The 41,623-nt window shown below is 63.7% G+C and carries 49 protein-coding genes; 17 read left to right on the top strand and 32 right to left on the bottom strand.

The features are described from left to right. Positions 1-122: 122 nt before the first annotated feature. The 7 genes from GFD32_RS09565 to GFD32_RS09535 all read right to left on the bottom strand — a co-directional run bounded on the left by GFD32_RS09565 (position 123) and on the right by GFD32_RS09535 (position 5,850). A complete protein-coding gene (locus GFD32_RS09565; RefSeq protein WP_163576328.1) occupies positions 123-458 on the bottom strand; it encodes a type II toxin-antitoxin system death-on-curing family toxin in 336 nt (111 codons plus the stop codon). A 974-nt stretch (positions 459-1,432) separates the two neighbouring features. Next, positions 1,433-2,575 carry a GapS4b family protein gene (gapS4b, locus tag GFD32_RS09560; protein ID WP_163576327.1) on the bottom strand — a complete coding sequence of 381 codons (1,143 nt, stop codon included), beginning with the start codon at positions 2,573-2,575 and terminating at the stop codon, positions 1,433-1,435. Then, complete coding sequence (gapS4a, locus tag GFD32_RS09555) at positions 2,572-3,516, bottom strand: GapS4a family protein (protein ID WP_163576326.1); 945 nt, start codon at positions 3,514-3,516, stop codon at positions 2,572-2,574. The genes gapS4b and gapS4a overlap by 4 nt, the downstream gene beginning before the upstream one ends. 2 nt (positions 3,517-3,518) lie before the next feature. Then, positions 3,519-4,658, bottom strand: a complete 1,140-nt coding sequence (locus tag GFD32_RS09550; RefSeq protein WP_163576325.1) for a nucleoid-associated protein — start codon at positions 4,656-4,658, stop codon at positions 3,519-3,521. Then, the gene (locus tag GFD32_RS09545) at positions 4,655-4,987 is read right to left on the bottom strand and encodes a DUF427 domain-containing protein (RefSeq protein ID WP_163576324.1); all 333 of its coding nucleotides are present in this window, start codon (positions 4,985-4,987) and stop codon (positions 4,655-4,657) included. The genes GFD32_RS09550 and GFD32_RS09545 overlap by 4 nt, the downstream gene beginning before the upstream one ends. 360 nt (positions 4,988-5,347) lie before the next feature. Next, positions 5,348-5,611 (bottom strand): Txe/YoeB family addiction module toxin, encoded by a 264-nt coding sequence (locus tag GFD32_RS09540; protein ID WP_163576323.1) that lies wholly within the window; start codon positions 5,609-5,611, stop codon positions 5,348-5,350. Continuing rightward, on the bottom strand, positions 5,608-5,850 hold the full coding sequence (locus tag GFD32_RS09535; RefSeq protein ID WP_163576322.1) for a type II toxin-antitoxin system Phd/YefM family antitoxin: 243 nt from the start codon (positions 5,848-5,850) through the stop codon (positions 5,608-5,610). Before GFD32_RS09535 ends, GFD32_RS09540 begins: the two co-directional genes overlap by 4 nt. A 151-nt stretch (positions 5,851-6,001) precedes the next feature. Between GFD32_RS09535 and GFD32_RS09530 the strand changes: the two genes are divergently transcribed. Together GFD32_RS09530 and GFD32_RS09525 are read left to right on the top strand one after the other, a co-directional pair. Then, complete coding sequence (locus tag GFD32_RS09530; protein ID WP_163576321.1) at positions 6,002-6,334, top strand: antibiotic biosynthesis monooxygenase family protein; 333 nt, start codon at positions 6,002-6,004, stop codon at positions 6,332-6,334. Positions 6,335-6,351: 17 nt separating this feature from the next. Then, complete coding sequence (locus GFD32_RS09525; protein WP_163576320.1) at positions 6,352-7,224, top strand: sirohydrochlorin chelatase; 873 nt, start codon at positions 6,352-6,354, stop codon at positions 7,222-7,224. A 43-nt stretch (positions 7,225-7,267) separates the two neighbouring features. Here the strand turns inward: GFD32_RS09525 and GFD32_RS09520 are convergent, their stop codons facing one another. The 3 genes from GFD32_RS09520 to GFD32_RS09510 form a co-directional block, all read right to left on the bottom strand. Next, positions 7,268-8,137, bottom strand: coding sequence for a glycine betaine ABC transporter substrate-binding protein (locus GFD32_RS09520; protein ID WP_163576331.1), 870 nt, complete (start codon positions 8,135-8,137; stop codon positions 7,268-7,270). A 155-nt stretch (positions 8,138-8,292) separates the two neighbouring features. Then, positions 8,293-9,540 (bottom strand): M24 family metallopeptidase, encoded by a 1,248-nt coding sequence (locus GFD32_RS09515; protein ID WP_163576319.1) that lies wholly within the window; start codon positions 9,538-9,540, stop codon positions 8,293-8,295. Between the two features lie 51 nt (positions 9,541-9,591). Further along, the gene (locus tag GFD32_RS09510; RefSeq protein ID WP_163576318.1) at positions 9,592-10,485 is read right to left on the bottom strand and encodes a HalD/BesD family halogenase; all 894 of its coding nucleotides are present in this window, start codon (positions 10,483-10,485) and stop codon (positions 9,592-9,594) included. 82 nt (positions 10,486-10,567) lie between these two features. Between GFD32_RS09510 and GFD32_RS09505 the strand changes: the two genes are divergently transcribed. Beyond that, positions 10,568-11,470 carry a LysR substrate-binding domain-containing protein gene (locus GFD32_RS09505; protein ID WP_240455595.1) on the top strand — a complete coding sequence of 301 codons (903 nt, stop codon included), beginning with the start codon at positions 10,568-10,570 and terminating at the stop codon, positions 11,468-11,470. Here GFD32_RS09505 and GFD32_RS09500 read toward each other — a convergent pair. Continuing rightward, entirely contained in the window at positions 11,465-12,388 is a 924-nt protein-coding gene (locus tag GFD32_RS09500) for a LysR substrate-binding domain-containing protein (RefSeq protein WP_163576316.1), read from the bottom strand. The two genes, GFD32_RS09505 and GFD32_RS09500, sit on opposite strands and share 6 nt — an antisense overlap. A 177-nt stretch (positions 12,389-12,565) precedes the next feature. On the opposite strand from GFD32_RS09500, the gene GFD32_RS09495 reads away from it, so the two are divergent. Genes GFD32_RS09495 through GFD32_RS09485 form a run of 3 tightly spaced genes read left to right on the top strand, consistent with a single transcriptional unit; the run spans position 12,566 to position 16,423 of the window. Beyond that, positions 12,566-14,092 (top strand): aldehyde dehydrogenase, encoded by a 1,527-nt coding sequence (locus GFD32_RS09495; RefSeq protein ID WP_240455594.1) that lies wholly within the window; start codon positions 12,566-12,568, stop codon positions 14,090-14,092. A gap of 1 nt (position 14,093) precedes the next feature. Further along, positions 14,094-15,284 (top strand): iron-containing alcohol dehydrogenase, encoded by a 1,191-nt coding sequence (locus GFD32_RS09490; RefSeq protein ID WP_163576315.1) that lies wholly within the window; start codon positions 14,094-14,096, stop codon positions 15,282-15,284. Beyond that, on the top strand, positions 15,281-16,423 hold the full coding sequence (locus tag GFD32_RS09485; RefSeq protein WP_163576314.1) for a mandelate racemase/muconate lactonizing enzyme family protein: 1,143 nt from the start codon (positions 15,281-15,283) through the stop codon (positions 16,421-16,423). The genes GFD32_RS09490 and GFD32_RS09485 overlap by 4 nt, the downstream gene beginning before the upstream one ends. Positions 16,424-16,476: 53 nt before the next feature. Here GFD32_RS09485 and GFD32_RS09480 read toward each other — a convergent pair whose 3' ends face one another. After that, entirely contained in the window at positions 16,477-17,091 is a 615-nt protein-coding gene (locus tag GFD32_RS09480; RefSeq protein WP_163576313.1) for a LysE family translocator, read from the bottom strand. 13 nt (positions 17,092-17,104) lie between these two features. Further along, positions 17,105-17,935, bottom strand: a complete 831-nt coding sequence (locus GFD32_RS09475; RefSeq protein ID WP_163576312.1) for an AraC family transcriptional regulator — start codon at positions 17,933-17,935, stop codon at positions 17,105-17,107. A gap of 266 nt (positions 17,936-18,201) precedes the next feature. On the opposite strand from GFD32_RS09475, the gene GFD32_RS09470 reads away from it, so the two are divergent. Both GFD32_RS09470 and GFD32_RS09465 read left to right on the top strand, forming a co-directional pair. Further along, a complete protein-coding gene (locus tag GFD32_RS09470; RefSeq protein WP_163576311.1) occupies positions 18,202-18,765 on the top strand; it encodes a TetR/AcrR family transcriptional regulator in 564 nt (187 codons plus the stop codon). Then, the gene (locus GFD32_RS09465) at positions 18,762-20,069 is read left to right on the top strand and encodes an MFS transporter (protein WP_163576310.1); all 1,308 of its coding nucleotides are present in this window, start codon (positions 18,762-18,764) and stop codon (positions 20,067-20,069) included. The genes GFD32_RS09470 and GFD32_RS09465 overlap by 4 nt, the downstream gene beginning before the upstream one ends. 49 nt (positions 20,070-20,118) lie before the next feature. Here GFD32_RS09465 and GFD32_RS09460 read toward each other — a convergent pair whose 3' ends face one another. The 9 genes from GFD32_RS09460 to GFD32_RS09420 form a co-directional block, all read right to left on the bottom strand. Beyond that, positions 20,119-20,337 (bottom strand): hypothetical protein, encoded by a 219-nt coding sequence (locus GFD32_RS09460; RefSeq protein WP_163576309.1) that lies wholly within the window; start codon positions 20,335-20,337, stop codon positions 20,119-20,121. Positions 20,338-20,375: 38 nt separating this feature from the next. Continuing rightward, positions 20,376-21,173 carry a class D beta-lactamase gene (blaOXA, locus tag GFD32_RS09455; RefSeq protein WP_163576308.1) on the bottom strand — a complete coding sequence of 266 codons (798 nt, stop codon included), beginning with the start codon at positions 21,171-21,173 and terminating at the stop codon, positions 20,376-20,378. Positions 21,174-21,233: 60 nt separating this feature from the next. Beyond that, positions 21,234-21,578 (bottom strand): hypothetical protein, encoded by a 345-nt coding sequence (locus GFD32_RS09450; protein WP_089688115.1) that lies wholly within the window; start codon positions 21,576-21,578, stop codon positions 21,234-21,236. 115 nt (positions 21,579-21,693) lie between these two features. Continuing rightward, positions 21,694-21,987: a HigA family addiction module antitoxin gene (locus tag GFD32_RS09445; RefSeq protein ID WP_163576307.1), complete on the bottom strand. Its 294-nt coding sequence runs from the start codon at positions 21,985-21,987 to the stop codon at positions 21,694-21,696. Continuing rightward, on the bottom strand, positions 21,987-22,265 hold the full coding sequence (locus tag GFD32_RS09440) for a type II toxin-antitoxin system RelE/ParE family toxin (protein WP_163576306.1): 279 nt from the start codon (positions 22,263-22,265) through the stop codon (positions 21,987-21,989). Before GFD32_RS09440 ends, GFD32_RS09445 begins: the two co-directional genes overlap by 1 nt. Positions 22,266-22,349: 84 nt before the next feature. Continuing rightward, positions 22,350-22,832: a metallophosphoesterase family protein gene (locus GFD32_RS09435; protein WP_163576305.1), complete on the bottom strand. Its 483-nt coding sequence runs from the start codon at positions 22,830-22,832 to the stop codon at positions 22,350-22,352. Between the two features lie 10 nt (positions 22,833-22,842). Further along, the gene (locus tag GFD32_RS09430; RefSeq protein ID WP_163576304.1) at positions 22,843-23,475 is read right to left on the bottom strand and encodes an SDR family oxidoreductase; all 633 of its coding nucleotides are present in this window, start codon (positions 23,473-23,475) and stop codon (positions 22,843-22,845) included. Between the two features lie 9 nt (positions 23,476-23,484). Next, on the bottom strand, positions 23,485-24,438 hold the full coding sequence (locus GFD32_RS09425) for a DMT family transporter (protein ID WP_163576303.1): 954 nt from the start codon (positions 24,436-24,438) through the stop codon (positions 23,485-23,487). Next, positions 24,435-25,025 (bottom strand): TetR/AcrR family transcriptional regulator, encoded by a 591-nt coding sequence (locus GFD32_RS09420; RefSeq protein WP_163576302.1) that lies wholly within the window; start codon positions 25,023-25,025, stop codon positions 24,435-24,437. Before GFD32_RS09420 ends, GFD32_RS09425 begins: the two co-directional genes overlap by 4 nt. Positions 25,026-25,262: 237 nt before the next feature. On the opposite strand from GFD32_RS09420, the gene GFD32_RS09415 reads away from it, so the two are divergent. Beyond that, positions 25,263-25,736 carry a YbaK/EbsC family protein gene (locus GFD32_RS09415; protein ID WP_089688125.1) on the top strand — a complete coding sequence of 158 codons (474 nt, stop codon included), beginning with the start codon at positions 25,263-25,265 and terminating at the stop codon, positions 25,734-25,736. 42 nt (positions 25,737-25,778) lie between these two features. Here the strand turns inward: GFD32_RS09415 and GFD32_RS09410 are convergent, their stop codons facing one another. Then, positions 25,779-26,345 (bottom strand): nucleoside deaminase, encoded by a 567-nt coding sequence (locus GFD32_RS09410; protein WP_163576301.1) that lies wholly within the window; start codon positions 26,343-26,345, stop codon positions 25,779-25,781. A 205-nt stretch (positions 26,346-26,550) separates the two neighbouring features. Here GFD32_RS09410 and GFD32_RS09405 point away from each other — a divergent pair, with 205 nt between their 5' ends. From GFD32_RS09405 to GFD32_RS09395, 3 genes are read left to right on the top strand one after another with little or no spacing between them, the layout of a single operon-like run. Then, a complete protein-coding gene (locus tag GFD32_RS09405; protein ID WP_163576300.1) occupies positions 26,551-27,942 on the top strand; it encodes a YfcC family protein in 1,392 nt (463 codons plus the stop codon). A gap of 7 nt (positions 27,943-27,949) precedes the next feature. Then, positions 27,950-28,651: a DUF1028 domain-containing protein gene (locus tag GFD32_RS09400; RefSeq protein ID WP_163576299.1), complete on the top strand. Its 702-nt coding sequence runs from the start codon at positions 27,950-27,952 to the stop codon at positions 28,649-28,651. A 14-nt stretch (positions 28,652-28,665) separates the two neighbouring features. Next, entirely contained in the window at positions 28,666-29,931 is a 1,266-nt protein-coding gene (locus GFD32_RS09395; protein ID WP_163576298.1) for an allantoate amidohydrolase, read from the top strand. A gap of 11 nt (positions 29,932-29,942) precedes the next feature. On the opposite strand, the gene GFD32_RS09390 is transcribed toward GFD32_RS09395, so the two are convergent. The 4 genes from GFD32_RS09390 to GFD32_RS09375 all read right to left on the bottom strand — a co-directional run bounded on the left by GFD32_RS09390 (position 29,943) and on the right by GFD32_RS09375 (position 33,372). Further along, positions 29,943-30,689 carry a FadR/GntR family transcriptional regulator gene (locus GFD32_RS09390; protein ID WP_163576297.1) on the bottom strand — a complete coding sequence of 249 codons (747 nt, stop codon included), beginning with the start codon at positions 30,687-30,689 and terminating at the stop codon, positions 29,943-29,945. Between the two features lie 129 nt (positions 30,690-30,818). Then, on the bottom strand, positions 30,819-31,241 hold the full coding sequence (locus tag GFD32_RS09385; RefSeq protein ID WP_163576296.1) for a GFA family protein: 423 nt from the start codon (positions 31,239-31,241) through the stop codon (positions 30,819-30,821). A 115-nt stretch (positions 31,242-31,356) separates the two neighbouring features. Next, the gene (gene nfsA / locus GFD32_RS09380) at positions 31,357-32,088 is read right to left on the bottom strand and encodes an oxygen-insensitive NADPH nitroreductase (protein WP_163576295.1); all 732 of its coding nucleotides are present in this window, start codon (positions 32,086-32,088) and stop codon (positions 31,357-31,359) included. Positions 32,089-32,115: 27 nt separating this feature from the next. Further along, entirely contained in the window at positions 32,116-33,372 is a 1,257-nt protein-coding gene (locus GFD32_RS09375) for a M20/M25/M40 family metallo-hydrolase (RefSeq protein ID WP_163576294.1), read from the bottom strand. A 177-nt stretch (positions 33,373-33,549) separates the two neighbouring features. Between GFD32_RS09375 and GFD32_RS09370 the strand changes: the two genes are divergently transcribed. Genes GFD32_RS09370 through GFD32_RS09360 form a run of 3 tightly spaced genes read left to right on the top strand, consistent with a single transcriptional unit; the run spans position 33,550 to position 34,993 of the window. Then, on the top strand, positions 33,550-34,317 hold the full coding sequence (locus GFD32_RS09370; protein WP_163576293.1) for a DUF1499 domain-containing protein: 768 nt from the start codon (positions 33,550-33,552) through the stop codon (positions 34,315-34,317). Positions 34,318-34,364: 47 nt separating this feature from the next. Next, positions 34,365-34,778 (top strand): alternative ribosome rescue aminoacyl-tRNA hydrolase ArfB, encoded by a 414-nt coding sequence (gene arfB / locus GFD32_RS09365; RefSeq protein ID WP_163576292.1) that lies wholly within the window; start codon positions 34,365-34,367, stop codon positions 34,776-34,778. A gap of 20 nt (positions 34,779-34,798) precedes the next feature. After that, positions 34,799-34,993, top strand: a complete 195-nt coding sequence (locus tag GFD32_RS09360; protein ID WP_240455593.1) for a DUF1289 domain-containing protein — start codon at positions 34,799-34,801, stop codon at positions 34,991-34,993. On the opposite strand, the gene GFD32_RS09355 is transcribed toward GFD32_RS09360, so the two are convergent. From GFD32_RS09355 to GFD32_RS09340, 4 genes are all read right to left on the bottom strand, one after another. Next, on the bottom strand, positions 34,978-36,027 hold the full coding sequence (locus GFD32_RS09355; protein ID WP_163576291.1) for a proline racemase family protein: 1,050 nt from the start codon (positions 36,025-36,027) through the stop codon (positions 34,978-34,980). The genes GFD32_RS09360 and GFD32_RS09355 overlap by 16 nt on opposite strands. Continuing rightward, positions 36,024-37,199, bottom strand: coding sequence for an alcohol dehydrogenase catalytic domain-containing protein (locus GFD32_RS09350; protein ID WP_163576290.1), 1,176 nt, complete (start codon positions 37,197-37,199; stop codon positions 36,024-36,026). The genes GFD32_RS09355 and GFD32_RS09350 overlap by 4 nt, the downstream gene beginning before the upstream one ends. Before the next feature lie 162 nt (positions 37,200-37,361). Then, entirely contained in the window at positions 37,362-38,330 is a 969-nt protein-coding gene (locus GFD32_RS09345) for a magnesium transporter CorA family protein (protein ID WP_163576289.1), read from the bottom strand. A 109-nt stretch (positions 38,331-38,439) separates the two neighbouring features. Next, a complete protein-coding gene (locus GFD32_RS09340; protein ID WP_163576288.1) occupies positions 38,440-39,345 on the bottom strand; it encodes an alpha/beta hydrolase in 906 nt (301 codons plus the stop codon). A 140-nt stretch (positions 39,346-39,485) separates the two neighbouring features. Here GFD32_RS09340 and GFD32_RS09335 point away from each other — a divergent pair, with 140 nt between their 5' ends. Then, positions 39,486-40,505, top strand: coding sequence for an acyltransferase family protein (locus GFD32_RS09335; RefSeq protein WP_163576287.1), 1,020 nt, complete (start codon positions 39,486-39,488; stop codon positions 40,503-40,505). Between the two features lie 70 nt (positions 40,506-40,575). Further along, positions 40,576-41,466: a universal stress protein gene (locus GFD32_RS09330; protein ID WP_163576286.1), complete on the top strand. Its 891-nt coding sequence runs from the start codon at positions 40,576-40,578 to the stop codon at positions 41,464-41,466. A gap of 33 nt (positions 41,467-41,499) precedes the next feature. On the opposite strand, the gene GFD32_RS09325 is transcribed toward GFD32_RS09330, so the two are convergent. Then, positions 41,500-41,623, bottom strand: a 124-nt coding sequence (locus GFD32_RS09325; RefSeq protein WP_163574721.1) for a transposase, incomplete at its 5' end; no start/stop codon positions are given.

Genomic DNA, 41,623 nt, shown 5'->3' with positions numbered 1-41,623 from the left:
TCGTGTTCGAGACTCTGCCGAGGCTTGGCGAAGATGACGACCTCGACACGCTGCTGCCGTGGCACTGGAAAGACACTCTACCGGGCTGACTCACATCGCAACAGGTGGGGTTACTGGATCGTTTACGAAACAACAAAGTCAAACCATTCATCGTCATGCGCTTGCACACGTCGATCATTCTGATCCAAGAACCAAACAGTAGAAACAAGGGCTGTACGCTTGTTGCCATTATGAAACGGGTGATTTGCAACGAGAGAATGGAAAAGAGCAGCCGCTTTCTCATCCACTGTGCCATACTTATCTGTGCCGCCTAGCCCCGTTTTCGGCCTTTCACACGCTGACTCTAGCAAAGCCACATCCCGAGGTCCGGCAGGCTCTATCGGGTCGCCATCATTTTGAAAAAAGTCCACCAACTCGTGGTGAATCTCCAAAACTTCGTCATAGGACAGGTATACCATCACACCTCCTTCGGACAGCTGTATTATGTAGCATGCTCGATATTCCACTTGAACGCGCATGCACGTTCAACAATCTTATGCTGCACGCCACCATTCTTCTAGCCTACTGAAATTAATAAACATTAAGTATAGATCGGCAGTATAACACCAATCATCGTGCATGCTGCATATCCCCAATGAACGTGTTCGCTGCCTGTTCCTGCATGTCGGCTTCGGGTCGTCAGCTGCCGAAACTAATCCATCAGCATAGTCTAAATTTCGGCATCCGGCCAATAGCAGCCTTTCAGTGAGTGCTGATATAAGGCTGTTAGCATGCGCACCTTGGGAGTGGAGGTGAAGCCGCAACGAAATAGGCGTCGCCATGCCTGGCCTTGTTAACCAAGTTTTCCAACCCCGTTCACATTGTCGAACGTTGAAATTTCTCGGATCAGAAACTCTTCAAGAGCAGCAGCCTCGAACGGGGTGGCTCGCGGCACACCGACGATCCACACATACCGAGGCTGAATGCTCCAGCCTTCGTGCTTTAATTTTCACTTTTTCTCGGGCCCGTACCCGCAATACGCATTTAATCTCGCGCTGACCGAGCTTTTCATTGACGACCTCCCGATATAGATCACAGTACCGTCGCCATCGAGAAATGCGTACACCCCAGCCAGACCGTTACTAGGCCAGGTTTCATTCCATTTGCGTTCAGCACGAACTGATCCGCCGTCTTGCTCAGGAAATAAGTCGTATAGAGGCCCTAGGTTGAAATCCTCCATGTCAGGGTGCCGATAACTGGCACAGTATTCAGCAACCTTATTCTTCAGATTATCCAATGTTCCGATCATATGTAGCTCGGCTCGTAAACGCTCGCAGTAACCGCGGCTTTGTAGTGAAGCCGAAGACGGACTGAAAAAGCCATCGGCTTCCCTGCGGTTGTTAGGCCTGACCTCATAATAGTGCATCATCCGAAAATCCGATCAGGAATCAAATCATTCTGCAGGCGTGGATCGTTCAGCAATAAGCTTTTCGAATTCGTCTTCGATTAGTCCACGAACGGACCTAGAAATATTCATGCTTATATCTTTCTTAGAATCTGCATTAACAACGTGGTCATGGGAGATTCTATGAACCTCGAAGGTTAGTTCCGCATCTTCTTTTGTCGTATCACCACGAGATGGTGTGCTGAAGAAAAAACCCACCCTAAAATCTCCAGAATTTGTAGAAAATGAATAAGGAAAGGTTACATCCATTCTTTGGACATGATAGTAAGAGTAGTACTTTTCATCAGAAATCAAGAAGATGTCGTTGAGCTTTTCGCCATCTATCTTAATTCGCTTAACTGTCTGATTCATCCAAGACACTTGAGGATCGTTCGGTAATGGCGGACCAGAAATATCGCGACTAATTTCCATATCATTGACATTTCCTTTGGATATTTCTCGCCGACGGCCTCCAGTTAACCTTTTGAAAAACCGTACTCTCTCTTCATTTGAAAAACTGCCAAACATTATTCGCCGCTCAATATCACTTTGAGTTACGCCAGAACCTTTTAGGGTCTTTGATATTTTCGAAGTTAGACGCTTATTGATCGATTCTGTTTCCTTCGATGAGTGCGTAGAGGAAAAATCCAGCTTTAGGCAATCACCTTGTCGTTCAATTGATATTTCACCATTAAACTTCAACTCTCTTTTAGTCCAATCCTGACTAAAATCTTTTCGATTGATCGCATAAGGAATTCTTATTTTTTCTTTTCCGTCAACTACTACTTGTGGGGCATCAATAACCTCAATGCTCTCTATATTTTGAAAAGGATTAAAGTCCGTTTCAAAAAGTTCTTTTAATGGCGCAATCCAATCTGAACTTTTCTCAACCAGTTCAAGAGATGATAACTTAACTTTTGGCTTGGAGTCTCTATCAACAGAAGCTTCGATCAAAGCCGCGTACTCAGATGGCTTGAGTAGCAAAGCCGATAGCAATGGGACAGTAGTTGGCTTATCACTGTTTCCACAAAACACTCCTTTAGCTTTGAGTGCTGAATGGACCTCTCCATATGAGATGTGTGCACTGTTGAGCAACACCCGAAGCTCAGCACCTGACGGGATTAGATAGTTAGAGTCAATAGTCTGTTTCATTGCGCACCCTCTTGAAGAAGATCGAGGATTGAGCGATTGAATGAAAATGGGCTTATAGTCTCATCACGATTGTGGAATACAAGCCTAGCATGACTAGCGTCCTCTTCATCGCGCGCCGCGTTGTAGTTCGACATCCCAATCCGTATTGTTGTAATAAGTCCAGAGGCAAAATTCAGACCATATGCCATTAGATTTTTATATGAATCTATATGAAAAGCTTCGTTTGCGTACAAAAACAATTCCTTTTTCCCATCTTTTGTCACCACCGCAGGAATGATGTCTGACGCTAATATTTCCAGCGGAAGCGCACGCCCTGTTCGCATCTCATCTACAGTTATTGATGTGCCTATACGTGGAAAGAAGAAATTATAATCTCCACCGACAGCGCGCCTACGCAGATCATCCACCACTTTAAGTAAGAATGCGGCACGACCGTTGTCAATTATGTAATATGGGATCTCGCCCTCAACATCAGTACGAGAGGGGGCAAGATCAGCGAGAATATTTTTCTCTATATCTTCGTGATCGTTATGTAACCATATGAGAAGCCCCGCGTGGTACCGCTTCTTTCTGGCTTGGAAGGCAGTCCCAATCTCCCGGAGCTTCTGATTGTGCTTAGCACACTCAATAGTTTCACCGAGTTCCTTTATATGGCTTTTAAAGGTTGTCCTCAATGTGCCTACTTGGGGATAACGGCCAATTATATTTTTATTTGATACGTGTACTATGTCAGTTCTGTCATCATGAAATGGATTATTATACAAATAAACCTGATCTTCACCATGACTCTGGCGTTGTTTTCTTTTTCCCGTAACATGCGAAGGCGTATTGCATTCAATAGATATGTTATGAATTAAGTTATACCAACCTATCCGCTCCAGAAGAGCTGTCGCCAATGCTTCTCCGATTTCGCCTGATCTTTTTGACTTCTCCCCAGCCATATTTATACCTCTTCCATTTTAATATCAACCACCGCACGAATGCCGGAATGAGTAGACTCTACATCTATTGAGCTTATCTTCGCGCCTGGGTTAGTTACGATCAGGCTCACTCCCTTCGAAATGCGTGCCTTTGTTACAACGTCTTTTGCGTATTTAGCGAGCATTTTGCTTTCAAACTGCACGTCGTTATCAAGAAGAACTCCGTGTTTGATTTGCGCTCCATTCATAAGATCATCAATCTCACTATCTCCTATAAATTCTCTAGATACGTTCCTCAGATCTGCGATGGATAAGGAGTCCGCCTCAGTGAGTAGTCCTTCTACTTGGCGAGAAAATTCTAGTGCTGCGCTTGGTGACTCTACTTTTTTGGATATCTCTTTGAGCAAAGACCCTGCAATTTGTGCACTTTTCTTCGACGTCTGGGCTGGGACGGCTTTTAAAAAATTTTCAATCCAATACTTTGTCTTTTTACCTAATGTATCAATTACAAACACCTGCAATTCATCCGATAGAACAACAGCTCCCTTCTGAATTTTATCTAAAGATATCCCCGCTCGTTCATAGACTTGGATGGCTCCTTTCTCTTCGCCAACATCTAGGTAATCGTTTTTCCCTTCTACTCTGAACAACCCTAGTGCCTGCACCGACTTTCCTTCGTTCCTAATATCTTCGAAAAGAATAATCAGAAACTCTCCACCTCCTATGTTGGGATGGTTCGAGCAACTGTAGAGGTGCTTTGCGATCGCATCACTGCTTGATATAAAATTTTTTACATCTGTAAAGACACTGCTCGCGTAGTGATTGACCGTGTTAAGAGAAATATCCGACTCATGCGAAAGGCAGCATTCCTGACCGCCTCTGATGACTGGAGCCAAGAATCCATTTAATAACAAATTATTAAGAGTAGTTGAGCGATGGCACTCATTTGGTGAGATATGAACCCCCTCATCTCTCAACTTGTTCCCCACTCGATGAATAATTACTTTCTTCACCTTTGCAGAACTGATGTCAAACATTCGTTCCCTGCCCTTAATGATTTTAAGTACGTTAAGCTGCCCATGATTGTGACTTGCATGGCCTAACACCGGTGAGCGTGCCTGCTGCCTTGGTCTGGATGGCCGCTTTGGGTCGATAGCTGTCATTCCACTATCTCCTTATAAAACGCCAGCTTTCCCTCTATCGCTTCCATCCCCTCTATCGGCCTCTCATAACTCCACGCCACGTCGGCGTGATCGCCAAACGAGAAATACGAGGCATTTCCCTTGAACGGGCAGTGGGTCACCGTCTTGGAGGGCGTCAGCAGCTCCATGCGTACGTCATCGCGGGGTATGTTTTGCCGTGGCGGGTAGCCGCGTTCTCGGAGTTCGATGGCACGGGTGGTGTCGGCAAGTGGGGTGCCGTCGATGTTCACCTGCACTCTACGGTCGTGCGGGTGCAGGGTGATGCGGGGCTCGGTGGAAGCCGTTGGCATGGCGCCATCCCCTTGCGTATGGGCAGTGTCGTTATGGCGTTCTGAGATTCAGCGTAGCACCAGAGGATGGATCGGCCCATGCGCCGGATCAACGTTGCCTGCCTCTGCGGCTGGCACAGCATGGTGCAAACCGGCCCTGGCACACCGCTCAGCTCGCCACCCCCCAGCCGCCACAGCGGCGTGGCTCTTCGGTATCATCAGGCACGAGACTCTTGATCTCACGATCCCCCGAAGTCGGCGTAGGGAGAGTGATCATGTTGATGCTGCATCGACGCCAGTGCCGAATCGGAAAGCAGCAGGAGGTACGATGTGAGTTCGATGTATGGCGATCACTTCGGAGGCACAGCGGTTGGTCGTGCATCATTCGTAGTGGCTCCAGAGCCTGAGCACTTTTACCACTCGCTCGTCCTCGAGCACTTGGTAGACCAGACGATGCTGAATATTGATGCGACGTGAATAGGCCCCCGCAAGATCACCGATGAGCTTCTCGAACGGAGGCGGCTTGCGGTATGGATCTTCCGCTATCAGCGCTAACGGTTCCTGGGCTTTTGGTTTGAGGCCGCTGGAGGCTAACTTCTTTGCATCTTTCTGGGCTTGCTTGGTGTAAACCAACTTCCATGTCACCAGTCCAGCTCCTCATCGCATTCATCCACGGGGGTATCCCTCCCCTCACGAATGGACTCCCGCATACCAGGTACGGAGAGGAGGTAAAGCGTTTCTTGAATTGCCGCCCAGTCTTCTTCGGATACCAAGACGGCTTTGTTCCGCTTACCCATGATGACGATGGGTTGGTGGGACTCGGCAGTTTCATCGATCAACCGGTATAGGTTGCTGCGCGCCTCGGTGGCGGTGATTCCGGTCATAACGCACCTTTTGCGTGTTCAATCTTTCACCGATTGTACGCCTTTGCGAACGTACGCCAAAGCGAACGTCTTGCGTGGCTTGCCCACCACCGGCGAAGGTGTCATCGTCACCCGGACCCCTTTGAGCGGCCAACCACGAGGAGCGAGCAACGTGTTCATCGCCATGAATCGTTTTCGAGTCAATCCCGAGAGAACGGACGAGTTCGAGCAGATCTGGCTGGAGCGGGAGACCCACCTGCAGGGCCTGCCCGGCTTCGTCGAGTTTCACATGCTGCGCGGGCCCGAGGAGGAGGATCACGTCCTCTATGCCTCGCACACCATCTGGCGCTCGCGCGAGGACTTCGAGGCCTGGACGCACTCCGAAGCGTTCCGCGCCGCCCATGCCAACGCCGGCCAGAGCCGCCGCGAGGGGCTCTACCTGGGCCCGCCCAAGTTCGAGGGCTTCGAGGTCATCCAGACGATCGGCGAGTCGGACGACGCTTGAACGCAGCGAGGCCCGACATGCGAAAGATCGTGCTCGTCGATAACGGCTCCCTGCGCCCGCAGGCCACGCTCAACCTGCGTCGCCTGGCTCACGCCCTGAGCCGGACCACTGGCGAGGCGGTCGAGGCCGCTTCCCTGCTGCACTCCTTCAAGATCCCCGCAGAGAAGCTCGATGGGCGCAAGGCCGTGTCGCTGGGGCCGTTGGCCGAGCGTTATGCCCAGCAGGGCGTGACCGAGCTGCTCATCCTTCCCTTCTTCTTCGGCCCCAGCCAGGCGCTGACCGGCTACCTGCCCGAGCGCCTCGGCGAGGTGCAAGCCAGCTACCCGCAGTTGGGCGTCAAGGTGGCCCTGCCCCTGGTCGAAAGCCAGACGACGGTGGACCTGCGCCTGGCGCGGCTGCTGGCGGACAACGTGCGGGAAAGGATGGCGGGGCTGTCGCGACCGAAAGTCGTGCTGGTCGATCACGGCAGCCCGAACCCGGAAGTCACGGCGGTGCGCAACTACCTCGCCGGCCAGTTGAGCGTGCTGCTGGCCGATGAGGCGAGCTGCGTCACCTTCGCTTCCATGGAGCGCCGCGACGGCGATGCCTATCGCTTCAACGAGCCGCTGCTGGTCGACCTGCTGGCTTCACCGGCGATGGCCCACGGCGACGTAATTCTCGCCATGCTGTTCCTCTCCCCGGGCCGCCATGCCGGCGAAGGGGGCGATATCGCCGAGATCTGCCAAGCGGCGATGTCGCGCTCGCCCGGCCTGAACGTGACCGCCACGCGGCTGGTCGGCGAGCATGACGGCATCGTGGATATCCTGGCGACCCGCCTGCAGCAGGCCCTGGCCGGCGAGCCGCTGCTGACGGAACTGCCGCCCGCAGGCGGCAGCGTCATGCCCGACTGACCCACGGCCCGGCAATCGCTCGAAGGCCGGGCCGGCGAAAGGATCAAGGCGCTTCGGCTTCCACCTCCAACCATTCGTCGATCAGATCGCGGTGGTCGTCGATCCACTGCTGGGCGCCCTCGACGGGGTCGCCGACCTCCTCGATGCTCGCCATCAGCCCGCCGAGGCTGTCGTCGTCCATTTTCCAGGCGTTCAACACCTCGGTCAGCCAGGGATCGTCGCTGGCGAAGTCGCCGCGCGAGAACCAGTAGATGGTTTCGTTTTCGCCGTAGATGCCCTTGGGGTCTTCGAGGTACTTGAGGTCGTATTCGGCGAAGGCCCAGTGCGGGCTCCACAGGGTCACGACGATGGGTTCCTCGTTGGCGTAGGCGCCGTCGAGGGCCGCCATCATCGCGGGGCCGGAGCTGTTGACCTGCGACAGCGGCAGTTCGTACGCCTCGATGGCGTCGTCGGTCAGGCCAGCGATCGCGGAGCCGCTGTCGATGCCCAGGATGGAGGGGCTGCCCTGGTATTCGTACTCGTCCGCGCGTTCCTTGAGTTCCGGGATGGTGTCGATATCGACGTAGCTGGGAACGACCAGCCCCAAGCCCGTGCCCTCGTACCAGGCGTCGTGCACCTCGAGCTCGTCCTCGTAGGGTTCGAGAAAAGGCTTGTCGGTGATCGGCAGCCAGATCTCCATGGAGATGTCGATATCGCCCTGGGCCAGGGCCGTGTAGAGCGCATTCTTGCTGACATTGGAGAGTTCGACATCGTAGCCGTACTCGTCCTCCAGCAGGATCTTCCACAGGTTGGCGACGGCGATGTTCTCGGCCCAGTTGTTGGTGCCGATGACCAGATCCTTGTCCTGGGCCATGAGGGTCTGGCTCGCGGGAATCAGGGCAAGGGCCAGCAGTGCGGACGAGAGGGTCTTCATCTGCAATTTCATAGGAATCGTCTCTCCGTTATCCATTATTTTATCGATGCTTGGTTGTTTTATCGGTATTTAATAGTAACAAGGTCTTCGCCATTCCCCTCCCTTGGATTGAGAATGCCTGCCATGAGAAAAGCGAATGGCGCCGGCTCTTTTGCCTAGCCGATCAGCCTGGGATCGAAGGGATAATCCGACAGCAGCTCGACCCGGCCGTCGTCGCGAACGTACAGCTGTTCTTCGAGCTTGACGCCCTCACCGCCGTCTTCGTGGCCGATATAGCTCTCCACGCACAGCGTCATCCCCGGAGCGATGATGCCGTCGTAGCCCTTGTCGTCGATGTCTTCGCGATGAACGATGTAGGGATATTCGCCGTTCATGCCCACCCCGTGCGCCAGGGCGAAATAACGCCGTGCCCGGTAGGCGGGCGGAATGCGCCAGGCGCGTTCGGCGTATTCCTTGAAGCTGACCCCGGGCTTGAGGTTTTCCATGTTGGTGCGGATCTGCTCGTAGGCCAGCTTGTAGAGATCCCGCTGGGCCGGGCTGGCTTCGCCATCGCCGCACAGGAAGGTACGCGAGAAGTCGGCATAGTAGCCGTACCGCCCCACCACGTCGGTATCCAGGGCGACCAGTTCGCCGTCGCGAATGAGGCGGTCCGAGCACTCCTGGAACCAGGGGTTGGTGCGCGGCCCGGAGTTCATCAGCCGCGTCTCGACGAAGTCGGCATCGGTGGCGATGATGTGCTCGTGCAGCTTGGCCCAGACGGCGTTCTCGCTGACGCCCGGCACGATGGCGGCTTCCAGCTTGCGCACGCCCTCTTCCACGGCGCGCAACGATGAACGGATCATCTTGATCTCGTTGGGCACCTTGTAGGCACGCGCCTGTTCCAGCGGCTCCTGGGCGTCCAGCACCCGGTAGCCGCGACGCTGCAGCTCGAAGCCCGCCTCCGGCGTGGCGCTCTCGATGGCGATGCGCTCGCCGCCGCCGCACTGGCGCACCAGCTCGACGATCTCGTCGGCCCAGGCGCGGGTCACCGCCTCGGTGTTCTTCTCGTTGAAGTAGTAGGAAATCGCCTTGGCCGGCCGGATCTCGTCCACCGTGGGCAGGTGGCGCGCCAGGTGCTCGCAGCCGGAGAACTCGAACAGCACCACCGGGCCCTCGGCGGGCACGAAAGCATAGCGCGCGGGATTGCGCGAACTGTAGACCTGCATGTTGCGCGAGCCGGTGGCGTAGCGCACATGGGCGGGGTCGAACAGCACCGCGGCGGTGATGTCGCGCTTGGCCAGCTCGGCGCGCACCCGCCCGAGCCGATCCAGCAGGATGCGCGGAATCTCGTCGGCGGAAGGCTCGCAGTCGGCCGGTTGGTGAGTGGGCGGCAGGATATCCATGGCCGCCAGGTCCATCCTCATCGGTGTCTCCTCGTCTCGGGGGTCGGAAGCGATTGTTGTTGTCGGATCGGCTCAGTCGATCAGGCCGTCGGCGCGTTCCTCGCGGCGCTCCTCGGCCAGCATGTGCTGCTCCGAGACCCGGCCGTAGAGCTGGCGAGTGCGCTCCAGGCGGCCCACCACGTCGGGCGCCTGGGAATAGGCGAAGATCGCCGTCAAGCGTGGCGTGTCGCCCTCCACGCGGGTCACCCGGTGAAGGCTGAAGCGCCCCTTGAAGAGCTGTAGATCGCCCGGGCGCAGGTCGAGGCGCTTTACGCCCTGCGTTCGCTCGCCACGAATCACCGCACCGACCTCGGCGTAGTTCTCGTCCTGGGGGTTGCGGATGTTGGGGCAGTATTCGAACACCCCGCCGCTCTCGGGCTGCTGGGTCATCATGGTGACGATGAATTCGTTGGTGTCGTAGTGCCACGGCTGCTCGGTGCCGTCCGGCAGTACGTTGAGCACCAGCCCGGCGTACGGGTCGGCGTACTCGTAGATACGCGGCTCGCCCAGGCAGCGCTGCACCAGGGACTTCATGGCACGGGAGACGTAGAGCCGGTGGATCAGGGTGTCGGCGGTGATCATGTCGCGAGTCACGAAACCGCTGGTGCGGGTCATGAACAGCCGTCGGGGGTCTCGCTCGGGCAGCTCGGGGTCGTCGGCGGTGAAGTAGGCGTTGACCTCGCGGGTGTTGTAGAAGCTCGTCTCGGCCATCCGCGCGCTCTCCTCGCGGACGCGCCCGAGGCGATCCTGGCGCAGGAAACCGCGCAACACCACGCAGCCTTCGCGGTCCAGGTGGGCGCGGGCCGTCTCGACGGTCTCGAGCAGCGCCGGGTCATCGGGCCGGTGCAGGGGATATCGCGCGGTGTCGACGATATCGGAAAGGTCCAGGGCCTCGGCGTCGGCCAGGCCAGGGTCGGTGGCGCTCATCGGTAACCTCCTGGGGTGTCGGTCGTCCTCGGTCAGGCTTATGCTGGACGCCCTACAGCCATTCGAAAAACGAGTCATTCCGATGGATTCAATCGGTGATTCCGATCGATCGCGCCTGCCCGCCCTGGACAGCGACCTGCTGCTGGCTTTCGTCACGGTGGCCGACAGCGGTGGTTTCACCGCGGCCGCACGCTATCTGCACAGGACGCAGTCGACCGTCAGCCTGCGGGTGAGCACCCTGGAGGATCGTCTGGGCACGCGGCTACTGAACCGCACCAGCCGTCACCTGGCGCTGACGCCGGACGGCCAGACCTTTCTGGTCTACGCGCGGCGCCTGCTGCAGCTCCAGCGCGAGGCGTTGGGGGCGCTGAACGTCTCGAACGAGCCGATCACCCTGCGTTTCGGGCTGCCGGAGGACTATGCCGGCACCTGGCTGCCCGCCCTGCTCGAGCGTTTCTCGGCGAGTCATCCGGAGGTGCGGGTGCATATCCACTGCCGTATGTCCACCGAGCTGCTCGACCGGCTCGATGACGGCTCGCTGGATCTGGTGCTGGCGGTGCGCCACGCCGCCGACAGCGGCGGCGAGGTGGTCGGCGAGGAGGCCGTGGTATGGGCCGCGCATCGCGACTTCCGCCCAGACCCGGAACGCCCACTGCCGCTGGCCCTGTTCCCCGAGCAGTGCGTCTATCGGCGGCGCGCGCTTCAGGCGCTGACCGAGCGGGGACTGGCCTGGCAGGTCGACTCGACCAGCCAGAGCCCCAGCGGCCTGCGCGTCATCGTCGATCAGGCCCGCGCGGTGACGCTCTGCGAGCGGCGCATGGTGCCCGAGCGCTGGCGGGTGCTGGGCGAGGCCGAGGGCCTGCCGCCCCTGCCCGCCGCCGAGCTGGAGATCCATCGCTCGCCCAGCCTGACGCATCCGGCCTTCGAGGCCTTCGTGCAACGGCTGCGCGAGGTGATGACGGAGGCGCTGCCCGCAACGCTATAACGAGCGCTCCAACGAACGCTCCGGGGAGCTGTCGCTGGCTACGGCGCTGAGCAGCCAGTCGCGCAGCAGCGTCAGCGTCGGCTCGTCGCCCTGCCCCGGCCGGGTGACGAACCAGTAGGATTGATGCCCCGGCATCGCTGCCGCCAGCGGCTGCACCAACGCCCCCTTGGCCAGCTCCCGGGCGACCATGGCACGGTCGGCGATGGTGATGCCCAGCCCTTCCAGGGCGGCGCGAATGGCCAGATCGAGCAGGTCGAATTCCAATCCGCCCTGGGTATCGACGCCCTCGATCCCCGCCGCATCCAGCCAGTGCCGCCAGGTCGGGAAGCGATCCTCGGTGGTGCGCATCACGTGCAGCAGCGTCTGCTCGCTCAGGTCCAGCGGCTGGCCGCCTCGCAGCAGGCGCGGCGAACAGACCGCAATGTGGTGTTCCTGCATCAGGAAGTGCGGTTCGACGTCGCTCCAGTCGCCGTCGCCGAAGCGAATGGCGGCGTCCAGGGCGCTGTCGGCGGCCAGGTCGTCGACTTCGCGGGTGGTCAACGTCAACGACAGGAAGGGATAGCGCCGCCGCAGATCGTCCAGGCGCGGCACCAGCCAGCGACTGGCCAGGGTCGGCGGCACGTTGAGGCGCAAGCGGGTGAGATCCGTCGGCGAGGCGAGATCGCGCACCGTCAGGGCGATGCGGTCGAACGACGTGCTCAGCGCCGGCAGCAGGCGCCGCCCCTCCTCGGTCAGCCGCAACTGCCCCGGCCGCCGCTCGAACAGGCTCACCCCCAGTTGCTCCTCCAGATGACGCACCTGACGGCTGATCGCGCTCTGCGTCACGTGCAGCCGCTGCGCCGCCAGGGTGAAGTTCTGGCACTGCGCGGCGGCCTCGAAGGCCTTGAGGGCGTTGAGCGGTGGCAGGTAGCGACTCATGGGCGACGGCCCCTCATGCGTTTTTATCGGGAGATGGCGTTTCGGAACGCGAGCTTTTTCGGTACGTCATGCGTTTTACTCATGCCCAGGGTACCAAATTCTCGTTTGTCGCCCCATCCGACGCTGCCCAGACTGGCCATCGAGACCCTCAATCCTCAGCTCTGGAAATCGATCACCATGGCCGACGATATCGAAACGCTGATGCCCCGAACGCGCGATCTGGCAGGCTGGCGCGGGCTGGCCGAGCGGTTGCCGCTGCCCCGTCGTGCCTATGTGGGCGGCGAGTGGCGCAATGCCGAGTCGGGTCGCACCTTCACCGCCCGCAACCCGGCCACCGGCGAGCCCCTGGCCGAGGTGGCCGCCTGCGACGCCGCCGATGTCGACCGGGCGGTAGCGATCGCACGGCGCACTTTCGAGGCCGGCGAGTGGCGCGAATTGCCGCCCACCGAGCGCAAGGCGCGCATGCTCGCCTGGGCCGATGCCATCGCCGCCCACGCCGACGAGATCGCCCTGCTCGAGACCCTGGAAACCGGCAAGCCCATCGGTCAGACCACCAGCGTGGACGTGCCCGGGCTGGTCGGTGGGCTGCGCTGGTACGCCGAAGCGCTCGACAAGCTGTACGGCGAGACCGCGCCCAACGGGGCGAACAGCGTCTGCCTGATCGACCGCGAACCGGTCGGCGTGGTCGCCGCGGTGGTGCCCTGGAACTACCCGCTGATCATCGCCGGCTGGAAGCTCGGCCCGGCGCTGGGCGCCGGCAACTCGGTGATCCTCAAGCCCGCCGAGCAGTCGACGCTGGCCACCCTGCGCGTCGCCGAACTGGCGCGGGACGCCGGCATCCCGACCGGCGCCCTGCAGGTGATCTCCGGCCTGGGCCACGAAGCCGGCCAGGCGCTGGGCCTGCACGACGATGTCGACGCCATCGGCTTCACCGGCTCCACCGAGATCAGCAAGAAATTCCTGGAGTACTCGGCGCGCTCCAACATGAAGCGCATCGGCCTGGAATGCGGCGGCAAGAGCCCGCACATCGTCACCCGCGACGTCGACGACCTCGACCGCATCGCCATGTATGTCGCCTACGGCGTCTGGTACAACCAGGGCGAAACCTGCCACGCCGGCACCCGGCTGATCGTCGACCGCACCATCAAGGACGAGCTGCTGGCCCGGGTGCGCCAGTGGGCCGACGAGCTCCAGCCCGGCGATCCCCTCGATCCCGACACCCCGATGGGCGCGATGATCGAGCCCGAACATGCCGACAAAGTCATGGGCTATCTCCAGCAGGGCCGCGACGAGGGCGCCCGGCTGCTGTTCGGCGGCGAGCGCGTGCGCCAGGACAGCGGCGGCGACTTCATCACGCCGGCGATCTTCGACGACGTCACCAACGACATGCGCATCGCCCGCGAGGAGATCTTCGGGCCGGTGCTGGTGACAATCGCCGTCGATGGCCTCGACGAGGCCCTGGCAGTCGCCAACGACACCGACTACGGCCTAGGCGCGGCGATCTGGACCAACCGCCTGAGCGACGGCCACCGCGCCGCCCGTGCCCTGCGCGCCGGCACCGTCTGGGTCAACTGTTACGACCACACCTCCATCAACGCGCCCTTCGGCGGCTTCAAGCAGTCCGGCCAGGGGCGCGACAAGTCGCTGCACGCCTTCGACAAGTACACCGAACTCAAGACCACCTGGATCGAGCTGGATGCCTGATATGCCGATGAACTTCACCACCGGCCGGCAGGTGCCCCTGACGGTCGGCGCCGGCACGCTGGCGCAACTGCCCAAGCTGTGCCGCGACCATGACGCCGGCAGTGCGCTGATCGTTGCCGACGCCGGCATCGCGGCCACTGGCCTTGTCGACCGACTGGCCTCGCTGCTGGACGATGAACTGCCCGTGACGCGCTTCATCGCGCCCGCCGGCGAGCCGACCCTGGCGACGGTCGACGCCGGCGCCGAGGCCGCCCGCGAGCTCGAGTCGCCGCTGGTGATCGGCCTGGGCGGCGGCACCGCCCTGGACATCGCCAAGCTGGTGGCCGCCCTGGCGAAGAGCCCCGGCGCCATGGCCGACTACCTGCTCGCCCGCACGCCCTGGGCGGGACGCGCCCCCGCGGTGATGATCCCCACCACCTCGGGCACCGGCTCGGAGGTCACTCGCACCTCGATCGTCGCCGACGACCGGGGACGCAAGCAGTGGGCCTGGGGCGACGCGCTGCTGCCCGAGGCGGTGCTGCTCGACCCCGAACTGACGCGCACCCTGCCGGCGCCACTGACCGCCGCCACCGGCCTGGACGCCTTCGTGCACGCCCTCGAGGCAGCCAGCGGCCAGGGGCGCCACGTCTTCATCGAGGCCAGCGCACTGCAGGCGATGCGGCTGATCGGGCGGGCGCTGCCCCGCACGGTGGCCGCCCCCGACGACCTTGAGGCGCGCCAGCAGATGCAGGTCGCCGCCTGCCTCGCCGGCCAGGCGATCGACAACGGCGGCACGGGCCTGGGGCACAACATCGGCCATGCCCTCGGCTCGCTCTACCACCTGCCGCATGGCGTCGCCGTGACGCTCGGCGTGGAGGCCACCCTGGCCTGGACGATCGACGGGCGCGAGACCGTCTTCGCCCCGGCAGCCGAGGCCCTGGCGAAAGGCGACACGGCGCACGATCTGCCCGCCCGCTTCAGCGCCCTGGTCGATGCCGCCCGCTTCGATGCGGCGCTGGCACCTTACGCCGATCTCGAGATGGACGCCGAAGCCCTCTCGGCGACCATGCAGGCCGAGGAGAACGCCCCCATGGCCGACAACGCCGCGCGACGGCCGGAAGCCGACGACTGGCACGCGCTCGCCGAGGCCACGGTGTCGCTGTTCGAGCGCCGTCTGGCCCACCTGACAGCCGCCCAGGAGCACCCCGCATGAGCGTCATAGACCGCATCGAGATCACCCACCACCAACAGCCGCTCGAGCCGCCCTTTCCGGCGGCCTGGGATAGCCAGCCGCGCCGGCGGTTTCCGGCGACACTGGTCCGCGTGATCGACAGCGAAGGACGCGAAGGCGTGGGCTCCGGCGATGCGATGTACGGCTTCGAGGACTTCCGCTCGCTGTTCATCGGCCGCGATCCGCTGGAGCTGGAACGCCACAGCGGCGTGATCGACAACATCGGCTTTCACGCCGGACGCTGCTGGCCGCTGGAGGTCGCACTCTGGGATCTCGCCGGCAAGATCCGCGGCGAGCCGGTGTGGCGCATGCTCGGCGGCGTCTCGAACCGCCTGCGCGCCTACGCTTCCAGCGGCACCCACCGCCCGCTCGAGCAGTTGGTGACCCTGGCCGAACGAGTGCGAGACGCCGGTTTCCCGGCCATGAAACTGCGCTTCGGCCGCCCCCGGATCGAAGACGACATCGCAGCCCTGGCGGCGGTGCGCCAGACGCTCGGCGAAGCCTTCACGCTGATGGTCGACTGCAACCAGGGCTGGCGCATGCCCTGGGACGTCCAGGCTTCCTGGGATCTGGCCAAGGCCAGCGAAGTGGCCGAGGAACTGATACGCCACGACGTGCTGTGGATGGAGGAGCCGCTCTACCGAGGCGACTATCCCGGCATGGCGGCGCTCAATGCGCATACCGGCGACCGGCTGAAGATCGCCGGCGGCGAGATGACCCGCGAGCCCTACGAGTTCCACGAGATGCTGCGGCGCGACTGCCTGGACGTCTACCAGCCCGACGCGGTCTGTTCGATCGGCATGCTGGGGCTGTCCCGGCTGGCGCGGGAGGTGACCGCGCGCGGCAAGTGGTTCACCCCGCACACCTGGGGCAACGGCATCGGCCTGATCGCCAACCTGCACCTGACCGCCGGCACCGTGGGACCCGAGGGTTGTCCTTATCTAGAATTCCCCTTCGATCCGCCGGAATGGACGCCCGAGGCCCGCGACTATCCGCTACTCGCCCCGCTGACCACCGACGACGCCGGCTGGCTGACCCTCTCCGAGGCACCGGGCCTTGGCATCGCCCTCGACGAGCAGCGCCTGCGCGACACCCGCGCCGACCAGGCCACCTATGGCTGACATGAAGCGGCCTCTTCATAGCGCGGAGCAGAGTCAATTCGTGCCCTCGGCCTTCAGCGTCCCCCAGTCGCGAGCGGCAGCCACACATGCTCGTAGCCGATGGTGATCGCGACCCACACCAGCAAGGCCGCCATCGCCAGGCTGAAGCCCTTGAGGATTCTCGGGTTCTCGATGCGCTTGCCGAGCAGGGCGCCGACCAGTGCATAGCTGCCGGGCGCGCCGACCGCCAGCACGGCCAGCCCTACCGACCAGAGCACCAGGGCAGTGCCGTGAATGCCCGCCGCGGGAAACTGGATCGTGGCAATCGGCAACGTCGCGACGATGCCCTTGGGGTTGCAGAGTTGCATGATCAGGCCGTCGCGAAAGCGCATCACCCGCGGTGCCTGGCGCACGGCACCCAGATCGATGCTCGAGCGAGCGATCTTGATGGCCAGATAGAGGATATAGCCGCAGCCCAGGGCACCCACCACGGCGAGCACGTCGCCTTGTACCCAAGCGGCGCCGACCCAGCCGAACAGCAAGAAGAGAATGAGCATGGCCGCCCCCACCCCGAGGAAAAACCCCAGCGTGGCCCTGGCCTGTCCATGAAGCCCGGCATTCAGACCGAGCAGGTTCACGGGCCCAGGCGTGTACATGACGCCCAGGGCATAGGCAACGATCGCTAACATGGCGAAGTCCCGGTTACGAAGTGACGCTGCGCTGGTACTGGTTCGGCGTCTTGCCGTAGATGCGCTTGAAACGGCGGTTGAAGTGGCTGAGGTCGGTAAAGCCATAGCGGAAGGCCACTTCCGCAGGTGCCACCCCGGCCTCAAGGGCATGGCACGCGGCATTGACCCGACAGTTCAGCACGTACTGATGCGGCGTAATGCCGAGCTGCTGCCGGAACAGGCGCAGGAAGTGATACTTCGAGAGGTGGGCGGCCTGGCTGATGTCGTCCAGCGACACATCGTCTTCCAGGTGCGCGAGGATGTACTCCTTGGCTCGCATCAGCAGTGCATCGGGGCGACTCGCCTTGCCGGCCCCCCGGAACTGACCGGCACGCTGCACCAAGCGCGACGCGATCCGGTAGAGGGCGTGCTCCTGCTCGATGCGCGAGCCCACTCGGTGGATGACGAGCTGGGAGAGTTCCAGGATGGCACGCCGCAATTCGGGATCCGGGATCAAGGTGTCGCCACAGCGGAAAGCGCCGGCACGTTCGCTCCCCGCCGCATCGGCGAACAACGCCTCGAGCTGGGCGGCGGGCACGTAGGTCATGACGTAGCCCAGCGTGCTGTCGTCGCCCGGGTGCCCGTCGTGCACCTGTTCGGGATTGAACTGGATGACGTTGCCCGGCGCGCTGCGGTGAAACTCCCCGCCGCTGAAGAAATCCTGCCGCCCGGCGAGGGTCACGCCGAAGGCATACTCCTCATGAGCATGGCGGTCGTAGCTGAAATCGCTCAGCGCTGCCCGAAGCACCTTGAGCTCGGGAATGTGCCGACTCTTGTAGTAGTCGAAGCGACTCGTCCGTTTCACCGTGCCAAGCCTCCCCTGAACGTCACTCGGGCATAGTCTAGGCGTAACGCCAGGCCACCGGCTTGGACATTATTGCGGAATTCGACGGACAGCGAACCGACACCGGCATCGACCTCGCCCACGACGGGTTTGCCATCGCGACATCCTCGCGGATTTCCGCCCCTATGCCGAGCGCGCTTCACCAGGGAATCGCTTGACGCCTTCGGAGCGCTGTACTGCAATAGGGTCATATTTAGATAGATCGGTCTATATAGGAGAGGCCGCCGATGCCAGCTTCCAAGCGCGACCAGTTGCTCGCCACTGCCGAACGCCTCTTCTACGAGCAGGGGTTCCATGCCACGGGCATCGACCGCATCGTAGCGGCTGCCGGGGTGGTGCGCATGACGCTCTACAACCACTTCGCCTCCAAGGAGGCACTAGTGGCCGCCGTTCTGGAGGCCCGCCATGAGCGCTTCATCGCCAGTCTCGATGCGGCTGTGGCTTCCGCCTCGCCGGGCGAGGAGACGCGCGCCTTGGTCGAGGCGCATGGCCGCTGGCTGGAACGCGACAGCCCGCAGGGCTGCATCATGGCCAAGGCGATGGGCGAGTTCGCCGAGCACAGCGCGGAGATACATGCCCTGGCGGCGGCCGCCAAGACCGAGCTGCTGACACGCCTCGAATCCGCCGTGGCCCGCGACGGGCTGAACCACACCAGTCTGGCGCGCCGCCTCTTCCTGGTGCTGGAAGGCAGCAATATGGCGGTGACCCTGCTAGGCGCGCCGACGGCCCTGGCCGACACCCGAGCGGTGGTCGACACCCTCCTCGCAACGGCCCGGAGCGAGACCCCATGAGAACCTTGTCGAACATCGGATTCGCCCTATTCGGTGCCGCACTGATCGCCATCAGTTACGGGCTCGCGCGCTTCGCTTTCGGCCTGTTCGTTCCTTCCATCAGCGCCGAGCTGGACATGACGCCGTACCTGATCGGCCTCGTCGGGGCGCTGCCGTTCATCAGTTTCGTGCTCGCCACGCTGGTCGCGCCGCTGGCCGCCGATAGCCTCGGCGCTCGCAACTTGGCGGTGCTCTCGGGTAGCTTCGGCGCTGGCGGCCTGGCACTGATCAGTCAAGCATCGGATGCCCTATGGCTCGGTGTCGGCGTGTTCATCTGCGGCATCTGCACCGGTTTGATGATGCCGGCACTGACCGCCGCCATGCAGGCGCTGGTGAGCCGCACGATGCATGGACGCGTGAGTTCCATCATGAATGCCGGTACCAGCGTCGGCATCATCGTCGCAGTGCCGACCGTCGTCTTCCTATACGATGAGTGGCGTTTCACGTATGCCATGTTCGCCGCGCTGGCCGGCATCGGGATCGTTGCCGCGTGGTTCTTCCTTCCCTCGGTATCACGGATCATGCCGGCAAACGCCGCACCGCCGCCCCCGATCACTCGGTTGCAGTGGTCGCGTCTCGCTCGGCTCACGCTGTTCGCCTTTGCCATGGGTTTCGTGTCGGCGGCGTACTGGCTTTTCGCGCCGGACCTGGCGGTCACGCTCGGCGCGCTTCCCTCCGGCCACACCGGTTGGCTGTGGTTGGCGGTCGGTATCGCCGGCCTCGGCGGTGCCATGGTGAGCGACCTGGCCGACCGCAATAACCCGCCGATCACGCAAGCCTTGATGCTGATGATGCTCGCCTCGAGCCTGGCATTGCTCGCCGCCAGCCCGGGCCGGCTGGGGCTGGCTATCTTCTCTGCGCTCGTCTTCGGCCTTGCCTACATGAGTCTGACCGGGCTGTACCTCATGACCGGCATCCGGCTGTTGCCGGGCCGCCTCTCGATGGGGCCGGTGTTGCCATTCATGGCCTGCGCGCTCGGCCAGGCGGTTGGCTCTCCGGTCGTCGGCGCGCTGGTCGACGGCTTCGGGTACGCCGATGCGTTTGCCATCTTCACGATGATCGGCATCCTGCTGGCGATGCTGTCGCCGATTTATCCGGGCCATATCGATTACTGGGCGGACTGGACGGAAGAGGCCGCAGAGCCGCAACTGGATGAACTGCCGACGGTTGACGATACCGGCCTTCAGGCAGCCTACGACCACCAGCTGCTGGACGAGAATGGCGAGCCAATCGAACCCGTTGCGAAAGAGGACGGACCCGCCTAGCAGCACATGCAGAGACCCGGTGGCAAGTAAGCCCGGCCGGCAGTCCGTTTCAAGGCCGGCGCATCGCTTCCCGGCGTGGCGCAATACGTATACCGCCCACCCAGCGCTCGCCGGGAGCATGATCCAACCAGTTGCGACTTCCCGCGAGGATGTCGTGCCCCAGGTCGGTCAGGCTGAGTCGGCGATGGGGCCACTCCTCGTGAGCCTCGCCGATCTCCAGCGGCGGCTGGGGCGTTGCGATCAGCGGTTGCAGCAACCACCAGAACATCAGATCGCCCGGATGGGGGACGGATGGGGCGATGGCCCTCAGGGCAGCGCCTCCAAGTCACGCAGCGCCTCGCGCACGATGGCATCGCGCTTCGGGATATCGTCCATACGATGGGGGGTGTCCATGTTGAGGGCGAAGAACACCGGCCCGCTGGGCCATTCGACCCAGCCCACCCACCAGGCCAGCTCGCCGGACCAGCCGGTCTTGCCGCGCAGGATCCAGTCGCGACCAGCTTCGGCGATCATCAGGTCCTTGACCAGCCGCTGGTCGGCCTCGTCGAACGGTAGCGCATTGCGATAGAGCTGCTGCAGGAAGTCGATCTGCTCTGCAGCCGAGACCTCCAGATTGTCCGGCTCCAGCCAGAAATTCTGGATATCGGCGCCGACCTCGGCATTGCCGTAGTCGGTCGTCTCCAGGTAGCGGCGTTCACTCTCCTCGCCCAGTTCCCGGGCGAACCGCTGATAGAGCCAGACCGTCGAGTTGCGCAGGGCGGAGCGCAGATCCTGGTCGGCATTCCATGCCGGGACACCGCGATCGGTACCGTCCCAAACAAAGACCTGGAACTCGTCTTCCACCACGCCGGCATCCAAGGCGAAAAGCGTGTGCGGCACCTTGAAGGTGGAGGCAGGCACGAAGCGTTGCCTTGCGCGCTCGGCGTCATGTACCCAGGCCGCTTGAGCATCCTGACGCTGATCCACCACCAGCAGGGTGCCTTCGGCATCATGGTCCTCGAAGAGGGCCGCCCAATCTCCGTGCGACTGCCAGGCATCGGCCGCGGCGGTTAGGGGAGTCAGAGTCAGCGCCAGGGCGCCTGCCAGTAAAAATTTCAGGGTCATGGTTCCATCCATCGTTTCATGAGGCCAGGCGACAGGCCTACGGTGAGAGCGACCAAGCGCTCATGGGGCCTGCATGAGCCGCGCCAATTCCTGCCGATACGCCACCTCATGCCGCGCCGGATCGGAGGGAAAGCGACCGAGCTCGACGGCCAGTTCGAAGAACCCCTGACGGGGCAATTCGCCGCGGCGGCTGACCACCAGCGCCGCGATCATCGGGCGGCCGGCGGCAACGTCTTCGCGCATCAGCGTTTCCAGCGCCTGGGCGACGCGCTGGATGGTGCCCGGCGGCGACAATCCCAAGGCCTCGGCGGCCTGCCGGTAGGTGATCGGCACGGCCTCGGCAGGCAGGTGCAGGAGCAGCTCGCGCAGGCGCGGCGCCAGGTCGGCTTCTTCAACGGTGCCCATGGTCGAGATCCCGATATCGGCGGAGGTCTGCCGGCAAGGCTGTCACACCATCGGCGCGAATCACAGCGGCAGATGCACGATGGCGCCGCGCAGACCGCGTGCATCGGGTTCTGCCTTATGCTGCATCAAAAGAGATCGGCTCCACCTGGTCCAGATCGACCTCGCGGCGTGCCACCCATAGATCGAACCGATCCTGCATGGCCAGCCAACTTTCCGGCGAGCGCCCCAGCGCTTTTGAAAGTCGCAGAGCCATCTCGGGACTGATGCCGCTGACGCCTTTGATCACCCGCGATAGCGTAGAGGCCGACACGCCAAGCCTCTCCGCCAGTCGCCGAGAACTGAGTTCGAAGGGCTCCAGGTAAACCTCACGGATGAATTCGCCGGGATGGGGAGGATTATGCATCGCCATTAGTGATAGTCCTCGTAATCGAGTACGTGGGCATTGCCATCTCGAAATTCGAATGTCAGGCGCCAATTGCCATTGACCCAGATGGACCAGCGCTTCTTGTCGCGCCCTTTCAACCGATGCAGGCGGAAGCCGGGAATATCCATGTCCTCGACTGACGCAGCCGTGTCCAATGCGGCCAATTGCATTCGCAAACGCCTGGCGTGCTGAGACTGAATACCGGCGGTCGTTCCCGTTTCGAAGAACCGTCGCAGTCCTTTGTGCCGGAATGAAACGATCATGACCTTATCGTAGCGCGATGCGCACCACACATCAACAGTATACCAAACTGTTTATCAACTCAAGCCATGGATCCATAGATGCGCTCACAGTGGCAGATGCACGATGGCGCCGCGTAGGCCACGTGCATCGGCCCACAGCTTGCCGAGGGTGATGGGCAGGCGGAAGCGGCGCTTGCCCGCGGCGCCGGGGTTGAACAGCAGCCGGCCATCCTGCCATTCGTTACGCGGTTTGTGGGAGTGGCCGTGGAGCACGGCATCGCAGGAGGTGGCTGGATCGAACTCCCGAAGGACGTGCACCAGGTGCAGACGCCAGCCATTGACGGCGAGATCGCGGGTCATCGGTAGCGTCTCGGCCCAGGGTGCAGTGTCGATATTGCCGCGCACCGTCGCCAGCGGAGCGAGCATGGCCAGGCGTTCGAGGATGGCGGCGTCTTCGTCGCGATGGCCGACGTCGCCCAGGTGCAGGATCAGCCCACAGCCTTCCAGCATCGACAGCGCCTCGTGGCGCAGCAACCCATGGGTATCGCTGATGACGCCGATGGGCCGCTCGGTAATGATCGCCTGCATGAAAACGGCCTCAGCCGAGCACTTCAGCCATCGATCGCTGGCCATCGAGCAGGACGAACTCACGGTCGACGAGTTCCCGAGCCTTCACCAGGTGCAGCAGGGCGTGGGCGACGTTGCCGCGCGAGACGCGGTTCTCGCCGTCGGTCTCCTCCAGCGAGGCGGCCACTCGCTCGCTGGCGGGGTCGTCGGTGAGCCGCCCCGGCTCGAGGATCACATGGGGCATGCCGGAAGCACGCAGATAGGCGTCGGCGGCGAACTTGGCGGCCATGTAGGGACGCAGTTTCTCGGGTGCCGCCTGGGGATTCTCGGCGCGCATGGCGCTGACCATCAGGAAGCGAGAGAGGCCGCGCTCACGGGCGGCGTCGACGGCACGGATGGCACCGTAGAGGTCGATCAGCAGAGTCTTGTCGGGACCGGTGTGCGGGCCGGAACCGGCGGTGAAGACGACCTGATCGCAGTCGTCGAAGGCGTGGGTGAAGTCGTCCTCCAGATCGGCGATGGCCGTCTCGATGCCGCGCTCCTCGAACCAGGGCTGTTGGCCGGGATGGCGAATCATGGCGCGGATGGGCTCGCCCGCCGCATGGGCCAGCGCACAGAACTGGCGGCCGATCTGGCCGTTGGCACCGATTACCAGAGTCGTCATGGGCTCTCCTCAGGGTTGCGGGCTGATTGGACGTCGCCTCGCCGCCTCGGCAACGGCCTGCCGGCGAGACGGGCTAACGGGTGCACTAACGCATATCAGGCAGGCCAGGATCAATACGATGCCGACCCAGCCGAGCGGTGGCAGCCGCTCGCCGACGATGGCTACGGCCAAGCCGGCGGCGACCACCGGCTCGAAGAGCGTGATCGTGGTTGCCGTGCTGGCGGGGATGCGTGCCAGGCCGTGGCCGAAGCAGAGATACCCCAGCAGCATCGGCACCAGCGCCATGTAGAGGCCGACGGCGGCGTTGCCCCAGGAGGCCAACAGCGGCGCACCGGTGACCAGCAGCACCGGCATCAGCAGCAGGCCACCGATGCCGAAGGTGGCCCCCATGGCGGCGCGCGAAGCAATGCCACGCTGCATCAGGCGGCGCGCCGTCCAGGAGTAGAGAGCATAGCTGAGCCCGGCCAGCAGCCCCAGCAGAACGCCAGGCACCACTTCGTCGCCGGTGGCGACATGGCCGCCGCCTTCGGCCAGGCACAGCAGCAGCATGCCGCCAAGCCCCAGGGCGGCACCGGTGGCCCAGCGCACGGTGAGACGCAGCCCGTCCAGACGGTTCTCGATCAGTACCGAAAGCAGCGGTGCCGAGCCGATGGAAACCACCGTGCCAATGGTCACGCCGGCCAGGCGCATGGAGGCATAGAAGGCCAGCGGGTAGATGGCCACAGCCACGGCACCGAGCAGCAGCACTCGCCGCTGAGCGCGCAACGCTCCCGCATGGCGGCGGATGCGCCCGGCAGCGAGCAGCGCCTGCAGAAGACCGCCCCCGCCCATCGCCACCGCACCGATGGCCACTGCGCTCACCTCGGGAGCGAAGGTCGCAGCGGTGCCGGTGGTGCCCCACAGCAGGGCGGCGATGAGCACCGTCGCCGTACCCAGCAGGCGCTCTCGGGTCGTCGCGTTCATCGCGCCTCCAGCAGAGCCGCGGCCATCTCGCGCGCCTGACGCAGGCAGTCGCTGCGGCCCTCCAGGCCGGCGCGCGCCATAGCCCCCTCGAGCAGGAAGGCGAGCTGCCGTGCCACCTCGGCCTGGCGCGCCGGGTCGACACCGAACAGTTCGCCGAGCGGCTCGGCCAGCAGCGCTTCGACCTCCTCCTTGTGTTGCCTGACGGCCTGCCGGCCAACATCGCCGGCGGGCAGCTCGGCGGCGGCATTGAGCAACCCGCAGCCGCGAAAGCCATGCTCGTAAGCGTGCTCGGCATGATCCTCGTAGGCCTGGAAGACCGCCAGCACCCGTTCCCTGGGCGAGCCGGCCCGGTGCCGGCGGGCCTCGTAGAGCGCCCGCCACTCGGCGTGGCGGGCCTCCAGATAGGCGGCCACCAGTTCGGCCTTGGAGGCGAAGTTGTTGTAGAGGCTCTTCCTGGCCACGCCGGCGCGCTGCACGATGGCATCGATGCCGGTGGCATGGATGCCGTGGTCGTAGAACAGCGCGGCGGCCGCGGCGAGCAGTCGGTCGCGGGCGCTCTGAGGCGACGGAGGTTGTGCTAGAGGCATGGAAAGCTCATCGCAGCGAGAGGTAGTTAGACCAGTCTACCTACTTTAATTATCGCAGCAAGGGGCGCCGCCAGAAAAGGACGAGGCGACCGCATTCATTGGGTTAGGCAACGCAAACCGGGCCGGTGGTGCGCATTCGGCACGAACTGCTATCGTGACAGTCCTATCGGCTTCGGTCAGCCCGGACCGAACGCCGCACGCCTCCCCTTCCCCGAACACGCCCACAAGGAGACGACCGTGAGCCTGGAGAGCGCACGTACCTTCCTCGCCGAGAAAGCCCCGGACCTCGAGATACTGGAACTGGAAACCAGCACCGCCACGGTCGCCCTGGCCGCCGCGGCCCATGGCGTCGAGCCGGGGCAGATCGCCAAGACGCTGGCCTTCCGCGTGGGCGAGCGCCAGGTGCTGGTGGTGGCCGGCGGCGAGGCGCGCATCGATAACCGCAAGATGCGCGAAACCTTCGGCGGCAAGGCGAAGATGCTCGACGCCGAAACGGTGCTGGCCTTGACCGGGCATCCGGTGGGCGGCGTCTGCCCTTTCGGCCTGGCCACCCCGCTGCCCGTCTACTGCGATGTCTCGCTGCGCGCGTTCGCCGAGGTACTACCCGCCGCCGGCGCCCTCAACAGCGCGGTGCGCCTCACTCCGAGCCGCCTGGCCGAGCTGGTCGAGGCGGAGTGGGTCGACGTCTGCAAGCAGCCGGTGACGGCCTGAGTCGGCACCCGCGCCGGGGCTTGGCGCCGGCCTCATCGAGGTTCACGAGGCGCGCCGACCCTGCCAGTCTTCCCGATCGAGTTCGGGCTTTGCGGCACGAAAGCGGGCGTAGAGGTCGATTCCGCGGGGGTCTTCCAGGATGTCGACCTGGATGCCCTTCTCGCTCAGCAGCGACTCGGTTCCCGAGGCGTTGGTGACGTCGCCCACCACCACGCGCGAGAAACCGCGCATGTAAAGCAGCGTGGCGCAGATCTCGCACGGGCTCAGCGAGGTGAACAGCGTCGTGCGGCTGAAGTCGATGCGACCGGCATCGCGCACGGCGGAAGTCTCGCCGTGATGGTACGGATGGTTCTCCTGCACCAGGGTGTTGTGGCCCTTGCCGACGATGCGTCCGGTGTCGTTGTCGACGATCACCGCGCCGATGGGACAGCCGCCCTCGTCGAAGCTCTTCTGCGCCAGCAATACCGCGATGCGCATGAAATCGACATCGGTCAGCCGCCTCGCGAAGGCATCGTCCATCAGCACCGGCAGGCTGGCCGTAGGCATGTGAGCGATGGCGGCCAGGGCCGCGTGCGTGACTTCCGTGCGTGCGTTCAGCAACGTTTCCATGGTGCCTCCGTTCGAATTGTCACCCTATCCTGCCGCCTTGGCCCGGGCGATGCCACTCCTTCCGGGCAATCGCGACCGACGGCCATCGGCAAGAACGCCCGGGGCTCTCTTGGCTCGTTTCTTGACCGGGCAATTTATCATGATAAATTGCCCAATATGCGCCGGCACCCCCACTCGCCAGCGCACGGCGAACAAGGACAACGACATGAGTACAACCGAGCAGGCGCTGTCACAGCGCAAGAAGAAGTGGTACCAGACGGTACCCGACCCCATGGTGCTGATCTTCATGATCCTGCTGGCCACCTACGCTCTCACCTTCGTGGTGCCGGCGGGTGAGTACGAGCGGGTCCAGGAAGATGGACGCACCCGCGTGGTCCCCGAATCCTTCACCTACCTTTCCGATGTCGAGGCCATCTCGCCCTTCGACATCTTCGTGGCGGTTCCCCGCGGCCTCAACGAGGCATCGCTCTACCTGTTCATCGTGTTCATCGCCGGCGGCCTGTTCCATATCCTGCAGCGCACCGGTGCGCTGGAGAATGCGATCGGGGTGGCGGTTAACCGAGTCGGCGTCGAGCGACGCAACATCATCATCACCGCCGGCACCTTCATCTACGGCTTCTTCGGCGTGGCCGTGGGCTTCGAGAACAACATCGCCCTGGTACCCATTGCCGTGCTCATCGCCAGCGCCATCGGCTGCTCCAGCCTGGTCGGCACCACCATGGCGGTCGGCGGCATTGGCATCGGCTTCGCGCTGTCGCCCATCAACCCCTACACCGTAGGCGTGGCCCAGGGCATCGCCGAACTGCCCACCTTCTCCGGCGCCTGGCTGCGCACCCTGCTGGTGGTCTCTTCCCTGGCCCTGCTCTCCCTCTACATCTGCAAGTGGGTGGTCAAGATGGACTTCGAGGAGCCGGACAACGCCAAAGCCATGACCCGATCCCTGGATGAATACCGGCTGACCAAGCAAAACAAACTGACCCTAGGCGTGTTCGTGCTGGGCCTGGCCGCCATGCTGGTGGGCGTCTTCACCCAAGGCTGGTACATCAACGAGATCGCCGGCATGTTCCTGTTGATCGCCATCGTGATCGGCATCGTCAACGGCCTCGCCGCCAACGAGATCGTCAAGCAGATGATGGAAGGTGCCTCCAAGGTCACCCCCGGGGCACTGGTGATCGGCCTGGCAGCCTCCATTCAGGTGATCCTCGGCCAGGCGCAGATCATCGACACCATCGTGCATGGGCTGAGCGGCCTGATTCAGGGCATTCCCGGCGCCCTGTCAGCGATCATGGCCAGCGTGGTACAGGGAGCGATCAACCTGTTCGTGCCTTCCGGCTCGGGGCAGGCCCTGGTCACCATGCCCATCCTGATACCGGTGGCCGATCTGGTAGGCATGAGCCGCCAGTTGATGATCACCGCCTTCCAGGTGGGCGACGGCCTGACCAACCTGATCGTGCCCACGTCCGGCGGAACCCTGGCCATGCTGGCTCTGGGTCGGGTCTCCTACGTGGCATGGCTGAAGGCCATTCTGCCCTTCATGGTGCTGGTCTACGTGCTGGCCTGGGTCGGCCTGATCATCGGCCACGTGACCGGATACTGAGCCCGCCATGACCTTGTCGCTGATTCACGTGCAGCCGGCGACCGGCACGGTCGCCGCGCTGACGGCCACCGGCGGTGTGGTGGTGGGTGGCTACGTGCACCATGCGTGGCGCGGCCTGGGTGCCTGTGCCACCCAGGGTCTGGCCACCAATCCGTGGTACCCCGAGGGCATTCGCCAGGCACTGGAGCAGGGCCTCGATGCCCGACGAGCGCTGCAAGAGACGATCGAACGGGACAGCGGTGCCTCGCGCCGCCAATGCCTGGCGATGGATGCCGATGGCCGGGCCGCCGTGCACTCCGGCAGCGACAATCTGGCGGTGGTGGCCGCCGAGTTGCGCCCCACGGCCGCCGCGGCCGGCAACATGCTGGCCGACGAGCGGGTCGTTGAGAGGCTGCTGCGAACCTTTCTGACGCAGACCTGCACCAACCCCGACGCGGCGTGGGGCCACGCCGCCACGCCCCGCTACCGCGATGGCTACGAGGCACGCCTGGCGGAGAGTCTGATCGAGTCGCTGGAGGCGGCGTTGCAGGCCGGCGGCGACGCTCGCGGCACCCGCTCGGCGGCCCTGCGCATCGAGTCCTTCGATGCGGCGCCCATCGACCTGCGGGTGGACTGGGCCGACGACCCCGCTGGCGCGCTTCGGGCACTGCTCCAGCGCATTCGCGAACCGGCATTCGCCGCCTTCCTCGCCTCGCTGCCCACATACTGACTCCAGGAGAGACCATGACCGATTCCTCGACGCAGGCGGCCCTCGGTCGTCGACTGATGGCGCGCCTGGATGAGGCCGCGCGCCACTCGCAGCCCGGCCCGGGCGTGACGCGGCTGTTCTGTTCCGACGAACATCGCGCGGTGCTGGAACTCATCGCCGACTGGATGCGCCAGGCCGGGCTGAGCCCGGAGCTCGATGCCTCGGGCAACCTGGTGGGACGCGACGCACGAGCCGCACGGGGCGAGCGGACCCTGATCCTGGGCTCCCACCAGGATACCGTCACCGAAGGGGGCAAGTACGACGGCATGCTGGGCGTCGCCCTGCCGCTGCAGGCCCTGCAAGCCCTGAAGGAGGCTGGCACCGAGCTGCCCTACGGGGTCGAGGTGGTGGCCTTCGGCGACGAGGAGGGTACCCGCTTCCAGTCGACCCTGATCGGCAGCCGTGCCCTGGCCGGCACCTTCGACCCCGCCAGCCTGGAGGCCCGCGACGCCGAGGGCGTGACCCTCGGCGAGGCGCTGGAAGCCTTCGGCGGCAACCCGCAGGCGATCCCGCAGGCAGCCCGCCGGCCCGAGTCGGTCTTCGGCTTCGTCGAGGTGCATATCGAGCAGGGACCGGTGCTCGAGCAGCGCGACCAGGCGGTGGGCATCGTGACCGCGCTGACCGGCATCGAGCGCCACCGCCTAAGTCTGCGCGGCAAGGCCGGACACGCCGGCACCACGCCGATGGCCGGCCGCCGCGACGCCCTGGTCGGGGCGGCCGAGATGGTGGTGGAAGCGGATAGGGCCCTGAACGCCACGCCCGACCTGGTCGGCGTGGTCGGCAAGCTGGATGTCCGCCCCAACGCCGTGAACGTGATTCCCGCCGAGGTGAATTTCACGCTGGAGCTGCGTTCCCCCAGCGCGGACGTGCGCGAGAAAGGACGTCGGGAAATCCTGGAGGCCTGCCAGCGGATCGCCCGAACGCGCGGCCTCGAGCTGTCGAGCGAACCCACCTACGACGCCGAAGCGGTCGCCTGCGCCGAGTGGTTGATCGAAGCGCTGGAAGGCGCCTGCCGGGCTTGCGACGAGCCTATCCAGCGCCTGTTCAGCGGCGCCGGCCACGACGGCCTGGCCATGCACGACCTGACCGACATCGGCATGCTCTTCGTACGCTGCAAGGAGGGCCTGAGCCACCATCCCGACGAAGCCATCAGCGAGGAAGACGCCGGCCGCGCCACCCGCGTGCTGATGCGCTTTCTCAGCGACCTGGGATCGGCACCCGAAACCCGCGACCGGGGCTGACGCCCGCCGTCTCAGTCGGCCAGGAAGCCTCGTCTGACCTGAGCCTCGTTGTCGTTCATCACCGCCTGGGCCGAGAGCATGTGCTCGCGCATCAGTTCACGGGCCAGGTCGGCGTCCCCCGCTTCGATGGCATCCAGCACCCGCGCGTGATACTGGCAGCCGGTGGGCCCGATCTGGTGATCGCCGGGCTCATAGAGCCGCCGGTAGACGGTCAGGTCGGAGAGCATCTGCACGGTGAAGCGGATGATGAACGACAACAGCGGATTGCCCCCGGCCAGTTCGGCGAGCATCTCGTGGAAGCGCAGCGAATCGATGTGCTGCTGCCGCTCGGTTTCCATGTCGGGCGCCGCCGTGGCATAGCTGTGCAGGCTGTCGCGCAGGCGGGCCAGATCCTCGGCCCCGACCTTGCCCGCCAGCGAGGCGGCGAGTTCGGGCTCCAGAGCCAGGCGAATCTGGTAGATGTCGCGAATCGAGATGTCCTGGAAATAGAAGTAATGGCTGAGCAGCGAGGTCGCCTTGGCCTCGCTCATCTTGCACACGAACACGCCGCCACCCGGACCGGTGCGCGTCACCACCAGGCCTTGCGCCTCCAGAACCCGCGTGCTCTCGCGGATGGTGCCCTTGGAAACGTCGAGGGTTTCCATGAGCTCCGCCTCGCTGGGCAGACGGTCGCCGGGCATCAGTTGCCGATCCACGATCCAGCCCTTGATGGTATCCGCGACGTGGTAGGGAAGGCGACGCGATGCAGAACCAGCCATGGCTTCTCTCATGCCGACACAGGGACATCAAGGGTAAGCCATTGGCCAGCAAGGGGACAGCCTAGCCGGACCCGACGTTCGGCTAGGCGCTGTCCGTCAGCCGCCTGCATCCACCCGGGCGTGGACGCCTCATTTTCCGGAATAGAGGGCGAACACCTCTTCGCCGGTGAGGTTCTTCGTCGTTTGCGAAAACGCGTAGAACGCCGGCTTCTGGTCGATGAAGATCTGTTCGGTGAGACGCCACGCGTCGTCGTCATCGAACAGCCCGACAGGCATCGCGTAGTGCCCTCCCTCCTTCAAACGGTAGAACAGGTGCGTGCCACACGTCCGACAGAAGCCACGCTCCGCCCACTCCGACGAGCTGAAGACGGCGATGTGCTCCTCGCCGTCGAAGGCCACGGCGTCTTCGCACTCCACCGCAAACAGCGGACCGCCACCCCATCGGCGACACATCGTGCAATGACACACCCCCATGTTGTTGCCCTTCGTACCGGCAGTGACTCGAACCGCACCGCATAGACAACGCCCTCGATGCTCGAAGTTAGCGTCCATACCTTGCCTCCTCAGGCTGCATGACAGTGGCTCGACGGCCGTTTCATGGTGGGGGCAACGTGCCCGGAGAAGCCGCCGAACATCCGGGTATCAGCTTAGCAACTCCAGCCAGGCGTCACTTCATCTCGAAGCCGCGCTCGACGAGGAATTCGCGCATGTGCGGGCGCAGCTTGGTATCGAACAGCGGGGTGAGATTCTGCGACCAGGTGCTGTCCTTGGGACCGCCCTTCCGACTCCGGTAGTAGGCATGCATGGTGTCGTCGAAGGCTTCCACCCATTCGCGGTCGTCGGTGTAGCGGTCCTCCTTGAGAATCGCCTCGACGGGCAGGCGGGGCTTCACGTCGGGATCGTGAGCCGGATAGCCGAGGCACATGCCGAACACCGGATAGACGTGCTGGGGCAGCTCGAGCAGGTCGCTGACGGCCCGGGGGTCGTTGCGGATGCCGCCGATGTAGCAGATGCCGAGCCCTTCGGACTCGGCGGCCACCGCCACGTTCTGAGCCATCAAGGCGGTGTCCACCGTGGCTACCAGCAGATGCTCGGTCATGCCACGCACCACCCGGGCACCGGTACGCTCGGCGGCCTCGGTGGGCCGCTTCATGTCGGCGCAGAACACCAGGAAGGCGCCGCAGCTGGCCACGTAGCCCTGACCGCCGGCGTAATCGGCGATCGCCGCGCGTTTCTCGGGGTTCTTCACGTGAATGACGCTGCAGGCCTGCACGTGGCTGGAGGTCGCCGCTGCCTGGCCGGCGCGAATCAACTCTTCCAGCAGCTCGCGGGAGACGGGCCGGTCGGCGAACTTGCGAATCGAGCGATGGGATTTCAGCAATTCGATGGTCGGGTTCATGACATCTCGCAGTCGAATGGTTCGGGATCAGGCGTCGTCGGCTTCGGCTTGCGGCTTGGCACCGCCCTGATGCGCCAGCGGCGAGGCGGTGTCGAGCCGCGGGTGATTGTCGAGAAACTCGCGATGCGGGTCCGGCAGGGCGTCGAGCGCCTGGAGGCTGCGGGTCAGGGCATGGATGGCAGCCAGCACGTCCTGGGTATTGCCGGTTTCGGAGATGGTGTGCATGTTGCGGATGGGAAAGCCCATCGAGGTGGCGGCACAGTCCACTGCGGCGAGCACGCCGGCCATGCCGTCGGTACCGGTATCCACGCCGACGATATCGCGCTGCAGGGGGATGCCGTGCTCCCGGGCGGTGCTCTCGATGATGCGGTTGAGCTGCTCGCTGGCAATCGAGCCCACCGACAGGGTGCAGCCCTTGCCCATCTCCAGCGGCTGCATGCGGCGATCGCCGATGCCGGGAGCCGCCACGTAGTCGTGGTTGACGTCCACGCCGATCAGCACATCGGGTTCGAGCTCGCCGGCCAGCACCCGGCTGCCGAAGCGGCCGATCTCCTCGTAGCTGGCAATGGCGAACAGCAGGCGCACCTGCCGGGTACCGCCGGCCTCGGCGATCAGCCGTGCCACTTCGGCGGTGACGAAACAGCCCAGGCCGTTGTCGAGGTAGGCACCGTAGAAGGTGTTGGGGCTGAAGCCGGGACGAATGGGGCGGTCGAGCAGGATGGTGTCACCGGGACGCACGCCGAGGTTCTCGACCTGCTGCTTCTTGTTCTCGCCGTGAACCTGCAGATCGAGGTAGATCTGTTCCTTCTTGATGCCCTTGCTGCCATCGCGCTGGCCCGGGTCGGAGAAGTGGATGGCGCCCAGCGCTTCCACGGTGCCACCGCGGATGATGCGATAGCTACCCGGACTGGCCGGGTCCTCGCTGAACAACTTGACCTCGTGGCCGATCAGCACGGTGGGCAGGAAGGAGTCGGTGTTGATCCATATCTTGCCGTCGTCGCCGATGGAGCGCACCTGCATGCGAATCTTGTCGGCATGGCCGATGATCATCACCTTGAAGAGATCGTCTCGGCCGGGGTGGGAGTCCAGCACCACGCCGGCATGCCCCTTGAACTGATGCAGTTGCCAGCCTTCGGGAGCAAAGCTCTCGAAATGGGGCTTGAGCACGCCATAGGTCATGGCGCCTTCCAGCCCGACGGGGCTCGGGGCATCGAGGATTCGCCGCATCAACTCGAACTGCGATTCCGGCATGGGCTGGGTCCAGGGCTGGTTCGTTTCGCTCATGGCGACTCTCGCTGTGTCAGGGAAGAAAGCTTCCAGTTTGCCAGATTTCACCACACTCGGCTGCGCACCCGACCGAGATCAACAGCAAAGGCTCCATCAGACAAACGTGAAACATCCCTCCGCAAGTCGGCATGGAAAGGGGTATGCTGTGACATGGTTCATCGACCGGGAGGCTTCATGTCGAACTTCACCCTGAGACCACGTCCCCGCGGTGGCCGCTGGCCGGTGGCACCGGCCCAGCTGGGCTTCGTGCTGCTGGTGGTCGCGGCACTGATGATGGGCGGTGCCGGACCGGCCTACCGCCTGGATCTCCTGCCCCTGAGCACCGCCTTCGATGTATTGCGCCTGGGCGCCTACGTGGCCGTGGGCGCGGCGGCGCTGGGGCTGATCGCCGTGCTGATCGCCACGCTGTGCCGACGCTGGAAACCGGCATTCGCAGGGCTGCTGGTGATCGCCGCGGTCGCGGCCATGCTCGTGGGGCCCTGGGAAATGATGCATCGCGCCCAGCGCGTGCCGCCCATTCACGACATCACCACCGACACGGCGAATCCGCCCGCCTTCGAGGCACTCGCCGAGGCCCGCGAGGCCGCCCCCAACGGGGTGGAGTATCCCGGCGAGTCCTTTGCCCGCCGTCAGCGCAGCGCCTATCCCTGGGTGCAACCGATCACGCTGCCGCTGCCGCTGGCCGAGGTACGCGACGCTGCCGAAGCCACGGCGCGCGAGATGGGCTGGGAGATCGCCACCGTGGAGGAACGGCACATCGAGGCGACGGCCACCACGCGCTGGTTCGGCTTCAAAGACGACGTGGCGATCCGCCTGACGCCGGAGAGCGACGGCGTGCGCGTCGACGTGCGCTCCGCCTCGCGCCTCGGCCAGAGCGACCTGGGTACCAACGCCGGGCGAATTCACGATTACCTGACGGCCCTGCACGCCCGCGTGGAGTGATGCCATGTTAGCCTGCCCTCTCACCCGGAAGTCGAACGAGCCTCACCATGCTGCGCATTTCCAACTCCGTTGAATTGGGCGATTGGGAGATAGAGATCCATGCCATTCGCGCCCAGGGGGCCGGCGGCCAGAACGTCAACAAGGTCGCCTCGGCGGTGCACCTGCGCTTCGATATCCCCTGTTCCAGCCTGCCGCCCTTCTACAAGGAGCGGCTGCTGGCGCTCGGCGACCAGCGCATCAGCAAGGAGGGCGTGGTGGTGATCAAGGCCCAGCGCTTCCGCACGCAGGAGCAGAACCGCGAGGATGCTCTGGAACGCCTGCGCGAACTGATCCGCGAGGCGATCAGGCAGCGCAAGGTTCGCAAGCCGACCAAACCCACCAAGGGCTCTCAGCGGCGGCGCCTGGACAAGAAGACCCGCAAGGGCCAGACCAAGGCGCTGCGCGGCAAGGTTCGCGAGTGACCCTCGACAACGTGAAGGCCATGGAGACGATGCCTCCCAGCGAAGAACGCCTCGCCTCACCCTGCATTCAGGTCTGCCGGATCGACTCGACGACGCAGCACTGCGAAGGCTGCCGGCGCACCCTCGACGAGATCGCCCGCTGGCGCAGCATGAGCGAGACCGAGCGCGCCGCGGTGTGGGCACGCCTGGCCGCCGACCCTCATTCCCCGGCGTGATGGCCGCTGGTCAGAATGTGGTGCAGCCCCGCACACTCCACCATGGGATCCTCGCAGTTGACCACCACTTCGGCACGCGAGAGGACGTAGCTCTTGCCGGTGATGGTGTTTTCCACCACCTGGTGGGTGCCTTCGCGACGCGTGCCGGTAAACTCGCCAATGAAGCCGGTCTCGCGCAATGAGACGGTCTCCAGCCTGTCGCCCGGTTTGATGAGTCCCTCGTGGTTCATCAGGGCCAGGCGCGCCGAGGTTCCGGTGCCGGTGGTGCTGCGACAGATCACCCCGGGGTGCACGTAGGTGGCCGAGCGCGAGCGGTAGAAGTCATCGGCCACCTGTTCCACCGGGCCCATGAAGTGCAGGAAGGGCAGCGGCCCCACGTCGCCCAGAGTGTAATGCGAGAAGCCGCGCTCGGCCTGGATCGCCTCGACGATCTTGTGAGCGCAGGCCGCCAGATCGCGCTCCTCGTCCCGGGTCAGGTCGAAGCCCAGCTCGGTGGCTTCCACCAGCGCATAGAAGCCGCCGCTGTAGGCCACCGAGTAGGTCACGTCGCCCAGGTCAGGCACATGGATGCTGGCCCGATAGGTGTCGATGTAGCTGGGCAACCCCTCGCAGGTGATCGCCTCCACCACACCGTTCTCCACCAGCGCCTCGATGTGCACGAGCCCCGCTGGCGACTCCAGCGTGAAACGCTGGCGCCCTTCCCGTTTCTCCACCAGACCGAGTTCCAGCACCGCCGTGGCGGTGCAGATGGTGTTGGAGCCGGAATAGATCGGGTAGCCCATCACCTCCATGATGATGTAGCCCACCGCCGCTTCGGGATCGCTGGGCGGTACTAGCAGGTCCACCGACATCTCGGGAATGCCGTAGGGTTCGTCGAGTAATAGTTTGCGCAGGCCATCGGCATCGTCGCGCAGGTAGTGCATCTGCTCGCGCACCGTGGCGCCGGGCAGTAGATCGATGCCGCCGGTGACGATGCGGCTCACGTCGCCGCCGGCGTGGGTATCCATCATCTGGAAGACGAGTTCTTCCTTCATGCGTTTCCCTCGAGAGCGAAGCGCGCCCCGTGCGCGTTCCATTGGCTGTCGGGCACGATCACGATCTTGCCCAGGTAGTTGCTGTCGCGGGCGACGAAGTAGCGCTCGGCATCGTGAAGCTCGGAGAGCTTGAAGGCGGCGTGCAGCACCGGTTTGAGGTCGCCGCCGCGTATCCACGCCACCAGCTGCTCGGCCTCCTCGCGGGTGCCATGAGAGACGCCGAAGATCTGCACCTGATAGAGGTAGATGCGCGTCCACATGATCTCGCTGAGGTTGCCGCCGCTAGCCCCGGCGATGGAGAGCCGTGGATAGGTGCTGCGGGCCTTCATGTCGCCGATCATGGTGTCGATGAAGCGGTCGGTCATCTCGCCGCCGACGAGATCCATCACCGCATCGATGGGCGCTCCACCGGTGGCCGCGAGGGTCCGTTCGACGAAAGTGGCCAGGTCACCGCGGTCGATCACCGCCTCGGCGCCCAGCGACAGCAGGGCGTCGGCCTTCTCGGGCTGGCTCACCGCGTAGGGAATGGCACCGACGATGCGGCATAGTTGGATCAGCGCCGTACCCACGCCGCCGCTGGCGCCGGTGACGAGCACCCGCTCCCCCGCACCGACCCGGGCCGAGGTCATCATGTGGTAGGCCGTCTGGTAGGAGCACATGCCCATGGCGGCGAGTTCGGCATCGGCGAGCTCCGGGTTGGGCACGTGGTGAAACTGGTCCGAGGGCACCGCGACGTACTCGGCGAAGCCGCCGTCGGCACCGTGACCGTAGTAGTCGGGCATCAGGTTGATATCGCGGCGCGCATCGGGATAGAGGTTGAAGTCGAGCAGGCCGCGCTCGCCGATGCGCCCGGCCTCGACGCCTTCGCCGACGGCGACCACGCGCCCGGCCACGTCGGCGCCCTGGATGCGCGGAAAGGTCAGGGTCGCTTCGCCGCCCATGGCAAAGGAGGTCACCTCGCCCTTCTCCTTGGTGGGATAGAGCCCTTCGCGCGCCTTGCGGTCGGTATTGTTCTTGGCCGTTGCCGTGACCTGCACCAGCACCTCGCCGGGTCCCGGCCTGGGGGTCGGCACGTCCTGGCGATAGACCAGCTTGTCGATTTTGCCGTGCCCGGTGAGCACCATGGCGGCCATGGTCTCGGGCACGGTGTCGGGAAGGGGTGCGCTAGCCATCGGCTGCCTCCTGGGTTGGGCCGTGTCAAAGGCGCGACGATAGTGCAATCGGCCGTCGCCTGAAAAGAGCCGTTCGTTCTTGATTTGCCCGGTTTTCTCGCAACTTTTTCTGTTGCCTCGCCGCGCCGGGCATGCTGCCCTGCGAGCGGAGCCGGTAGCTCGCTACAACCAGTGCTTGCGACGGAACAGCCACAGCAGCGAGACGCCGATGGCCAGCATCACCGCCAGCACCACGAAGTAGCCATAGCGGTAGGCGAGTTCCGGCATGTGCGCGAAGTTCATGCCGTAGAGGCCGGCAATGAAGGTCAGCGGCACGAAGATGGCGGTGATCACCGTCAGTACGCGCATGGTGAGGTTGAGCTGGTGCGAGGAGAGCGAGATGTAGCCGTCGATCAGATCGCCGCAGATGTCGTAGTACATCTGAGTCAGGCTGTGAAGGCGCTCGAATCGCTCGTGCACGTCGTTGATGGCGTGGAAGGTATCCTCGTTGCCGCGCGGCAGGTGGGAGTAGTCGTAAGCGGTCAGGTCCTGGGTGATGCCCACGTGGTAGTTGAACACCCGACGCATCTTCACCAGCCGCGAGCGGTAGGCGATGACGCGGCGCATCAGAGCGTCGCTGCCGTCGTCGAGCAGGGCGTCTTCCAGGTCGCTCAAGGCATTCTCGAACTCGAGCAGGCTGTCCAGATAGTACCCGGCAGAGAGGTACATCACGCGCAACGCCACATGCTCGGGCGAGCGGCGCAGCAGCACGCCGCCCTCGGCGTCGAACAGGCGGTCGATGCTCAGCGCCTTGCCGGGATGCAGGGTGATCAAGAAGCGCTCGCCGAGAAAGAAGGCCATCTGCTGGGGGGTGTAGTTGAGCTCGGCATCGAAGGAGGAGATACCGCGATAGAGAATGAGAGTATGGCTCTCGAACTCCTCGATCTTGGGCGGATGACGCTCGCGATGGGCATCCTCGATGGCCATGGGATGGCAACCGAACGCCTCCAGCAGCTCGCGCTCGCGAGCCACGGACTCACCCTGCATGTCGATCCAGATATGCCCCTGCGGCGCCGCCTGCCAGGTAGCGATCAGCTCCTCGCCGCCCAGATGCTCCTGGCCTTCGCCATCCAACCATCGCGTACGAATCATGGCGTTCTCCCTGTCGGTTGTATCGACGCCGCCGCCCCGAACCGCTCGATGCGTCGGTGGCGGTCAGCATAGCGGAGTCGGGGCCCCTGGAACGAGCCCATCGACAGTATCACTGAGCAGGAATCTTGCCTTGCGCTTCGGCCTCGGCAAGCTGCGCCAGCGGCACGGGGCCCTCCAGGTAGGCGAACATCCAGGACAGGGCGCCAGGCAGGCTCGCTCGCCATACTCGCCAGGTGTGGCCCCCACCAAACGTTTCCAGGGTGATGCGGTGGGGCTGGTTGACCTCCAGCGACTCGTAGAGAAGGCGGGCGTGATGCAGCGCGTTGAAGACATCACGATCGCCCGCGCTGATATACAACGGCACGACGAACTCTCCCGCCAGGTAGTCGTCGAGATGGGCCGTATAGTTGTGCGCGGCCCACAGTTCGCTGTCGAATTCTCCCGCATCGTCGAGAAAGGCGGGATGGCGCCAGGCCGAGGAGTTCTGCGGCGGCAGTGGGTGATAGCTGGCCGGACTCAGCGCGCCCGCAGCGCCGAAGAGCTCAGGGCGTTCGAGGGCGAAATTGACGCTGCCATAGCCGCCGGCGGAGAGCCCTGCCACGCTGCGCCAGGCACGCTCCGGAACCACCTGCCAGGTAGCCTCCACATGGGGAATGAGGTCGTCGAAAAAGGCACGACGAGCGGGTTCATTGTGGCCGTCGATCCACCAGCTGCGGCTGCCCGGCATGACGATCACCGCCGGCGGGATGGTGCCCTCGCGAATCAGGCGATCCGCGGTGCGGGCCAAACGCCCACGCTCGAGCCAGTCTCGGGAACCGCCAAACGAGCCATGCAGCAGGTAGATGACAGGATAGGCCTGCTGCGTACTGCGATAACCGTCCGGCAGGTAGAGTGCGTAGGGGTAGTCGCGGCCCAGCACATCGGACGCAAAGCGATGATGACTGACCTGGCCGGCCAGCAACGGCGAACAGAGCAGCAGCGCCAGCATGCCAACGGCACAGCGCCGAAACGTCATGAGCGGCCTCCCGATACCCAAGCGAGAATGACATCGTCATTGCACGAGGAATGTTTGCGTTCCGACGTGGTCGGACAGCCTGGCAGGCGCCGACGTTCCACTCCGCTTCACACGACGACACGACACAGGCCCGGTAGCCCATGAAAGGACGCATCGAGGAAATCTACTGGCTCAGGTTCTACGGCTGCCTAGCTGTCTTCCTTTTCCACCTGATCCTGCGCATCGAAGACAACTACCTGTCGCACCTGACCCTGGATCTCGTCCGCATTCCATTGGTCCTGGGCACGCCGATCTTCATCTTCATTTCGATCTTCCTCTTTTCAGCCCGCTATGGCGACGCCGTCCCCCACCACTTCCTGGCCAACCGTTTCAAGTACGTCATGGTGCCCTACCTGGTCTACGGGCTGATCTACTCGCTGGCCGAGTATGTGCGGGTCAAGGCCAACGGCGATTCACTCGGCTTTACCGGCCACATGATCGAGTACCTGGTGTTCGCGGGCTGGCACGGCTATTTCCTGATCATCGCCATGCAATTCTACGTGCTGTTCTGGCTCTACAATCGCTTCCGGCTCTGGCACTGGCTCCCCTCGGGACCAGGGCTGGTAATTGGAGCGCTCATCAGCATGGGTTACTGGGGATACTTCCGTTGGCAGGGTCTCGAACCACCCGGGTATCTGCACTGGATCGCGCCTATCGGCTGGATCTACCTGTTCTTTCTCGCCGTGCTGCTGGTCAGTGCTTATCCGAACCTGATGAAGCGGCGCTGGTTCCGCGGCTTCGCCAATCCGGCCTGGCTGCTGGCTACCGTGGCGGGCATCGTACTGTTCACGCTGCGCGGCGAGCTCGAGTACTCCTCCAAAGAGACTTGGGTAGTACCACTGTTCATCTTTTCGGCGCTGTGGGCCATGAGATGGCTGGCCGGGCGTCCGGCACCGCGACTGGTGAAGCGGGTCAACGAGCATTCCTTCGGCATTTACCTGGCTCATCCGCTGTTCTTTTCCGTCGTCGACTTCGCCACCTGGCAGGTCAAGGTTCCTCTGTGGCTCTATGCCTCGGCACTGGGGGTGGTCGGCATGAGCGGCTCGGTCATGCTCAACCGGATCGTCAACCGCAGCCACTGGGGCGGACTGATGTTCGGCAAACGCCTGTACGTTCCATGAACCATGAAGACGCCGATTCGCCAACTGCGCTAGTCTGGAAGAACGATGTTGGACTGACTGGGAGTTTCCAATGAGTGAGCGCGTTTCGCTGGTGATGGTGCCGGTCGACGGCTCCCCTAGCGCCGTGGCCGCAACGCGTCATGCCGCCATGCTCGCACGACTGCTGGACGCACGCCTGCAACTGTTGCACGTCATGCCGCTCAACCCGCCCGAGCTCAGCGACGTGCCGGCCAACCGGCAGGCCGACAGCGATCACGACAGGGCTCTGTGCCAACACACGGCCAGCGAGGCCCTGAGGCTGGCCCGCGAAGCCATCCAGCCGCCAATGGCGACTCCGCCCGAAGAGGTGACCCTGGAGGATGCCACCTTCGTGCGCCAACCGGCGCGCATCATCGTCGCGCATGCCCAGCGCCAGCCGGACAGCCTGCTGGTGATCGGCGCCCGTCACCTCAGCGACATGGGCAAGTTCGTGGAAGGCAGCGTCAGCAACGAGGTGGTGCACCGCGCCAGCTTTCCGGTCACCGTGGTTCACGCCGAATCGGCCAGTGAAGACGCCCAACGCATCGACCGGGTACTGCTGCCGGTGGATGGATCGCGCCACAGCGACAAGGCCGCCGCCCTGGCCGGCGACCTGGCGCGCAGCGCCGAGGCGAGCGTTGCGCTGCTGTTCTGCCGCCCGGCGAGTGAGGCGGCGGATGAAGCCAACATGGACGACGAAACCCGGCACATCTTCCATCGCGCCCGCCAAGCGCTGGGCGAGATTCCCGCCGGCGTGACGGAACGGGTGCTCTGCACCACCCACTACGCCGACGCCATCACCGCCGAGGCGGGCCGACACGCCGACCACCCGATGATCATCATGGGCCGTCGCGGGCTCGGCACCTGGCGTGAAGCCTTGCTGGGCAGCGTGAGCCACCGGGTCATCGACCGCGCATCCTGTCCGGTCACCGTCGTGGTCTGATCGCGGCCTGAAAACGACACGAAAAAAAGGGGTTCATCGCACTTTGCCGGGAAACGCGGCACGGATCTTCAGAAAGAAGTACTCCATGTCGCGGTACCCATAGGCCATCCGCTTGATGACCTTGATCCGATTGTTCATGCCCTCCAGCACGCTGGTG

The organism is Halomonas faecis, from assembly GCF_010993975.1.
Taxonomy (GTDB): domain Bacteria; phylum Pseudomonadota; class Gammaproteobacteria; order Pseudomonadales; family Halomonadaceae; genus Halomonas; species Halomonas faecis.
This window is presented reverse-complemented; position numbering and strand designations above follow the sequence as displayed.

Coding starts and splice junctions, on each gene's coding strand:
- GFD32_RS09490 (WP_163576315.1), top strand. CDS start 14,094: ATGCCGATGAACTTCACCACCGGCCGGCAGGTGCCCCTGACGGTCGGC.
- GFD32_RS09360 (WP_240455593.1), top strand. CDS start 34,799: ATGGAGACGATGCCTCCCAGCGAAGAACGCCTCGCCTCACCCTGCATT.
- GFD32_RS09520 (WP_163576331.1), bottom strand. CDS start 8,137: ATGAAGACCCTCTCGTCCGCACTGCTGGCCCTTGCCCTGATTCCCGCG.
- GFD32_RS09470 (WP_163576311.1), top strand. CDS start 18,202: ATGCCAGCTTCCAAGCGCGACCAGTTGCTCGCCACTGCCGAACGCCTC.
- GFD32_RS09355 (WP_163576291.1), bottom strand. CDS start 36,027: ATGAAGGAAGAACTCGTCTTCCAGATGATGGATACCCACGCCGGCGGC.
- GFD32_RS09510 (WP_163576318.1), bottom strand. CDS start 10,485: ATGAGCGCCACCGACCCTGGCCTGGCCGACGCCGAGGCCCTGGACCTT.
- GFD32_RS09505 (WP_240455595.1), top strand. CDS start 10,568: ATGGATTCAATCGGTGATTCCGATCGATCGCGCCTGCCCGCCCTGGAC.
- GFD32_RS09400 (WP_163576299.1), top strand. CDS start 27,950: ATGACCTTGTCGCTGATTCACGTGCAGCCGGCGACCGGCACGGTCGCC.
- GFD32_RS09450 (WP_089688115.1), bottom strand. CDS start 21,578: ATGGGCACCGTTGAAGAAGCCGACCTGGCGCCGCGCCTGCGCGAGCTG.
- GFD32_RS09515 (WP_163576319.1), bottom strand. CDS start 9,540: ATGAGGATGGACCTGGCGGCCATGGATATCCTGCCGCCCACTCACCAA.
- GFD32_RS09425 (WP_163576303.1), bottom strand. CDS start 24,438: ATGAACGCGACGACCCGAGAGCGCCTGCTGGGTACGGCGACGGTGCTC.
- GFD32_RS09420 (WP_163576302.1), bottom strand. CDS start 25,025: ATGCCTCTAGCACAACCTCCGTCGCCTCAGAGCGCCCGCGACCGACTG.
- GFD32_RS09330 (WP_163576286.1), top strand. CDS start 40,576: ATGAGTGAGCGCGTTTCGCTGGTGATGGTGCCGGTCGACGGCTCCCCT.
- GFD32_RS09350 (WP_163576290.1), bottom strand. CDS start 37,199: ATGGCTAGCGCACCCCTTCCCGACACCGTGCCCGAGACCATGGCCGCC.
- nfsA (WP_163576295.1), bottom strand. CDS start 32,088: ATGAACCCGACCATCGAATTGCTGAAATCCCATCGCTCGATTCGCAAG.
- GFD32_RS09370 (WP_163576293.1), top strand. CDS start 33,550: ATGTCGAACTTCACCCTGAGACCACGTCCCCGCGGTGGCCGCTGGCCG.
- GFD32_RS09395 (WP_163576298.1), top strand. CDS start 28,666: ATGACCGATTCCTCGACGCAGGCGGCCCTCGGTCGTCGACTGATGGCG.
- GFD32_RS09500 (WP_163576316.1), bottom strand. CDS start 12,388: ATGAGTCGCTACCTGCCACCGCTCAACGCCCTCAAGGCCTTCGAGGCC.
- GFD32_RS09465 (WP_163576310.1), top strand. CDS start 18,762: ATGAGAACCTTGTCGAACATCGGATTCGCCCTATTCGGTGCCGCACTG.
- GFD32_RS09390 (WP_163576297.1), bottom strand. CDS start 30,689: ATGGCTGGTTCTGCATCGCGTCGCCTTCCCTACCACGTCGCGGATACC.
- GFD32_RS09480 (WP_163576313.1), bottom strand. CDS start 17,091: ATGTTAGCGATCGTTGCCTATGCCCTGGGCGTCATGTACACGCCTGGG.
- GFD32_RS09460 (WP_163576309.1), bottom strand. CDS start 20,337: ATGTTCTGGTGGTTGCTGCAACCGCTGATCGCAACGCCCCAGCCGCCG.
- GFD32_RS09525 (WP_163576320.1), top strand. CDS start 6,352: ATGCGAAAGATCGTGCTCGTCGATAACGGCTCCCTGCGCCCGCAGGCC.
- GFD32_RS09345 (WP_163576289.1), bottom strand. CDS start 38,330: ATGATTCGTACGCGATGGTTGGATGGCGAAGGCCAGGAGCATCTGGGC.
- GFD32_RS09340 (WP_163576288.1), bottom strand. CDS start 39,345: ATGACGTTTCGGCGCTGTGCCGTTGGCATGCTGGCGCTGCTGCTCTGT.
- GFD32_RS09550 (WP_163576325.1), bottom strand. CDS start 4,658: ATGACAGCTATCGACCCAAAGCGGCCATCCAGACCAAGGCAGCAGGCA.
- GFD32_RS09385 (WP_163576296.1), bottom strand. CDS start 31,241: ATGGACGCTAACTTCGAGCATCGAGGGCGTTGTCTATGCGGTGCGGTT.
- GFD32_RS09375 (WP_163576294.1), bottom strand. CDS start 33,372: ATGAGCGAAACGAACCAGCCCTGGACCCAGCCCATGCCGGAATCGCAG.
- GFD32_RS09405 (WP_163576300.1), top strand. CDS start 26,551: ATGAGTACAACCGAGCAGGCGCTGTCACAGCGCAAGAAGAAGTGGTAC.
- GFD32_RS09535 (WP_163576322.1), bottom strand. CDS start 5,850: ATGACCGGAATCACCGCCACCGAGGCGCGCAGCAACCTATACCGGTTG.
- GFD32_RS09565 (WP_163576328.1), bottom strand. CDS start 458: ATGGTATACCTGTCCTATGACGAAGTTTTGGAGATTCACCACGAGTTG.
- gapS4a (WP_163576326.1), bottom strand. CDS start 3,516: ATGGCTGGGGAGAAGTCAAAAAGATCAGGCGAAATCGGAGAAGCATTG.
- GFD32_RS09485 (WP_163576314.1), top strand. CDS start 15,281: ATGAGCGTCATAGACCGCATCGAGATCACCCACCACCAACAGCCGCTC.
- GFD32_RS09495 (WP_240455594.1), top strand. CDS start 12,566: ATGGCCGACGATATCGAAACGCTGATGCCCCGAACGCGCGATCTGGCA.
- arfB (WP_163576292.1), top strand. CDS start 34,365: ATGCTGCGCATTTCCAACTCCGTTGAATTGGGCGATTGGGAGATAGAG.
- GFD32_RS09430 (WP_163576304.1), bottom strand. CDS start 23,475: ATGACGACTCTGGTAATCGGTGCCAACGGCCAGATCGGCCGCCAGTTC.
- GFD32_RS09435 (WP_163576305.1), bottom strand. CDS start 22,832: ATGCAGGCGATCATTACCGAGCGGCCCATCGGCGTCATCAGCGATACC.
- GFD32_RS09440 (WP_163576306.1), bottom strand. CDS start 22,265: ATGATCGTTTCATTCCGGCACAAAGGACTGCGACGGTTCTTCGAAACG.
- blaOXA (WP_163576308.1), bottom strand. CDS start 21,173: ATGACCCTGAAATTTTTACTGGCAGGCGCCCTGGCGCTGACTCTGACT.
- GFD32_RS09410 (WP_163576301.1), bottom strand. CDS start 26,345: ATGGAAACGTTGCTGAACGCACGCACGGAAGTCACGCACGCGGCCCTG.
- GFD32_RS09335 (WP_163576287.1), top strand. CDS start 39,486: ATGAAAGGACGCATCGAGGAAATCTACTGGCTCAGGTTCTACGGCTGC.
- GFD32_RS09545 (WP_163576324.1), bottom strand. CDS start 4,987: ATGCCAACGGCTTCCACCGAGCCCCGCATCACCCTGCACCCGCACGAC.
- gapS4b (WP_163576327.1), bottom strand. CDS start 2,575: ATGAAACAGACTATTGACTCTAACTATCTAATCCCGTCAGGTGCTGAG.
- GFD32_RS09445 (WP_163576307.1), bottom strand. CDS start 21,987: ATGGCGATGCATAATCCTCCCCATCCCGGCGAATTCATCCGTGAGGTT.